35 protein-coding genes (1 of these 35 running past the window's edge) are annotated in these 42,265 nt (G+C 73.8%); 25 read left to right on the forward strand and 10 right to left on the reverse strand.

Annotation, left to right across the window (positions count from 1 at the left end):
- The 3 genes in view from ACGFZP_RS34760 to ACGFZP_RS34770 are tightly spaced (at most 34 nt apart) and all read left to right on the forward strand, a layout consistent with a single transcriptional unit that may run on beyond the window.
- Positions 1-391, forward strand: partial view of an ABC transporter ATP-binding protein gene (locus tag ACGFZP_RS34760; protein ID WP_392940567.1) — the 3' portion only. Its footprint begins 419 nt before the window's first position; only the last 391 of its 810 coding nucleotides appear in the window; the start codon falls outside the window, past its left edge; the stop codon is at positions 389-391.
- Positions 381-1,250: an ABC transporter permease gene (locus ACGFZP_RS34765; protein ID WP_392940569.1), complete on the forward strand. Its 870-nt coding sequence runs from the start codon at positions 381-383 to the stop codon at positions 1,248-1,250. Before ACGFZP_RS34760 ends, ACGFZP_RS34765 begins: the two co-directional genes overlap by 11 nt.
- Positions 1,251-1,284: 34 nt before the next feature.
- Positions 1,285-2,364, forward strand: coding sequence for an ABC transporter substrate-binding protein (locus ACGFZP_RS34770; RefSeq protein WP_392940571.1), 1,080 nt, complete (start codon positions 1,285-1,287; stop codon positions 2,362-2,364).
- 76 nt (positions 2,365-2,440) lie between these two features.
- Here ACGFZP_RS34770 and ACGFZP_RS34775 read toward each other — a convergent pair whose 3' ends face one another.
- Positions 2,441-3,343 (reverse strand): sucrase ferredoxin, encoded by a 903-nt coding sequence (locus tag ACGFZP_RS34775; protein WP_392940573.1) that lies wholly within the window; start codon positions 3,341-3,343, stop codon positions 2,441-2,443.
- A 157-nt stretch (positions 3,344-3,500) separates the two neighbouring features.
- A complete protein-coding gene (locus ACGFZP_RS34780) occupies positions 3,501-5,951 on the reverse strand; it encodes a DNA topoisomerase (ATP-hydrolyzing) subunit A (RefSeq protein ID WP_392940575.1) in 2,451 nt (816 codons plus the stop codon).
- Positions 5,952-6,179: 228 nt separating this feature from the next.
- On the opposite strand from ACGFZP_RS34780, the gene ACGFZP_RS34785 reads away from it, so the two are divergent.
- From ACGFZP_RS34785 to ACGFZP_RS34795, 3 genes are all read left to right on the forward strand, one after another.
- Positions 6,180-7,523, forward strand: a complete 1,344-nt coding sequence (locus ACGFZP_RS34785; protein WP_392940577.1) for a M16 family metallopeptidase — start codon at positions 6,180-6,182, stop codon at positions 7,521-7,523.
- Between the two features lie 20 nt (positions 7,524-7,543).
- Positions 7,544-8,911, forward strand: a complete 1,368-nt coding sequence (locus tag ACGFZP_RS34790; protein ID WP_392940632.1) for a M16 family metallopeptidase — start codon at positions 7,544-7,546, stop codon at positions 8,909-8,911.
- A 324-nt stretch (positions 8,912-9,235) separates the two neighbouring features.
- Positions 9,236-10,429 (forward strand): RtcB family protein, encoded by a 1,194-nt coding sequence (locus tag ACGFZP_RS34795; protein ID WP_392940579.1) that lies wholly within the window; start codon positions 9,236-9,238, stop codon positions 10,427-10,429.
- 62 nt (positions 10,430-10,491) lie between these two features.
- Here the strand turns inward: ACGFZP_RS34795 and ACGFZP_RS34800 are convergent, their stop codons facing one another.
- Positions 10,492-11,973 carry a hypothetical protein gene (locus tag ACGFZP_RS34800; protein ID WP_392940580.1) on the reverse strand — a complete coding sequence of 494 codons (1,482 nt, stop codon included), beginning with the start codon at positions 11,971-11,973 and terminating at the stop codon, positions 10,492-10,494.
- Positions 11,974-12,041: 68 nt separating this feature from the next.
- On the opposite strand from ACGFZP_RS34800, the gene ACGFZP_RS34805 reads away from it, so the two are divergent.
- From ACGFZP_RS34805 to ACGFZP_RS34820, 4 genes are all read left to right on the forward strand, one after another.
- The gene (locus ACGFZP_RS34805) at positions 12,042-16,646 is read left to right on the forward strand and encodes a hypothetical protein (RefSeq protein WP_392940582.1); all 4,605 of its coding nucleotides are present in this window, start codon (positions 12,042-12,044) and stop codon (positions 16,644-16,646) included.
- 153 nt (positions 16,647-16,799) lie between these two features.
- Positions 16,800-17,096: a WXG100 family type VII secretion target gene (locus tag ACGFZP_RS34810; RefSeq protein WP_392940584.1), complete on the forward strand. Its 297-nt coding sequence runs from the start codon at positions 16,800-16,802 to the stop codon at positions 17,094-17,096.
- Positions 17,093-18,277 carry a hypothetical protein gene (locus tag ACGFZP_RS34815; protein ID WP_392940586.1) on the forward strand — a complete coding sequence of 395 codons (1,185 nt, stop codon included), beginning with the start codon at positions 17,093-17,095 and terminating at the stop codon, positions 18,275-18,277. The genes ACGFZP_RS34810 and ACGFZP_RS34815 overlap by 4 nt, the downstream gene beginning before the upstream one ends.
- Before the next feature lie 18 nt (positions 18,278-18,295).
- Positions 18,296-18,877, forward strand: a complete 582-nt coding sequence (locus ACGFZP_RS34820; protein ID WP_392940588.1) for a hypothetical protein — start codon at positions 18,296-18,298, stop codon at positions 18,875-18,877.
- Positions 18,878-18,971: 94 nt separating this feature from the next.
- Here ACGFZP_RS34820 and ACGFZP_RS34825 read toward each other — a convergent pair whose 3' ends face one another.
- Positions 18,972-19,253, reverse strand: a complete 282-nt coding sequence (locus tag ACGFZP_RS34825) for an HPr family phosphocarrier protein (protein ID WP_392940634.1) — start codon at positions 19,251-19,253, stop codon at positions 18,972-18,974.
- A gap of 305 nt (positions 19,254-19,558) precedes the next feature.
- Here ACGFZP_RS34825 and ACGFZP_RS34830 point away from each other — a divergent pair, with 305 nt between their 5' ends.
- The 4 genes from ACGFZP_RS34830 (at position 19,559) to ACGFZP_RS34845 (ending at position 25,038) form a co-directional block, all read left to right on the forward strand.
- Complete coding sequence (locus ACGFZP_RS34830; protein WP_392940636.1) at positions 19,559-22,420, forward strand: GNAT family N-acetyltransferase; 2,862 nt, start codon at positions 19,559-19,561, stop codon at positions 22,418-22,420.
- 94 nt (positions 22,421-22,514) lie between these two features.
- Entirely contained in the window at positions 22,515-23,108 is a 594-nt protein-coding gene (locus tag ACGFZP_RS34835) for a DUF5998 family protein (protein ID WP_392940590.1), read from the forward strand.
- Positions 23,109-23,149: 41 nt separating this feature from the next.
- A complete protein-coding gene (locus tag ACGFZP_RS34840) occupies positions 23,150-24,337 on the forward strand; it encodes an alkaline phosphatase family protein (RefSeq protein WP_392940592.1) in 1,188 nt (395 codons plus the stop codon).
- A gap of 44 nt (positions 24,338-24,381) precedes the next feature.
- Positions 24,382-25,038, forward strand: a complete 657-nt coding sequence (locus ACGFZP_RS34845) for a thymidine kinase (RefSeq protein WP_387951570.1) — start codon at positions 24,382-24,384, stop codon at positions 25,036-25,038.
- A 9-nt stretch (positions 25,039-25,047) separates the two neighbouring features.
- Here the strand turns inward: ACGFZP_RS34845 and ACGFZP_RS34850 are convergent, their stop codons facing one another.
- Complete coding sequence (locus tag ACGFZP_RS34850; protein WP_392940594.1) at positions 25,048-25,797, reverse strand: VOC family protein; 750 nt, start codon at positions 25,795-25,797, stop codon at positions 25,048-25,050.
- 155 nt (positions 25,798-25,952) lie between these two features.
- Between ACGFZP_RS34850 and ACGFZP_RS34855 the strand changes: the two genes are divergently transcribed.
- Positions 25,953-26,813 (forward strand): sulfurtransferase, encoded by an 861-nt coding sequence (locus ACGFZP_RS34855; protein WP_392940596.1) that lies wholly within the window; start codon positions 25,953-25,955, stop codon positions 26,811-26,813.
- A gap of 88 nt (positions 26,814-26,901) precedes the next feature.
- Here ACGFZP_RS34855 and sepH read toward each other — a convergent pair whose 3' ends face one another.
- A complete protein-coding gene (sepH, locus tag ACGFZP_RS34860) occupies positions 26,902-27,990 on the reverse strand; it encodes a septation protein SepH (RefSeq protein ID WP_392940598.1) in 1,089 nt (362 codons plus the stop codon).
- A gap of 579 nt (positions 27,991-28,569) precedes the next feature.
- On the opposite strand from sepH, the gene ACGFZP_RS34865 reads away from it, so the two are divergent.
- A complete protein-coding gene (locus tag ACGFZP_RS34865) occupies positions 28,570-29,472 on the forward strand; it encodes a hypothetical protein (RefSeq protein WP_392940600.1) in 903 nt (300 codons plus the stop codon).
- Between the two features lie 15 nt (positions 29,473-29,487).
- On the opposite strand, the gene ACGFZP_RS34870 is transcribed toward ACGFZP_RS34865, so the two are convergent.
- Together ACGFZP_RS34870 and ACGFZP_RS34875 are read right to left on the reverse strand one after the other, a co-directional pair.
- Positions 29,488-30,810: a D-arabinono-1,4-lactone oxidase gene (locus ACGFZP_RS34870; RefSeq protein ID WP_392940602.1), complete on the reverse strand. Its 1,323-nt coding sequence runs from the start codon at positions 30,808-30,810 to the stop codon at positions 29,488-29,490.
- A gap of 146 nt (positions 30,811-30,956) precedes the next feature.
- Positions 30,957-32,213 carry an MFS transporter gene (locus ACGFZP_RS34875; RefSeq protein ID WP_392940604.1) on the reverse strand — a complete coding sequence of 419 codons (1,257 nt, stop codon included), beginning with the start codon at positions 32,211-32,213 and terminating at the stop codon, positions 30,957-30,959.
- A 129-nt stretch (positions 32,214-32,342) separates the two neighbouring features.
- On the opposite strand from ACGFZP_RS34875, the gene ACGFZP_RS34880 reads away from it, so the two are divergent.
- Together ACGFZP_RS34880 and ACGFZP_RS34885 are read left to right on the forward strand one after the other, a co-directional pair.
- Positions 32,343-33,500 (forward strand): ferrochelatase, encoded by a 1,158-nt coding sequence (locus tag ACGFZP_RS34880; protein WP_392940606.1) that lies wholly within the window; start codon positions 32,343-32,345, stop codon positions 33,498-33,500.
- A 26-nt stretch (positions 33,501-33,526) separates the two neighbouring features.
- Positions 33,527-34,336 carry an inositol monophosphatase family protein gene (locus tag ACGFZP_RS34885; protein WP_392940608.1) on the forward strand — a complete coding sequence of 270 codons (810 nt, stop codon included), beginning with the start codon at positions 33,527-33,529 and terminating at the stop codon, positions 34,334-34,336.
- Positions 34,337-34,498: 162 nt separating this feature from the next.
- Here the strand turns inward: ACGFZP_RS34885 and ACGFZP_RS34890 are convergent, their stop codons facing one another.
- Positions 34,499-34,684 (reverse strand): hypothetical protein, encoded by a 186-nt coding sequence (locus tag ACGFZP_RS34890; protein WP_030301315.1) that lies wholly within the window; start codon positions 34,682-34,684, stop codon positions 34,499-34,501.
- A gap of 440 nt (positions 34,685-35,124) precedes the next feature.
- On the opposite strand from ACGFZP_RS34890, the gene ACGFZP_RS34895 reads away from it, so the two are divergent.
- From ACGFZP_RS34895 to ACGFZP_RS34910, 4 genes are all read left to right on the forward strand, one after another.
- Positions 35,125-35,778: a response regulator transcription factor gene (locus tag ACGFZP_RS34895; RefSeq protein ID WP_387951587.1), complete on the forward strand. Its 654-nt coding sequence runs from the start codon at positions 35,125-35,127 to the stop codon at positions 35,776-35,778.
- A gap of 84 nt (positions 35,779-35,862) precedes the next feature.
- Positions 35,863-37,191 (forward strand): sensor histidine kinase, encoded by a 1,329-nt coding sequence (locus ACGFZP_RS34900; protein WP_392940610.1) that lies wholly within the window; start codon positions 35,863-35,865, stop codon positions 37,189-37,191.
- A gap of 243 nt (positions 37,192-37,434) precedes the next feature.
- Complete coding sequence (locus ACGFZP_RS34905; RefSeq protein WP_392940612.1) at positions 37,435-38,418, forward strand: acyl-ACP desaturase; 984 nt, start codon at positions 37,435-37,437, stop codon at positions 38,416-38,418.
- Positions 38,419-38,902: 484 nt separating this feature from the next.
- Positions 38,903-39,202, forward strand: coding sequence for a DUF4193 domain-containing protein (locus tag ACGFZP_RS34910; RefSeq protein WP_073924890.1), 300 nt, complete (start codon positions 38,903-38,905; stop codon positions 39,200-39,202).
- Positions 39,203-39,572: 370 nt separating this feature from the next.
- Here ACGFZP_RS34910 and ACGFZP_RS34915 read toward each other — a convergent pair whose 3' ends face one another.
- Positions 39,573-40,022, reverse strand: a complete 450-nt coding sequence (locus ACGFZP_RS34915) for a DUF3093 domain-containing protein (RefSeq protein ID WP_392940615.1) — start codon at positions 40,020-40,022, stop codon at positions 39,573-39,575.
- A 190-nt stretch (positions 40,023-40,212) separates the two neighbouring features.
- Here ACGFZP_RS34915 and ACGFZP_RS34920 point away from each other — a divergent pair, with 190 nt between their 5' ends.
- The 3 genes from ACGFZP_RS34920 (at position 40,213) to ACGFZP_RS34930 (ending at position 42,122) form a co-directional block, all read left to right on the forward strand.
- Positions 40,213-40,785: a PaaI family thioesterase gene (locus ACGFZP_RS34920; RefSeq protein WP_392940638.1), complete on the forward strand. Its 573-nt coding sequence runs from the start codon at positions 40,213-40,215 to the stop codon at positions 40,783-40,785.
- The gene (dut, locus tag ACGFZP_RS34925) at positions 40,782-41,249 is read left to right on the forward strand and encodes a dUTP diphosphatase (protein WP_387951595.1); all 468 of its coding nucleotides are present in this window, start codon (positions 40,782-40,784) and stop codon (positions 41,247-41,249) included. Before ACGFZP_RS34920 ends, dut begins: the two co-directional genes overlap by 4 nt.
- Before the next feature lie 69 nt (positions 41,250-41,318).
- Positions 41,319-42,122, forward strand: a complete 804-nt coding sequence (locus ACGFZP_RS34930) for a DUF3710 domain-containing protein (RefSeq protein WP_392940617.1) — start codon at positions 41,319-41,321, stop codon at positions 42,120-42,122.
- The last annotated feature ends 143 nt before the right edge of the window (positions 42,123-42,265 follow it).

Below are 42,265 nucleotides of genomic sequence, written 5' to 3' on the forward strand. Positions count from 1 at the left end.
CGGCGGTATGCGCAAGCGGGTCGCGCTCGCCCAGACCTTCGTCAACGACCCCGGCATCCTGCTGATGGACGAGCCGTTCTCGGCGCTGGACGTGCAGACCCGCGCCCTGATGTCCGACCAGCTGCTGGAGCTGTGGGCCGGCACCGGCTCCTCGGTCGTCTTCGTCACCCACGACCTGGACGAAGCGATCGCCCTCGCCGACCGGGTCGTGGTGATGACGGCCGGACCGGCCACCGTCAAGGAGGTCTTCACCGTCGACCTGCCGCGCCCGCGCACCGTGGAGGCCGTCCGGCTGGAGCCGAGGTTCATCGAGCTGTACCGCGAGATCTGGGCGTCGCTCGGCGAAGAGGTCCGCATCACCCGGGAGAGAGGAGCGGGTCGTGCCGCTTGAGACCGCAGTGGCCGGCACACAGCCGGCGGCCGTCCCCGCCAGCAGGACGGCGGCCCGCGAACGGGCGGCCCGCAACCGGAGGCTGGGGGTCTACGCGGCCCGGGTCGCGGTGCTCGCGGCCTTCCTCGGCCTCTGGGAGGTCTGCGCCCGCACCGAGGTCATCGACCCGTTCAACTTCTCCCAGCCGTCGAGGATCTGGGCGCAGATCTGGCAGTGGATCACCCATGGCACGGCCCAGGGCTCGCTCGGCGAACAGATCGGCTACACCCTCTACGAGGCCCTCACCGGCTGGGTCATCGGCGTCACCGGCGGTGTGCTGCTCGGCATCGCGCTCGGCCGGATCCGCTTCCTGGCCGAGGTGTTCGGGCCCTACATCAAGGTGCTGAACGCCATCCCGCGGATCGTGCTGGCCCCGATCTTCCTGATCTGGTTCGGCCTGGGACCGGCCTCCAAGGTGGCCTCGGCCGTGGTGCTGGTGTTCTTCCCGGTGTTCTTCAACGCCTTCCAGGGCGCCCGCGAGGTGGACCGCAACCTCGTCGCCAACGCCCGCATCCTGGGCGCCAACAGCCGCAAGGTCACCCTGCAGGTGGTCATCCCCGCCGCCACCACCTGGATCTTCACCAGCCTGCACGTCAGCTTCGGCTTCGCGCTGATCGGCGCCATCGTCGGCGAGTACATCGGTGCGACCAAGGGCCTCGGCCTGCTCGTCGCCGCCGCCCAGGGCACCTTCAACGCGGCCGGCGTGTACGCCGCGATGACCATCCTCGCCGTGGTCGCGCTGTTCACCGAAGGGCTGCTGACCTTCGCCGAGAAGAAGCTGTTCCGCTGGAAGCCCGCCGAATCCGGCGACGGCCGCTGACCCCCACCGCACTTCGAGAGAGGCACTCCCACCCATGCGCCCGAACCCGATCGGCAGATCCGCCGCAGCCGCCCTCGCCGCCGTCCTGCTGTTCCCGCTCGCCGGCTGCGCCAACGACGCCGCCTCGACCTCCCACAACGGCGCCGCCCCGGCCGGGCGGAAGGTCGACGGCCCCAAGGTCAAGATCATGGTCGGCGGCCTGGACAAGGTCATCTACCTGCCCGCCATGCTCACCCAGCGCCTCGGGTACTTCGCCGACGCCGGCGTCAACGTCGAGCTGATGAGCGAGCCGGCCGGCGTCAACGCCACCACCGCGCTGCTCGCCGGGGACGTCCAGGGCGCCGTCGGCTTCTACGACCACACCATCGACCTCCAGGCCAAGGGCAAGAACGTGGAGTCCGTGGTCCAGTTCTCCCAGGCCCCGGGCGAGGTCGAGATCGTCTCCGCCAAGCAGGCCGACGCCATCCGGTCCGGCGCGGACTTCAAGGGCCGCAAGCTCGGCGTCACCAGCGTCGGCTCCTCGACCGACTTCCTCACCAAGTACCTGGCCGTCAAGAACGGCACGGCGGTCAGCGAGTTCAGCCCGATCGCGGTCGGCGCCGGCCAGACCTTCATCGCCGCCCTCCAACAGGGCAGCATCGACGCCGGCATGACGACGGATCCGACGGTCGCCACCATCCTGGACAAGGGCCTCGGCAGGATCCTCTACGACATGCGCACCCCCGAGGGCTCCCGCGAGGCGCTCGGCGGGCTCTACCCGTCCTCCTCGCTCTACATGAACACCGAGTGGGTGGGGAAGAACAAGGACACCACCCAGCGGCTCGCCGACGCGTTCGTGCGGACGCTCACGTGGATGTCCACCCACAGCCCGCAGGAGATCGCCGCCGCGATGCCCGCCGACTACGCGCAGGGCGGTGCCGAGCAGTACGCGGCGGCGATCAAGGCCACCCTGCCGATGTTCACCACCGACGGCGTGATGCCCGCCGACGGCCCGAGGACCGTCCTCGCCGTGCTCGCCGCCTTCCACCCGGACGTCCGGGGCAAGGAGGGCTCGATCGACCTCGCCCGCACCTACACCACCGAGTTCGTCGCCAAGGCCGCGGCCAAGGGCTGAACCCGTGCGACGGTCCCGTGCCAGGGGCCGAACCCGTGCCGACGGTCCCGCGCCCACCCCCACGGGCGCGGGGCCGTCACAGTGCGCGCAGCGCCGCCACGTCCATCCGCGAGGGGGTGGCCGCCGCCTTGCCGCAGCTCTCCGGGCGCGGCGGCTCGCTCGCCGCCTCGACGACCTCCGCCTCCCAGGCCCGGCCGTCGCGGTGCCGGACGGTCACCAGCCAGCGGCCCCCGCCCGCGGGCTCCTGCACCAGCGTCAGCGCGTCCACCCCGGTCTCCCCGGTGGCCAGCCGCACCGCGTGCTCCGCGGCCTGCCCCGGGCGCTCCCAGCCCGAGCAGCCCCGCGACCACTCCGGCACGACGTGCCCGGACGCCGTCGCCGCCAGCACCTCCTTGGCGCTCTCCGGCGTCAGCCGCCCGTACGCGTAGCCGTACGGCAGCACCAGCATGGTGGGGGAGAAGCGGTGCCCGCCCAGGTGCGTCACCTCCCACACCTCGCTGTGCCCGGCCGCCGCCAGCTCGGCCGCCAGCGGCCGGCCCAGCAGTGCGCAGCAGCGGTCCCGGCGCCCGTTGGTGCACACCAGGGCCACCGGCCCGCCGACGTGCTCCGCACCGAAGCCGCCGTGCTCCCCGCCGCCCAGCGCGCCGAAGTCCAGGCCCAGCAGCTCCGCAGGGTCCGCCACCGACCCCCGCCGCACCCAGCCCCGCCCCGGCACCGTGTGCGCCACGATCACCTCGTGCCGGGCCGTCTCCAGACAGTCCGCGTGCCGCCCGGGCCGACGGATCAGCGCGACCCGCACCCCGGTACCGGCGGCCGCCGCCTCCAGCGCACGGCCGACCGCCGCGTCCAGATGGCTCTGGGTCGCCGCCTTCGCGCCCCACGGCCCGTTCTGCTCCACCAACAGCCAGGTGGCGGCCGTCGCAGCCGTGGCGGCCAGCGGCTCGGACAGTTCACGCGACGCGGTCGCACAGGTGCTCACGCAGGCAAGGCTACCCTTCGCGCCCCACCCGGCCACCTGGGTCCTGTCCGGCCCCGGCGCGGCCCGCCACCGGCGGCGGAGAAGACGCGGCCCGCCACCGGCGGCGGAAAAGCAGCGGAGGGGCACCGGATCCGGTACCCCTCCGCCTGGCCGACCGCTACGCCGGGCCGGCCACCACCGTGATCGCGGCCGTCACCGGAGTGCCCGAACCGTCACGGCGCGGGTCGCGCTCCGGGAGGTCGACCGGGACGCCCTTGTCCGCGGCCGCGCGGGCCGGCGCAGCGCCGGCCCAGGCGAACGCCAGGGCGTCCTCACCGCGCAGGAAGCGCTGGCAGCGCACCCCGCCGGTGGCACGGCCCTTGCGCGGATACTGCTCGAACGGCGTGACCTTCCAACTGCTCTGGGCCTCACCGGTCAGCGTGCCCGAGGCACCCGCCACCGAGACCACCACCGCGTCGACCGCCGGATCCACCGCGGTGAAGGACAGCACCCGCGCGCCGTCCGTCAGCTTGATGCCCGCCATACCGCCCGCCGGGCGGCCCTGCGGCCGGACCGTGCCGGCGGGGAAGCGCAGCAGCTGAGCGTCCGAGCTGATGAAGACCAGGTCCTCCTCGCCGGTGCGCAGTTCGACCGCGCCGACCAGCTCGTCACCCTCCTTGAGGGCGATCACCTCGAACTCGTCCTTGTTCGCCGGCCACTCCGGCACCACCCGCTTCACCACGCCCTGCACCGTGCCCAGCGCCAGACCCGGCGAGGACTCGTCCAGCGTGGTCAGCGCCAGCGCCCGCTCACCGGCCTCCAGGCGCAGGAACTCGCCCACCGCGGCCCCGCCCGCCAGCGTCGGCGACGGCGTCGGCGGCAGCGCCGGCAGGTCGATCACCGCCAGCCGCAGCACCCGGCCGGCCGAGGTCACCACACCCACGTCGGCGCGGGCCGTGGCCGGCACCGCCGAGACGATCACATCGTGCTTCGACCGCTTCTCCGACAGCTCGAACGGTTCGCCGTCCGCCGTCCGCGCCAACAGGCCGGTCGACGACAGCAGCACCCGGCACGGATCGTCCGCGACCTCCAGCGGCACCGACAGCGAGGCCGACGGCACCGCACCCGCCTCCAGCAGCACCGTCCGCCGCTCGGTGCCGAACTGCTTCGCCACCGCGCCCAGCTCGGTCGACACCACGTTGCGCAGCCGGGTGTCCGACTCCAGGATCTCCGTCAGCTCGGCGATCTCGGAGTTGAGCTTCGCCTGCTCCTCCTCCAGCTCCACCCGGTCGAACCGGGTCAGCCGGCGCAGCGGGGTGTCCAGGATGTACGCCGTCTGCGTCTCGGACAGCGAGAAGCGCTCGATCAGGCGCTCCTTCGCCTGCGCCGCGTTGTCGCTCGACCGGATGATCGCGATGACCTCGTCGATGTCGACCAGCGCCACCAGCAGGCCCTCGACCAGGTGCAGCCGCTCCTGGCGCTTGCGCCGCCGGAAGTCGCTGCGCCGGCGGACCACCTCGAAGCGGTGGTCGACGTAGACCTCCAGCAGTTCCTTCAGACCCAGCGTCAGCGGCTGACCGTCCACCAGCGCCACGTTGTTGATGCCGAAGGTCTCCTCCATCGGCGTCAACTTGTACAGCTGCTCCAGCAGCGCCTCCGGCACGAAGCCGTTCTTCACCTCGATCACCAGCCGCAGCCCGTGCTCGCGGTCGGTGAGGTCCTTGACGTCCGCGATGCCCTGCAGGCGCTTCGCGTTGACCAGGTCCTTGATCTTCGAGATCACCTTCTCCGGGCCGACGTTGTACGGCAGCTCGGTGACCACGATGCCCTTGCGGCGGGCCGTCACGTTCTCGACCGACGTCGTCGCCCGGATCTTGAAGGTGCCGCGACCGGACTCGTACGCGTCCCGGATCCCCGACAGGCCGACGATCCGGCCGCCCGTCGGCAGGTCCGGCCCGGGCACGAACCGCATCAGCGTGTCCAGGTCCGCGTTCGGGTGCTTGATCAGGTGCCGTGCGGCCGCCACGACCTCGGACAGGTTGTGCGGCGGCATGTTGGTCGCCATGCCGACCGCGATGCCCGTCGCGCCGTTCACCAGCAGGTTGGGGAACGCGGCCGGCAGCGCCTGCGGCTCCTGCTCGCTGCCGTCGTAGTTCGGCCCGAAGTCGACGGTGTCCTCGTGGATCGACTCCACCATCGCCATCGCCGCGGCCGTCAGCCGCGACTCGGTGTAGCGCATCGCGGCCGGCGGGTCGTCGTTGCCCAGCGAACCGAAGTTCCCGTGCCCGTCGATCAGCGGCAGCCGCATCGAGAAGGGCTGCGCCATCCGGACGACCGAGTCGTAGATCGACGCGTCACCGTGCGGGTGGAGCCGACCCATCACCTCGCCCACCAGGCGGGCGCACTTCACGTGCCCGCGCTCCGGTCGCAGGCCCATCTCGTTGGCCTGGTACAGGATTCGCCGGTGCACCGGCTTGAGGCCGTCCCGCGCGTCGGGCAGCGCACGCGAGTAGATGACCGAGTAGGCGTACTCCAGGAAGGAGCCCTGCATCTCGTCCACGACGTCGACGTCGAGGATCCGCTCCTCGAAATCTCCGGGCGGCGGGGTCTGCGAACTGCGGCGGGCCATCGCGGCGGGGCTCCCTTACGTCTCGCTTGCGTCTCACTTGCGTCTGCCGTCCATCAGGGCTCAGCGCCCCCATTGTGGACCCTCGCGCCGACACACCCCGCCAGCGCCCCTCTTCCGCCCCTGGCGAACGCCCCGTCCGCGCGGACACATCCACGCCCTCCGCGCGTTGCACCACAATGGGGACGCCACACGAATCCCCGACATCGACGACGGGAAGGACCCGAGCGCATGGCCAACCCGGCCCCCGCCTCCACCCGAGGCATCGCCATCACCGAGCACCGCCTGGCCAACGGCCTGCGCGTCGTCCTCTCCGAGGACCACCTCACCCCGGTCGCAGCCGTCTGCCTCTGGTACGACGTGGGCTCGCGCCACGAGGTCAAGGGCCGCACCGGGCTGGCCCACCTCTTCGAGCACCTGATGTTCCAGGGCTCCGCGAACGTCTCCAACAACGGGCACTTCGAGCTCGTCCAGGGCGCCGGCGGCTCGCTCAACGGCACCACCAGCTTCGAGCGCACCAACTACTTCGAGACCATGCCCGCCCACCAGCTGGAGCTCGCCCTCTGGCTGGAGGCCGACCGGATGGGCTCGCTGCTCGCCGCGCTCGACGACACCTCGATGGAGAACCAGCGCGACGTCGTCAAGAACGAGCGCCGCCAGCGCTACGACAACGTCCCGTACGGCACCGCGTTCGAGAAGCTCACCGCGCTCTCCTTCCCCGACGGCCACCCGTACCACCACACCCCGATCGGCTCCATGGCCGACCTGGACGCCGCCACGCTGGAGGACGCCCGCGCGTTCTTCCGCACGTACTACGCGCCCAACAACGCCGTCATCTCCGTCGTCGGCGACATCGACCCCGAGCAGACCATCGCCTGGGTCGAGAAGTACTTCGGGTCGATCCCCTCGCACGACGGCAAGCAGCCCCCGCGCGACGGCACCCTCCCCGACAGCATCGGCCGCGAGATCCGGGAGAACATCCGCGAGGAGGTCCCCTCCCGCGCCCTGATGGCCGCCTACCGCCTCCCGCACGACGGCACCCGCGAGGCCGACGCCGCCGACCTCGCCCTCACCATCCTCGGCAGCGGCGAGTCCAGCCGGCTCTACAACCGCCTGGTCCGGCGCGACCGCACCGCCGTCGCCGCCGGCTTCGGCCTGCTGCGGCTGGCCGGCGCCCCCAGCCTCGGCTGGCTCGACGTCAAGACCTCCGGCGACGCCACCATCGAGCAGATCGACACGGCCGTCGACGAGGAGCTCGCCCGCTTCGCCGCCGACGGCCCCACCGCCGCCGAACTCGAGCGCGCCCAGGCCCAGATCGAGCGCGAGTGGCTCGACCGGCTCACCACCGTGGCCGGCCGCGCCGACGAACTCTGCCGCTACGCCGTCCTGTTCGGCGACCCCAAGCTGCTCAACGAGGCGCTCCCCAAGGTGCTCGACATCACCGCCGAGGAGGTCCAGGCCGTCGCCAAGGCCCGGCTGCACCCCGAGAACCGGGCCGTCCTCGTCTACGAGCCCACCACCGCCGACGACGAGACCGCCGCCACCGACACCGAAGAGGAGGGCGCTGCCGCATGAGCACCGACTACGTCCCCGCCATGACGTTCCACCCCCAGCCCCAGCCCGGCACCCCCAGCCCGTGGGCCTTCCCGGCCCCCGAGCGCGCCGCCCTCGGCAACGGCATCACCGTCCTGCACTGCCACCGCCCCGGCCAGCAGCTGGTCGCCGTCGACGTCCTCGTCGACGCCCCGCTCGCCGCCGAGCCGGAGGGCCTCGACGGCATCGCGGGCATCCTCGCCCGGGCCCTCAACGAGGGCACCGACACCCTCACCGCCGAGGAGTTCGCCGCCGAGCTGGAGCGCGCCGGCGCCACCCTGGACGCGCACGCCGACCACCCCTGCATCCGGGTCTCCCTGGAGGTCCCCGCCTCCCGGCTGCAGCGCGGCCTCAGCCTGCTCGCCGACGCCCTGCGCGCCCCCGCCCTGCCCGAGGACGAGATCGAGCGCCTGGTCGCCAACCGCCTCGACGAGATCGTCCACGAGCAGGCCAACCCCGCCCGGCGCGCCGCCAAGGCCCTCTACGCCGAGCTCTTCGACGGCGCCGACCGGCTCTCCCGCCCCCGCGGCGGCACCGCCGAGTCGGTCAAGTCCATCGACCGGGCGGCCGTCCAGGCCTTCTACGACGCCCACGTCCGGCCCGCCACCACCACCGTCGTCGTGGTCGGCGACCTCACCGGGGTCGAGCTGCCGGCACTGCTGGAGTCCACCCTCGGCGCCTGGACGGCCGACACCGCCGCCCCCAGCGTCCACGCCCCCGTCACCGCCGACGACACCGGCCGCGTCGTGATCGTGGACCGCCCCGGCTCGGTGCAGACCCAGCTGCTCATCGGCCGGATCGGCCCGGACCGGCACGACCCCGACTGGGCCGCGCAGATCCTCGGCACCTACTGCCTGGGCGGCACCCTGACCTCCCGCCTGGACCGCGTCCTGCGTGAGGAGAAGGGCTACACCTACGGCGTGCGGGCCTTCGCCCAGCCGCTGCGCTCGGCCGCCGACGGCACCGGCCGCGCGCTGATCGCGATCAGCGGCTCGGTGGACACCGCCTCCACCGCGCCGGCGCTCGGCGACACCTGGACGATCCTGCGCACCCTCGCGGCCGAGGGCCTCACCGACGCCGAGCGCGACGAGGCCGTGCAGTTCCTGGTCGGCGTCGCCCCGCTGAAGTACGAGACCGCGGGCTCGGTGGCCGGCACCCTGGCCGACCAGGTCGAGCAGCACCTGCCGGACGACTACCAGGCCGAGGTCTACCGGCGGCTCGCCGAGCTCCCGACGGCCGCCGCGACCGAGGCCGTCGTCGCGGCGTTCCCGCCGGACCGCCTGGTCACCGTCCTCGTCGGCGACGCCGCCGAGATCGCCGACCCGGTGCGCAAGCTCGGCATCGGCGAGGTCACCGTCATCAGCGCCTGAACCCGCTGCGGGCCGGGGCCCGGTGGAGCACTGTGCTCCGCCGGGCCCCTCGCTTTGGACCGCCGTCCCGACCGCGGTTAATTCCCTTGCGGGCCCTCGGCGCCGCGTGGGTAGATATCCCCCGGCAGCCGGTACACACACGGAGAGGAGGCGGTCACCATGCGGGTCGAGCCGACCACAGCGCGCTCCCCGAGGCCGTCCTCCCGATGCCCCCTGGCCGCCTGAGCGCCGCCGGACCCAGGATCTTCCCCGAGCCGCACCGGGACTCCTCGCGCGGCAGCACACCTAGGCTTGAACCAGCCGACCTTTGGAGGTCGTTCAACCATGTCGTACACCGAGGTACCCGGCGTCCGGGTCCCGATCCGGATGTGGACCGATCCGGCCACCGTCGAGGGCCAGGCCATGCAGCAGCTGCGCAACATCAGCTCGCTGCCCTGGCTGCACGGCCTCGCCGTGATGCCCGACGTCCACCTGGGCAAGGGCGCGACGGTCGGATCCGTCATCGCGATGAAGGGCGCGGTCTGCCCGGCGGCCGTCGGGGTGGACATCGGCTGCGGAATGAGCGCGGTGAAGACCTCGCTCACCGCCAAGGACCTGCCGGACGACCTCTCCCGCCTGCGCTCCAAGATCGAGCAGGCCATCCCGGTCGGCCGCGGCCTGCACACCGACCCGGTCGACCCGGGCAAGCTCCACGGCTTCGCGACGGCCGGCTGGGACGACTTCTGGCAGCGCTTCGACGGGGTCGCCCACGAGGTCAAGTGGCGCCGCGAGCGGGCCATGCAGCAGATGGGGACGCTGGGCTCGGGCAACCATTTCACGGAAGTGTGCCTGGACGACGACGGGACCGTCTGGCTGATGCTGCATTCCGGGTCGCGCAACATCGGCAAGGAGCTGGCGGAGCACCACATGGGCGTCGCCCGGTCCCTTCCGCACAACCAGGGGCTGGTTGACCGCGATCTCGCGGTCTTCATCGCGGACACCCCGCAGATGGCCGCCTACCGCCAGGACCTGTTCTGGGCGCAGGAGTACGCCAAGAACAACCGGGCGGTCATGATGGCGCTGTTCCAGAACGTCGTCCGCCGTGAGTTCCCGAAGGCGAAGGTGGCCTTCGACGAGGTGATCAGCTGCCACCACAACTACGTGGCGGAGGAGCAGTACGACGGCGTCGACCTGCTCGTGACCCGCAAGGGCGCGATCAAGGCCGGCTCCGGCGACCTCGGCATCATCCCCGGGTCCATGGGCACCGGCTCCTACATCGTCCGCGGGCTGGGCAACGAGTCGGCGTTCAACTCGGCCTCGCACGGCGCGGGCCGCAAGATGAGCCGCACCGCGGCGAAGAAGCGGTTCACCACGCAGGACCTCCTTGAGCAGACCAAGGGCGTGGAGTGCCGTAAGGACAGCGGTGTCGTGGACGAGATCCCCGGCGCGTACAAGCCGATCGAGAAGGTCATGGCCCAGCAGAAGGACCTGGTCGAGGTGGTGGCCCACCTGAAGCAGGTCGTCTGCGTCAAGGGCTGACCGCCGACCCGAGGAGGGCCCCGACACCCGTCGGGGCCCTCCTCGGGCTGTTCTCCCAGGCCCTAGCCGAGGCCGGGGGTGATGGCCAGGACGAGCTGGGTGATCGGCGGCTGGCCGCTGACGATGGCCGTGACGCGGTAGAGGCCGGGCGCGGGGAGGGTGATCCGCGCTCCGACCAGGCCGTCCCGGGCGGACGGCCAGGGGGCGCGCACCGGGGTGTCGCCGTCGGTGTTGTGGATGGTGAGGCTGACGCCGGCGGTGGAGTCGGCGCCGGGGAGCCGGAGGTGCCAGGGGAGGCCGGCCTCGACCAGGTCGGGCACGTCCAGGCCGACGTGCTCGGCCCCCATGCTCGGGCCGAGCACCCGGTCGCGTTCGGTGATGACGGCGCGGACGTGGTGGCGTGCACTGCGGTCCGCCGCGAGCGCGCCGTGCTGGAGGGGGAGGTAGGTGATGGCGTCGCCGCCGCGGGAGGCGCTGTCCTGGTGGACGGTGCCGTCGCCGGCCTGGTCGGTGAGGACGGGAACGCCGTCGCCGTCACGGATCGGCGTGCGGTCGGAGTTGTGGGTGAATCCGGCGTACTGCTCGTGGACGATGCCGTCGCGCAGTTGCAGGCTCTGCGGGGTCGGCTGGGCGGTCCCCACCACGGCGCGGTGCCGGGGCAGGGGGACGGCCCTGCGGCGGCGGTGGGACTCCTCGGCGGCGGTGGCCAGGTGGAGGTCCCCGCCGAGGGCGGCGACGTCGGCGGGGCTGAGCCGGTGCGCCTCGGCGCCGGAGTCGACGCAGAGGAACCGGGGCAGCAGGTCGTGGACGCCGGGGAGGGTGGCGGCGAGCTCGCGCAGCGCACGCCGGGGCAGCGCCGCGGGGCCGCCGCGCCCGGAGTTGAGGATGGTGGCGGCCAGGACGGACCCCTCGAAGGGGGTGCCCAGGGTCACCACGGCGCGGGTGTCGGCGGCGAGCCCGGGAGCCGCGGCGAGCGCCTCCTGGGTGACGAGCCCGCCCATGGAGTGGGCGACGAAGACGAGTTGGGCGGGCCGGCCGTCCGGACGCAGCCGCCGGGCGTCCTCGTGGGCGGGGCGGGTGCGCCAGGCGTCGAGGTGGCGTCGGGCGGCCGCGGCCAGCCTGGCGCCGTTGACGGCGACCGGCAGACGCCAGTCGTAGCCGAACTCCAGTACGGCGGCGCGGTCGGCGACCACCTCGCGGATGGTGTCCACGAGGTCGGTGTAGGGCTCGACCCCCTTGAGGAAAGGGGCCCAGGTGGAGGCGGTGAGCAGGCCGGCGGGTTCGATCCGGCCGTACCGGCCCTCGCGTTCGGCCGGGGTGAGGTGCAGGACCCGCAGGCGGTCCGGGTCGCTCCAGAACCCGGCGAGCAGTTTCGGGCTCAGGCCCCAGACGGGTTCTCCGGTGTGGGCGTTGCGCAGGGCGCTGCCCATGATCCCGGGGACGATGACGACCGCGTCCTGGCTGACGGCCGGGGCGACGGGCGAGCGGCCGGTGAGGGCCCGGGTGGTGGTCGAGTGTGCGGGATCCGCCGCCGGGGTTCGCATGGATCGGCACAATAGCGTGAATGTTCTTGCCTTTGCCGGAAGTTGAACCTCCGATAGACCCTTCGGACGTGGCCTCGGCGGCCCCGGACGGCGGCGACGGGATCGAACGGCTGCTGGTGACGGTGATCGCGTCCGACTACGACGACGGTGACCAGGAGTTCACCGCCGGGATGGCGGAGCAGCGGGACACGGTCGAGCAGTGGTGGTGCGGCCCGGAGCTGGGCGAGCGCCGGTTCACGCCGGTGCACTCCGAGAAGCTCGACGGCCGCCGGGCGGTGGAGGACTTCGCGCACGAGGCGGGCCTGCGGGAGGCCGGCCGGTCGACGGCCCTGGTGCTGTACATCGCGAGCCACGGCAAGACCGCCCAGTCCGGCTACCACTACCTGTGCCTGCCGGCGTCGGACCAGCAGCGGCTGCCGGCCACGGCGTACCGCACGATGGACCTCGTCGCCTCGGCGCTGGACTCGCTGGCGGAGCACGTCCTGGTGATCGTCAACACCTGCGGCGCGCGCGGAATCGAGGCGGAGCTCGTCCGGCTGCGCAACGACATCGCCGCCGACCGGCGGCGCACCGCGAGCCTGGCGGTGGTGGCCACCACCGATGTCTACGACCGCGTCCAGGTACGGGAGTTCACCGAGGTGCTGGCGGAGGCCTACGAGCACCTGCGGGAGACCGACGGGATCACCACCCCGTACCTGTCGGTGAACGACTTCGTCGGCGCGCTGCAGGATGCGGCGAGCCGGCTGTCGCTGCGGATCCCGACCGAGCTCCTGAAGGAGCAGAACACCGGCGGGGCAACGCTCTGCCTGCCCAACCCCGGGTACCGGTCGGTGCCTGCACTGGTGGCGCCCGAGCTCAGCCAGGTGGCCTACACCCGGGCGGAGTTGGACGACTGGGTGGAGCGGGCCAGTGGCCGCACGGAGAGGCAGGACGGGGGTTGGTACTTCGCCGGCCGCAGTCGGCTGACCACGGTGGTCGCGGACTTCCTGGCGGGCCCGGCCGGGGTGCTGCTGGTGTCGGGTGCGACGGGGACCGGCAAGTCGGCGGTGATCGCGCGGGCCGTCACGCTGAGCGACGCGTCCTTCCGGGCCGAGGAGCGGTACGCCGCGGCGCTGGCGGAGGCGCCGGAACGCACCGTCCCCCCGGTCGGCTCGATCGACGTCGCGGTACTGGCCCGGAACCTGGATGTCGCGGAGATCTTCGAGCGGGTCCTGGTCGGTCTCGGATGCCCGCCGGCGGCGCAGGTGGGCGGTGCGGACCGGGTCCTCCAGCTCCGTGAGCAGCTGTTGGCGGAGCTGGCGGATGCCGGGCGGCTGGTCACGCTGGTGATCGACGGCCTGGACGAGGCGCGGGCGCCGTACCAGCTGGTCACCGGGCTGCTCGCCCCGCTGGCGCGGTTCACCGCCGCGGGCGGGGCCGCCGACGGCGGGCAGGCGGGCGTCGGGCTGCGGTTGGTCATCGGGGTGCGCAGCGTGGTCGGGCAGGCGGTGGAGGACGCGGGTCTGCTGCGGCTGCTGGAGCGGGTGCTGCCGGGGGCGGCGGTGCTGCGGACGGACGCCGCGGACGCCGCGGCGGACATCGAGTGCTACCTGCGGGCGCTGCTGCCCGAGGAGGGGGCGGTCGGCGAGCGGTACCAGGCGCAGCTGGCCGAGGTCGCGCGCCGGTGCGCGCCGTCCTTTCTGGACGCCCGCCTGGCCGGCCGCCAGCTGCGGGAGTCGCCCGACCCGGCGGGCCTGCTCCGGGACGAGCGGTGGTGGTCGTCCCTCGGCGAGGGGACGGTGGGGCTGCTCCGCCAGGATCTGGCGGAGGTGGCGACGGCCGACCTTCCTGCGCCCACGGTGCTGGCGCTGCTGGGCGCGGGGGCCTTCGCCCAGGGCGCGGGAGTGCCCCGGGCGGACGTCTGGCCGCTGCTGGCGGAGGCGCTGGCCGGGGACGGGCCGGTCGGGGGGCGGCCGGTGCCGGACCGGATGGTCGCGCTGTTGCTGGACAGCCGGCTGGCGGGCTATCTGCGCTACGACTCGGAGGACGGCAGGGCCGTCTACCGGCCGACGCACGAGCGGCTGGCCGAGGTGCTGCGCACCGAACCGCACCGGCTGCTGTGGTCGGCGGACGACCCGCGGCACGATCGCGGACTGCCGGACGGCACGCCTGCCGTTGACGCCTCGGACGGCACGCCTGCCGCCGCCCACGCCCCGGCACCGTCGCCCGGGCCCTGGTGGGAGCCGCGGACGGCCCACCGCCGGATCGCCGCGGCCCTGGCCGACCGGGGACGCGGCCGGATCCCCCACCCGTACATCGCCCGCCACCTGGCCCGCCATGCCGCGCTCGGCGGCGTGCTGGACGACCGCCACCTGCCGCCGGACGTGCTGCCCTGGCACACCGGCGGCGCCGTCCGGGGGCTGCTCGGCCTGCCGGTCGCCGACCGGGAGGGCCGGCGGTGGTTGGCCGCCTGGTCGCGGATCGAGCCCTTCCTCGGGGGAGCCGACCACCGGGCGCGGGTGGCCAGCCTGGTCCTGGCGCGGCACGCCTCCGCAGCAGGCCGCGCGTCCGCAGCAGGCAGGTCCCCCGCAGGCAGCGGGGGAGGTGGAGAGCCGCTGCTCGCGGGGTCGTGGCTGGCCCCGGTGTGGAGCCGCTGGAGCGTGCCGGGCAACGTGCTGGCCTCGGTCCCGCACACCCCGTCGGCGCTGGCCGCCTTCACCGCGGCGAACGGGGAGACCTGGCTGGCCACCGGGGACGCGGGCGGCGCCCTGCGGATCTGGGACCCGGCGACGGGGGAGCCGGTCGGTGAGGCGATGACCGGCCACGGGGGACGGGTGGCGGCCCTCGCGGCCGTGACCGTACGCGGCGGTCGGGTGCTGCTGGCGAGTGGCGGCGACGACGGCACGGTCCGGTTGTGGGATCCGGCCGCCGGTCAGCCGGTCGGCGGGCCGATGACCGGCCACGTCGGGCGGGTGCTGGCGATCACGGTGTTCACCGGCGTGGACGGCCGGACCTTGCTGGCCACCGGCGGCGAGGACTGCACCGTCCGGCTGTGGGATCCGGTGACCTGCCGTGCCGTCCGCTCCCCGCTGGTCGGGCACGAGGACTGGGTGCGCTCGGTGACGGCGTTCGCCCTGCGCCCCGACCTGGTGCTGCTGGCGAGCGGCGACGGCGCAGGCGTGCTGCGCCTGTGGAACCCGCAGTTCGGGGCGGACGCAGGCGCCCCGCTGACCGGGCTGAGCGGGGACCTCGGGGCGGTGGCCGCGTTCACCGGCCCGGACGGCCGGGTGCTGCTCGCCGGAGCGGGCGACCAGGGCGTGCTGCGCCTGTGGGATCCGGAGCGGAACGCGCTGGTCGGCGATCCGCTGGCGGGCCACGAAGGATGGGTCCGCTCGGTGGCGGTGGGGGCGCTGCCGGACGGGCGGGTGCTGCTGGCGAGCGGTGGCGACGACGGCACGGTCCGGCTGTGGGACCCGGCCGCCGGCCGACCGGTCGGCGAGCCGCTGACCGGGCATGCGGGCGGCGTCCTCGCCGTGACGGCGTTCACCGCCGCCGACGGCCGGCCGCTGCTGGCCAGCACGGGGGAGGACCGTACGGTCCGGGTGTGGGACGTGTCGGAGGTGTCCCGCCCGGACGGGTCGGCGGCCACCGCGCCGCCGGTACCGGGCGCCGCGGGGCGGCGCGGTGCCGGGCCGGGGCCCGAGCGGGCGGCCGGGGTGGCCGCGGTGGCGGTGTGCCCGGGCCCGGACGGCCGGATGCTGGTGGCGGCCGGCGGCGAGGACGGCCGGCTCCGGGTGTGGGATCCGCAGGACGACCGGTTGGTCGGCGAATCCCCCTGGGCGCACGCGGACGGGGTCCGCGCGGTGGCGGCGGCGGTGTCCGGGTCCGGCCAGGTGCTGGTGGCGGGAGGGGGCGACGACGGCACGGTCCGGCTGTGGGATCCGGTCGCCGGTCTGCCGGTCGGCGAGCCGCTGGCCGGGCACGCGGGCGGTGTCCTGGCGCTGACGGCGTTCACCGGCGCCGACGGCCGGCCGCTGTTCGCCGTCGGCGGGGTCGACGAGACCGTCCGGATCTGGGACCCGACGCGCCACGGGCCGCATCGGGTCGTCGAACTCCGCGGCCACCGCGACTGGGTGCGCTGTCTGGCGGCGTTCACCACCCCGGCGGGCCGGGTCATGGTGGCGAGTGGCGGCGACGACGGCACCGTCCAGCTCTGGGACCCGCTCCGCCACCCGCAGCCCGGAACGCAACTGACCGGCCACGACGGCCCGGTGACCTCGGTCGTGGCGTTCGCGGCCCCGGACGGCCGGAGGCTGCTGGCCGCCGGGGGAGCCGACGGCACGATCCGGCTCTGGGACGCGCTGACCGGCCGCCCGACCGGGCAGGTGCTGACCGGCCACGTGGACGAGGTGCACGGGCTGGCGGTCCTGGGCTCCGGCGGCGACGGCCCCGACGGCCCCGACGGCCTCGGAGCCCTCGGAGGGCCCGGCGGCCGGGTCCGGCTGGCCAGCGGCGGGGCGGACGGCACGGTCCGGCTGTGGGATCCGTTCGACGGTGTGGAGCTGCTGTCCGTGGTGACCGGTCGCCAGGTGCTGGCCCTGGCCGCCTGCGGCGGCGCCGCCCGTTCGGCCCCGGCGCTGGCCTTCGGCGGCCCGGCGGGGTTGGCCGTCGTCACGCTCGACCCGACCGGCTGACGGCGCGCCGGCCGGTCAGGCCAAGCCTGGTCGGTACCGGTGCCGGTCGAACGGCCGGGGGGCGCGTACGGCGGGCTCCAAGTCGCCTCCGGCACTGTCCGAATGGTGCGATACGGTTCTCAGAAACGGTCTCTGACAAGAGAGTTGTGGTCAATGTTCCCACTGCTCCACCTGGACTCCGGCGTTCTGGAAGAGCACCAGGACGAGTTGACGGCGATAGCCGGCCGACTGGCCGCCTTGCTGGCCGAACTCGACCAGGGGCTGGCCCGGTTGGCCGGTTTCTGGGAGGGGGAGGCCGCCTACCAGTTCCAGCAGCGCTTCGCCGCGTGGCAGGCCGGGTCGGCCGAGCTCGGGGCCGCGCTCGAACGGCTCCGGGCCGTGGTGGTGCAGGCACAGCAGCACTACCGCACCGCCCAGGAGGCCAACCACCGGATGTGGGGGGTGCGGTGACGGGAGCGGACGGTCGGTTGCGGGTGATCCTCGACCCGGAGGACCTCCACCATGTCGCGAAGAGCCTGGCCCGTGGCCAGGACCAGGTGGACGAGGCGGTGCGGCTGCTGGTCGCCCGGCTGGGCGGCACACCGGGGATGGCCGCCGGACCGGTCACGGCCGTGTTCGCCCAGTCGTACGACCAGGCCGCGGCGGCCGCTCAGCGGGCGGCCGTGACGGCCTGGGGCGCGGTGGGGCTGATGGCGGACTGCCTGGTCGCGACCGCGAACAACTACCTGCGCGCCGACCACGCCAGCGACGCCGTGACCGTCCACGCCTACCCGGACCTGCTGCCGTTCCTCGTCCCGCCCGAGGCCCTCCGGGAGCGTCCGCTGCCGCCCGCGGGCGGGCCGGGCCGGGCCGGCGCCGAGCTGCTGGCCCAGGCCGGGCTCGCCTGGGAGTCCGCGGCAACGTCGGTCGCCGAGGCGGGCGTCGACATGACCGTGGGCGTGCGGCTGCTCGGGGAGCGCAGCGCCTCCAGCGAGGTGCGCGCGGCCGAGCGCTACTGGTCGGCGATCTGGCGCGGGCGGGGGTACGACGGAGCGCTGCTGTCGGCGGTGACGGGAGCCATGGCGCGGCTCGGGCGGGCCTGCTTCGACCTCGCGACGGTGGTGGAGGATCCGGCCATGCTGCCGGTGGTCTCCCTCGCCCGCGGGACCGACCTGCTCGGCGTGGAGCCGGTGCTGCGCCGCGCGGGCGAGGCCGTCCCGGTGCTGCAGGTGGTCGGGGCGGCGATCGAACGGAGCGGCCCCGCCGCGCAGTCGGCCTCGGCGGGCCCGCGCGGCGGCGGGAGCGGTGCCGCGCCGCCACCGCCCGCACCCCCCGGGGCCGTGCTGGAGGTGGCCGCGCTGACCGGCGGGCGGGTGCTGCTGTCGGGCCGGGACCCCGAGGCGGTGGTGCAGCTGGACGGGCTGGGCAAGGCCGCCGTGCACGTGATCGGCCCGGACGGCTCGTTGATCATGGTGCTGGGTCGGGCAAAACCCGGCGAACTGCCCAAGGTCGCCCATAGGCTGGAGGTGCTACGCCGGGCGGCGCAGGTCCGCGGTGTTCCGGCACGCGTCTACTTCGAGCGGGGTACGGCCGAACGGGTCCTCGACCAGGCGCGGACCCTGCTCGGGAAGCAGCATGTGGTCGTCGTCTGAGCCGCAGGGGTGTTGGCGATGAACGAGGGGTTCCTGCTCTGGTACCGCGCACCGTGGTCGCGCCGGGAGGCGGCCGTGGTGCTCCGGCGGCTGGCCGCCCTCGGCCTGGCCGCCCGCAACCCGCTGACCGGCGCCATCACCGTGATCGCGGACGAGCCGGGCGCCTGGGGTGAGCAGCGAAGCGTCTCCGAGCCCGAGTTGCTGGACGGCCTGGACGGGCTGGAGGCCGGTTCGCCGGGGGTGGCCTTCCAGCTCTGGCTGGACGCGGCGAGCGACGTGTTCACCGCCGTGCGCGCCACGGGGAACGGCATCGTGGTCGAGTTCGGGCTGGAGGGGCTGGGCGAGCGGCAGGAGCAGGTGGTCAGGGCGCTGGTGCGGATCGTGGCGACGTTCCGGTCGGGCTGCCAGGGCTTCGTGCTGGACCGGGCCGGTCGCACCTGGGACGAGGACTGGGACGGCGTGGTCGAGGGGGCCTGCCCGAGGCTGGGCGACTGGCCGGACATCCTGGGGATCGGCCGGGAGCTCGCCGAGCACCTGCTCGGTCCGCCGGCACCCAGCCGCTTCCCGGACGGTGCGCTCACGGTGTTCAGCCGGGGCTGAAGAGCCCCGGGCGCGGGGGCCGGACACGCGAAAGGGGGCACCGCCGAAGCGGTGCCCCCTCTGCACGGCGGTGCTCAGGTCGTCACGACGGTGCTCAGGCGGCGGCCGGCAGCTCGTCGAGACCCTCCTGGACCAGCTTGGCGAGGCGGTCCAGGGCCGCGTCGGCGCCCTCGGCGTCGGAGGCGAGGACGACCTCCTCGCCGCCCTGGGCGCCGAGGCCGAGCAGGCCCAGCATCGAGGCGGCGTTGACCGGGGTGCCGCCCGGCTTGGAGATGGTGATCGGCACGCCGGTGGCCGTGACGGCCCGGACGAAGATGGAGGCGGGACGGGCGTGCAGGCCCTCGGCCCAACCGATGGTGACGCGGCGCTCGGCCATGAGACGTGCCTTTCCGGTGAAGCTGGTCACGGCCGTGCTCGGGGTGGCGGCCATGTTGTCTAGACCAGTGTTGCACGCAGGAGACCCCTTCGAGCCGCCGCGTTCAGGAGTTGTGATTGTTTCTTTCGGGGGCATAAGCCCCGGCCAGTGGCCTTGCCCACCCTGCCGTGGGCGCAGGTCCGGCGCCATTCGGCTCGCCGCCGGATAACCTGACGAATGTGGACGACTCCGCGGTACCGAAGCCGAACCAGGACCTGCCGAAGGACCCTGTGCAGGGCCTGCGGAAGGACTCGCGAACGGACCCGGTGAAGGAGTCGGCGAAGGACCCGCAGCAGACCGGGCCGGACTACCCGCAGCACTGGGAGGCCGACATCCTGCTGCGTGACGGCGGCACGGCCCGGATCCGGCCGATCACCCCCGGCGACGCCGGCCGGCTGGTCGAGTTCTACGAGCAGGTCTCGGACCAGTCCAAGTACTTCCGCTTCTTCGCCCCCTACCCGCGGCTCTCCGACCGGGACGTCCGCCGCTTCACCCACCACGACTTCGTGAACCGGGTCGGCCTCGCCGTGGTGATCCGGGACCGCTTCATCGCCACCGTCCGCTACGACCGGATCGACGCCGAGGGCCGCCCCTCCGAGGACGGGACGGACGCCGAGGTGGCGTTCCTGGTGCAGGACGCCCACCAGGGCCGCGGGGTCGCCTCGGCGCTGCTGGAGCACATCGCCGCGGTGGCGCAGGAGCGCGGCATCCGGCGCTTCCAGGCCGAGGTGCTGCCGGAGAACCGCAAGATGGTGAAGGTCTTCACCGACGCCGGCTACACCCAGCACCGCAGCTTCGCCGACGGCGTGGTGCACCTGGAGTTCGACCTGGAGCCGACCGCCGCCTCGCTCGCCGTGATGCGGGCGCGCGAGCACCGCGCCGAGGCCAGGTCCGTCCAGCGGCTGCTCACGCCGCGCTCGGTCGCGGTGCTCGGCGTCTCGCGCAACCCGCAGACCGTCGGCCGGGCGATCCTGCGCGACCTGCTGGGCGGCCTCCCCGAGAGCACCCTCCCCGAGAGCGGCGCCAGGCCCCCCGCGCCCGCGGCCGACCGCCAGGTGTACGCGGTGAACCGCAACGCCCCGCCCGGCACCGAGCTGGACGGTGTCCCGGTGCACCGCTCGATCCTGGAGATCCCCGGCCCGGTGGACCTCGCGGTGATCGCCGTCCCCGCCGCCGCCGTCCCCGCCGCCGTCGCCGAGTGCGGCGCGCACGGCGTCCAGGGCCTGGTCGTGGTTACCGCCGGCTACGCCGAGACGGGCCCCGAGGGCCGCGACCGCCAGCGCGCCCTGGTCCGCCAGGCCCGGGCGGCCGGGATGCGGGTGCTCGGCCCGAACGCCTTCGGCCTGATCAACACCGACCCCGACCAGCCGCTGAACGCCTCGCTCGCCCCCGTCCTGCCCGACCGCGGCGGCTTCGGCATCTTCTGCCAGTCCGGCGCGATCGGCGTCGCCCTGCTGGAGGCCGCCCACCGGCGCGGCCTCGGCGTCTCCTCCTTCGCCTCGGTCGGCAACCGGTCCGACGTCTCCGGCAACGACTTCCTCCAGTACTGGGCGGAGGACCCGGCCACCGACGTGGTGCTGCTCTACCTGGAGTCCTTCGGCAACCCGCGCAAGTTCACCCGGATCGCCCGCCGGCTGGCCACCGCCAAGCCGATCGTCGTGGTCAAGGGCGCCCGCCACACCGGCAGCCTGCCGCCCGGCCACGCCGTCCCGGCCACCGCCACCGGCCTGCGCGACGCCACGGTGGACGCCCTGTTCGAGCAGGCCGGCGTGACCAGGGTGGAGACCATCACCGAGCTGTACGACACCGGCGAGCTGCTCGCCCTGCAGCCGCTGCCGCCCGGCGACCGGGTCGCCGTCGTCGGCAACTCCGACTCGCTCGGCCTGCTCACCCACGACGCGTGCCTGAGCGCCGGCCTGCGCCCGCGCACCCCCGTCGACCTGACCACCGCCGCGACCGGCGAGAACTTCCGGATCGCGCTGGACGTGGCGCTCTGCGACCCGGCCGTGGACGCGGTGATCGCCGTCGCCATCCCGCCGATCGGCACCTCCGCGCACGCCTTCATGGGCGGCCGGCTGACCGGCCCGGACGACCCGGAGATGGGCTCGGACGATCCGGAGATCGCCGCCGCCCTCCTCGAAGCCGGAGAACGGGCGAAGGAGTTGGGCAAGCCCCTGGTGCTCGCCCACCTGGCGCTGACCGACCTGCCGGCCCGGCTGCGTCCGGGCGGCATCCCCGCATACCCGGCGCCCGAGCGGGCCGTACGCGCCCTCGCGCACGCCGTCCACTACGCCGACTGGCGCCGCCGGATGGCCGAGGCCGAGGAGACCGCCAGGGTCCCCGAGCTGGACCGGATCGACGAGGGCGGTGCGCGCGCCCTGGTCGAGGCGGCGCTCGGCACCCGCACCGCGATCGCGGCCCGCACCCAGCCCGGCGGGGCGCGGATCACCCTCCCGGATGCGGACACCGCCGCGCTGCTCGCCCACTACGGCGTCGACGTCCACCCGACGCTGCCCGCACCCGACGAGGAGGGCGCCGTCCGGGCGGCCGCCGTCCTCGGCTACCCGGTCGCCCTCAAGGCCACCGCCCGGCACCTGCGCCACCGCCCCGACCTCGGCAGCGTCCGGCTGGACCTGACCGGCGAGCCGGGCCTGCGCCGGGCCCACCGCGAGCTGGACGCGCTGCTCGGCGGCGCCGCCGAGGCGGAGCTGGTGGTGCAGCGCCTCGCCCCGCGCGGGGTGGACACCGTGATCGGCGCGACCGTCGACCCGGCGGTCGGCGCGATCCTCTCCTTCGGCCTGGCCGGAGCCCCCGCCGAGCTGCTCGGCGACGTCGCCCACCGGCTGGTCCCCGCCACCGACCAGGACGTGGCCGGACTGATCCGCGAGGTGCGGGCGGCCCCGCTGCTGTTCGGCTGGCGCGGTGCCGAGGCGGTGGACACCGACGCCCTGGAGGAGCTGCTGCTCCGGGTCTCCCGGCTGGTGGACGACCTCCCCGAGGTCGCCTCGGTGGACCTCGAACCCGTGGTCGTGGCCCCGCACGGGCTGGCGATCCTGGGGGCGCGGGTACGGATCGCGCCCCTGCCGGTCCGCAGTGATCTGGGCCCGCGCGCCATGAGCACCCTGTAACCTTCCTAGGTTGCGCCCTGCCCGGGGGCGCTCTTGTCCGGAAGCTCGGCGCCGTGCCGCCCGCTTCGTCGGCGGACCATGCCAGGATGGAGTTATGGCCAAGACCGGTACCACCACCACTCAGGACCTGCGCTCGGCGATCGAGCGCAGCGGCTACTACCCGGCCCTGGTGTCCGAGGCGGTCGAGTCCGCGGTGGGCCCCGAGGCGATCAGCTCCTACCTGGTGCACCAGGAGACCACCTTCGACGCCAACGAGGTCCGCCGGCACGTGACCGTGCTGGTGCTGACCGCGACCCGCTTCGTGGTGAGCCACACCGACGAGCAGTCCGGCGGCGAGGCCGGCCCGGCCGTCCCGTACGCGACCACCTCCACCGAGAGCGTGCGCCTGGACCGGATCGGCTCGGTCGTGCTGAGCCGGATGGTCGCCAACCCCGAGACGTACACCCCGGGCACCCTGCCCCGTGAGGTGGTGCTGACCATCGGCTGGGGCGCGGTGCAGCGCCTGGACCTGGAGCCGGCCGGCTGCTCCGACCCGAACTGCGAGGCGGACCACGGCTACACCGGCTCCGCCACCGCTGACGACCTGTCACTTCGGGTCAGCGAGGCGGGGGACGGCCCGGAGACGGTCGCCCAGGCGCTGCTGTTCGCCAGAGCGCTGTCCGACGCCACGATCACCAGCCGGGTCTGAGCAGAGCCGTTACCGAAAGCCAGGAAGCCAGACCCGCCACGATGCCCTTCGCACCCGCCGACGGCTACGACGCCTTCGAGATCCTCGACCCCGCCACCGCCCCCGCGCCCCCCTACGGCGGCGGTTCGCTCTGTGACCTGCTGCCCTCGGTCGCGGCCGGGCTCGGGGTGCCCGGGTTCTCCGCCGCACTGCCGCTGGCGCCGGCCGACCGGGCGGTGGTCTTCCTGGTCGACGGCCTCGGCTGGGAGCTGCTGCTGCGCCACCCCGAGTACGCGCCGTTCCTCTCCTCGCTGACCGCCGGCTCGCTCGGCGGCACCGGCCGCCCGCTGACCGCCGGCTTCCCCTCCACCACCGCGACCTCGCTCGCCTCGGTCGGCACCGGCACCCCGCCGGGCCTGCACGGCCTGGCCGGGTACACGGTGGCGGTGCCGGGCGCCGGCTACCTGATGAACCAGCTGCGCTGGCAGCCGCACACCGATCCGGCGCTCTGGCAGCCGTACCCGACGGTGTTCGAGCAGACCCACGCGGCCGGGGTGGCGACCGCCCAGGTCTCCTCCCCGCTGTTCGCGCAGACCCCGCTGACCAGGGTGGCGCTCTCCGGCGGCTCCTTCCTCGGCCGCACCACCGGCGAGGAGCGGATGGACCAGGCCGCCCGCTGGATGGCCGAGCACGACCGGGCGCTCGTCTACACCTACGTCAGCGAGCTCGACGGCGCTGGGCACCGCTTCGGCGTGGACTCCGACGAGTGGCGGATGACGCTGGACGCGGTGGACCGCCTCGCCCGCAGGCTCGCCGAGCAGCTGCCGCCCCGCTCGGCGATGTACGTGACCGCCGACCACGGCATGATCGACATCGCGCCCGAGGACCGGATCGACTTCGACGAGGACTGGGAGCTCGGCGCGGGGGTCGCCCTGCTCGGCGGTGAGGGCCGGGCCCGGCACGTCTACGCGGTGCCGGGGGCGGCCGCCGACGTCCACACGGTCTGGAGCGAGGTGCTCGGCGACCGGATGTGGGTGGCCACCCGGGACGAGGCGATCGCGGCCGGCTGGTTCGGCCCGGTGGTGGACGACCGCGTCTACCACCGGATCGGCGACGTGGTCGCGGCGGCCCGCGACGACATCGCGGTGATCGCCTCCCGCAACGAGCCCGGTGAGTCCGCGATGATCGGCCTGCACGGTTCGATGACCCCGGTGGAGCAGTTCGTGCCGCTGCTCGAAGTGCGCTCCTGACCCGCGCCCGAACCCCCCTGATCTGAAAGGCCGCTGCACCACCCATGGCTGAACTGGTGTTCTTCTCGGGCACGATGGACTGCGGGAAGTCGACGCTCGCGCTCCAGATGGACCACAACCACGCCGCCCGCGGCCGGCAGGGGGTCATCCTCACCCGCAACGACCGGGCGGGCGCGGCCACCATCTCCAGCCGGCTAGGCCTGCAGGCCGAGGCGGTCGAGGTGGCGGACGACTTCGACTTCCACGCCCATGTCGTGCACCGGCTCTCGGCCGGGGGCCGGGTGGACTACCTGATCTGCGACGAGGCCCAGTTCTTCGCCGCCGAGCAGGTCGACCAGCTGGCCCGGGTGGTCGACGAACTCGGCATCGACGTCTTCACCTTCGGCATCACCACCGACTTCCGCACCCGGCTCTTCCCCGGCTCCCAGCGGCTGATCGAACTCGCCGACCGGGTCGAGGTGCTCCAGGTCGAGGCCCTCTGCTGGTGCGGCGCCCGCGCCACCCACAACGCCCGCACGGTCGGCGGGGTGATGGTGGTCGAGGGCGCCCAGGTCGTGATCGGCGACATCACGGTGAGCGAGGACGAGGTCGGCTACGAGGTGCTCTGCCGCCGCCACCACCGCCGCCGGCTGACCGCCGCCACCGCCCGCGCCTCGGTGCTCTCCCCGGACGTCCTGCCCTTCGAGGAGCAGCAGGCCTAGCCGGGGCGGCTACCGCGGTTCGACCACCGAGAACCGGCCGCCCCGCGGGTCGGCCAGCCGGGCGACCCGTCCGCGCCCGGTCTCGTGCGGCTCCACCAGCACGGATCCGCCCAGCTCGACGGCTCGACGGGCCGTCAGGTCGGTGTCCCGCACGGCGAAGTGGACCCGCCAGCGCGGCGGGTGCCCGCGCAGTTCGCGGCCGTGCCGGATCCCGGCCACCGGCCGGCCGTCCACCAGCAGCGCGGTGTCCTCCCCGGACGGCGCCACCGGTCGGCCGAGCACGGTGGAGTAGAAGGCGGCCGCACCCTCCTCGTCCGCGCTGACCAGTTCGACCCAGGCCGGACCGCCGGGCTCGGGGCCCGCCTCCCGGCCCAGGTGCTCCTCGCCCTGCCAGAGCCCGAACACCGCGCCTGACAGGTCGGCGGCGATCGCCAGCCGCCCGGCCCGCTCCGACTGCAGCGGCCCGACCGCGACGGTGCCGCCGCACTCCCGCACCCGCTGGGCCACCTCGTCGGCGCTGTCCGCCGCGAAGTACGTGGTCCACTGCACCGGGAAGCCCACCACCGAGGCGACCCCGAGGCCGGCGACCGGCGCGCCGTCCAGCTCCGCCCGGACGTAGTCGCCGAGCCCGGTCGGCCCCGGGGTGTACGTCCAGCCGAGCAATCCGCCGTAGAACGCGCGGGCACCGGCCAGGTCGTCGGTCATCAGACTGACCCAGCACGGTGTGCCCTGGGCCAGACGGAGCTTCACCGCGGGCATGCGGGCCTCCTCACGGGCGGTCGGCGCACGGAACTGCGCACGTGAGGGTGATGCTTCCACCCTGGGGCGCGTCGAACCCTCGGGCCGCGCGGGAAAGTCCGGCAAAGACCGCACAAAGAGCTCCGAGGCCGCTGCGCTGCGCGAGAATGACCGCTATGACCACCAACAACGACGGCTCCCCGCTGATTTCGGCGACCGAGCTCGACCAGGCGCTCGGCTCCGCCCGTCCGCCGGTCCTGCTCGACGTGCGCTGGCAGCTCGGCGGCCCGCCCGGCATCGAGGACTACACGGCCGGACACCTGCCCGGTGCCCACTTCGTCGCCCTGGACGGCGAGCTCGCGGCCCCGGCCGGCCCGCCCGGGCGCGGCGGGCGCCACCCGCTGCCCGACACCGAGGAGTTCGGCGCCGCGCTGCGCCGCTTCGGCGTCTCGGCCGACCGGCCGGTAGTGGTGTACGACGGCGCGACCTCGCTGGCGGCCGGCCGGGCCTGGTGGCTGCTGCGCTGGGCCGGGCATCCTGATGTGCGGGTGCTGGACGGCGGGTTCGCGGCCTGGCAGGAGGCCGGGCTGCCGGTGAGCACCGAGGTGCCGCCGGTCGAGGCGGGCGACTTCAAGCCGGTGCCGGGGCAGTTGCCGACGGTGGACGGGGACGGCGCCGCCGCGCTGGCCCGGACCGGGCTGCTGCTGGACGCCCGTGCGGGGGAGCGGTACCGGGGTGAGACCGAGCCGATCGACCCGCGCGCCGGCCACATTCCGGGGGCGCTCTCCGCGCCGACCACCGAGAACGTCGGCCCGGACGGGCGGTTCCGGTCGGCCGCCGAGCTGGCGGAGCGGTTCCGGGCGCTGGGCGCGGGGGAGCGCGAGCTCGCGGTCTACTGCGGTTCGGGCGTGACGGCCGCGCACCAGATCCTCGCCCTGGCGGTGGCGGGCCTGCCGGCCACCCTGTACCCGGGTTCGTGGAGCGAGTGGTCGAGCGACGAGAGCCGCCCGGTGGCGGTCACCGACCAGCCGGGCTGACCCCGGCGGCGCCGGGGCGGCGCATGGCAGAAGAGCGGGAGGTCGGGCCTGGGCCGACCTCCCGCTCCTGTGCTGCCTGCTACTCCTGCTATTCCTGCTTCTTGCGCCGGCTGCCGAAGACGATCTCGTCCCAGCTCGGCACGGTGGCCCGGCGGCCGGGCCGGACGCCGTCCGCCTCGGCCTGACGGTCCGTCGTCCCGACCAGGCGCTCCCGGTGCGGGGCGACCGCGCGCGGCATCAGGATGTCCGCGTAGGCCGAACCCGCGCCGACCGCCGGTGCGGCGGCCGCCGCCGCTGCTGCAGCCGGCTCCTCCACCTCCTCGGCGACCTCGGCGGGCACCGGTTCGATCGGGGCCGGCCCGACCGCGAGGTCACCGCGGAAGGCGGGGACGACGTCGAGCAGGCTGGTCAGCGAGTCCCGGTTCTCGGCGGTGGCCTCGCGGGACTCGCGTACCTCACGGGCCGACATGATGCGGTCGGCGGAGGGCCGGTCGATCATCGGGCGCAGCGGCCGGTCCTGGGGGAGCCGGGCGATCCGCGGGATGAACGGGAAGATCGACTCCTCCTCCCGCTCGACGTTCTCGCCGATCAGCGCGCGGGCCTCGTCGTCGTTCGGCTGGACCAGGCGCCGGGGCGGGTCGTACGTCCAGGACGCACTGCGGCCCTCGTCGTCGGCCCGGTAGGAGAGGATGACCTCCCACGTGCCGTCGTCGCGCCGCCAGGAGTCCCAGCGCTCGGTGTCCTTCTCGGCGCCGCGCAGCGCGAGCCGCTCGGCGACGGCCTCGCCCAGCTGCGGTCCGGTGGACTCGCCATGACGGCGGATCGCGGTCTTGCGGGCCCGCTCGGCCATGAAGGCGCGCTCGGCGAGCACCGGTCCTTCGAAGCGGCGGACCCGGTCGACGGAGATGCCGGCGGCCTGCGCGACCTCCTCGGCGGAGGCACCGGCTCGTATCCGGGCCTGGATGTCACGGGGGCGGAGGTGGCTCTCCACCTCGATCTCGATCTGGCCGAGGCGCGGACGGTCACCACGGATGGCGGCGCGCAGCCGCTCGTCGATGGGGAGGGTGTACTCCGTGCTGTCGGCGGCCTTGAGCACCAGCCGTGTGCCGTCGTTGCTGACGGCCACAACCCGCAGTTCGGGCACGGTTACCTCCCGGGTGGTGCCTGCCGACGTCACCTGCGTCGCTGCTCCCGTACTGAGTGTGGCCTGCCCACTCGCGACTGGCCACAACCTTGCTGAGTTCCCCGGCGCGTCGGGCTTACACCCGCGAACGCCGCTGTGGCACGGTTGCCTTTTTGCCACGTCATCCGTCGACGTCGCGCCTGGGTGTCCCGGCCGTTCTCGCACGCGCAGTGACGCGACGATCCGGGACGGGCGTCGCCGTGCGTGCCTGTGCAGTGGCTCTTTGTCAATCTGCCGGTTGATAGGCAGTCGACAAGTCGACCCAAGGCTCAGGCTTTACGAACAGTACTCCATTCGTGGCATCCGGAGGGGCGGCTCGCCGCTCAAGTCTCCCGCGATTCACGGGAATCTCAAGAGCGTGCACACCCCACAGCCGACGACTGGCCGCTGCACGGTGATCATCTTCACATATATCGAGCGGGCAGAACCGCATTTTCGACCCTTGTGTCCTTCTTTGGGCAAGATGGAGTGACTTGTTCGAAGAGCAGTCGTACTTACCGAGGGATGTCGATGCCGAAGGAGAAGCCCGCCGAGGAGGGGGGCGCGGAAGGTCGCAGGCGAATTGATCTGAGTGTGGCTCAGGTCGCGGCGAGTGCGCTGGCCGCCGTGGTGGGGGCGGTACTCGCCTCCGAACTAGGCGTCTACGGAACGATTCTGGGCGCGGCGGTGGTGAGCGTCGGCGCGACCACCGGTGGCGCGGTGTTCCAGCACCTCTTCCGGCGCACCGGCGAGCAGCTGCGCGAGGCGGCGGACCGCGCACCGGTCCAGACCGTGAACGGCCTGCGCCAGGTGCCCGCCGAGCACGCCGACCACACCGGCCGGACCGACCAGGCCGATCGCCACGCCGATCGGACCGGCCCGGTCGGCGGCGGGCCCGCGCCGGCGCCCGGCTCGGAGTGGAGCGAGCCGCAGGTGGTCCGGGCGCGCCGGCGGTGGACCTGGAAGACGTACGCGGCGATGTCCTCGCTGGTGTTCGTGCTGGCGATGGCGCCGATCCTCGCCTTCGAACTCGCCACCGGCCAGCCGGTGTCGGCCACGGTCCAGGGCGGGTCGGGCAGCGGCACCTCGCTGGGCGGCACCGTCGCCCCGAAGCCGGCGGACAAGCCGGCCGCCGACCCCTCGGCCGGCCCCTCCGGCATTCCGTCCGGTGCGTCCTCCGGTACGCCGTCCCCGGGCGCGGGCGGCTCCGGGGCCTCGCCGTCGTCCGGAGCGGGCGGCGCCTCGGCCCCGGCCTCGGAGCGGCCGGAGCCGGGCGGCAGTCCGAGCGCGAGTCCGAGCCCGAGTGCGAGTCCGAGCCGCAGCGCGGAGAGCAGCGGAAAGCCCTCCCCCTCGGCGGGTTCGAGCTCGACGCCGTCCACCGGATCGTCCCCCTCGGGCGGCGCCGCCTCGCGGCCGACCGGCCAGCCGACCCCGCAGCCGCCTGCCCCGAGCGCCGCCGGCGCCGCGAACACGGGGGCCCCGACCGCGCAGCCGTAGGGCTCGGGCCGGGGCTCAGGCGCCCAGCACCCGGCGGAGGTAGTCGTTGCCGAACACCCGGCCGGGGTCGAGCTCGTCGCGCAGGGCTGTGAACTCGGCGAAGCGCGGGTAGACCTCGGCGAGGTACCCGGCGTCGCGGGTGTGCAGCTTGCCCCAGTGGGGGCGGCCGCGGTGCGCGGTCATCAGCTTCTCCACCTCGGTGAAGTAGCCCTGCTCGGCGGTGCCCCGGTAGAGGTGGACGGCGATGTACGCGGTGTCGCGGCCCTGGGCGGTGGAGAGCCAGAGGTCGTCGGCGGGGGCGAACCGCACCTCGACGGGGAAGCTGATCCGCCAGTCGGAGCGCTCGATCATCGCCCTGAGCTCGCGCAGCACCTCGGCGACGGCCTCGCGCGGTACGGCGTACTCCATCTCGACGAAGCGGACCTTGCGCGGGCTGGTGAACACCTTGTACGCGGTGTCGGTGAAGGTGCGCTCGGACCAGGCGCGGCTGGCGAAGGAGGCGATCGAGGGCACCGTGGCGGGGAACCGGCGGCCGATCCGGCAGGCCCCCTCCCAGACGGTGTTCGAGAGGAAGTCGTCCTCCAGCCACTCCTTGAACCGGGGCAGCGGGGCGGCCGGCCCCTGGCTTCGGTTGTTGCGCTTGGTGGAGCAGCGGTCGGTGTGCGGGAACCAGTAGAACTCGAAGTGCTCGTTGACGGCGGTGAGGTCGTCGAGCCGGCCGAGCACCTCGTCGAAGCGCATCGGCTGCTCGTGGGCGGTGAGCAGGAAGACCGGTTCGACGGCGAGGGTGAGTGCGGTGATCACGCCGAGCGAGCCGAGGCCGAGCCGGGCGCCCTGGAACAGCCGGGGGTTCTCGGTGGCCGAGCAGCGCTGCACGCTGCCGTCGGCGAGGACGATCTCCAGTGCGCGGATCTGGGCGGCGAGCGAGCCGGAGTCGCGGCCGGTGCCGTGGGTGCCGGTGCTGGTGGCGCCCGCGACGGTCTGCACCTCGATGTCGCCCATGTTGGCGAGCGAGAGGCCGGCCGCGGCGAGCACCCGGTTGAGCCGGGCCAGCGGGAGACCGGCCTCCACGGTGATGGTGCCCGCCGCGCGGTCGATCTCGCGGACGGCGGTCATCGCGTACGGGCGGACCAGGACGCCGTCCCCCGGTGCGGCGATCGAGGTGAAGGAGTGGCCGGAGCCGACCGCCTTGACGGTCCGGCCCTGGTCGGCGGCGCGCAGGATCTCCTTGGCCAGCTCCTCCGCGGTGCCAGGGGTGACCACCTTGGCCGGGTGGGCGCTCTGGTTGCCGGCCCAGTTGGTCCAGCGGGTGCGGGGTGCGGTACTGGCCTGGGGCATGCGGTGCCTCCTGCTCCGTGGCCGAACGTGTCGGCGCGCTCCGGGGCGGCCGCGGCCGCCGAGGTGTCCCCCCGGCGACCCGGCAGGACCCCCGCTGGAACTCCTACCCGCGGGTAGACCCGCGAGTAGGCAGGAGAGTAGTCAGTTCACCGTTCGAGGTCTACGGTCTGCGCGGAGTCCTGCCCGGCCTCGGCGGAGGACAGGCCGGCCCGCAGGCGGCCCAGCCCGACCAGGGCGGTGAGTACACCGAACGCCCCGGCGGTCACCGGGACCCAGTATCCGGCGGGGGCGCCGGCCGCGTCCACGACCCAGCCGCCGGCCGAGGAGCCGACCGCGACGCCGAGGGCGAGCCCGGTCGTCGTCCAGGTCATGCCCTCGGTCAGCTGGGAGGCCGGGACGAGCCGCTCGACCAGGGCCATCGCGGTGATCAGGGTGGGGGAGATGGCGATGCCGGCGACCAGCAGGGCGGCGCCGACCGCGATCAGCCCGCCGACCCCGCCCACGGACTCGGCGGCCAGCAGCAGCGGCGCCATGCTGAGCGCCATGAACAGGACCCCGCCGAAGAAGCGGCCGGCCATCGAGCCCTTGAGCTTGAGCGTTCCGAACACCACGCCGGCCAGGCAGGAGCCGAGCGCCCAGAGGGCGAGGACCACGCTGGCGACGGGCTTGTGGCCCTGGGCGTCCGCGTAGGCGACGGTGACGACCTCGACCGAGCCGAAGATCGCACCGGTGGCGACGAAGGTCAGGATCAGCACCTGCAGGCCGCGGTTGAGGATCACCGAGCTGCCGGCGTGCCGCGCGGCCGGGTGGACCGGCGGCTCGGTGGAGCGCTGCCCGGCGAACAGCAGCACGCCCACCGTGAGGAAGAGCCCGGCGAGCAGCACGCCGGCCTCCGGGAAGACGGCGGTGGCCAGCCCGATGGAGAGGATCGGGCCGACGATGAAGCAGATCTCGTCGACCACGGCCTCGAAGGAGTACGCGGTGTGCAGCTTGGGCGCGTCGTCCCGGTAGAGGTGCGCCCAGCGGGCCCGGACCATCGCGCCGGTGCTGGGCATCACGCCCATGCCGGCCGCGAAGAGGAACAGCGTCCAGTCCGGTGCCTTCAGCCTGGCGCAGAGCAGCAGCCCGACCGCGGCGACGACGGTGACCGCGGTGGCGGGCAGGACGATCCGGCGCTGTCCGTGGCGGTCCACCAGTCGGGAGACCTGCGGACCCAGCACCGCGGCGGACACCGCCAGCGTCGCCGAGACCAGGCCCGCCACCCCGTACGAGCCTCTCAGCTGGGAGAGCATGGTCACGATGCCGATGCCGGTCATGGAGATCGGCAACCGGGACACGAATCCGGTCGAGGAGAAGGCCAGACTGCCGGGGGCGGCGAATATCTGGCGGTAGCTGGACAGCACGGGAGCTCCGTCGGGAGTAAGGAACGAGGCTGGCCAACACAGCTTACGTACCTTGGCAAACGGTATTTTCCGGACACCAGGCGCGGCCCCGCCCACGCCGTCCGGGCCCTCAATGGCAGGATCGGTCCCATGTCCGACGTGCGCAATCCCTCACCCTCCGGCGCCGGTTCCGCTGCGACCAGGCCCTACGACGCCCTGCTCCTGCTCTCCTTCGGCGGGCCCGAGGCCCCGGAGGACGTCGTCCCGTTCCTGGAGAACGTGACCAGGGGCCGGGGCATCCCGAAGGAGCGGCTGAAGGAGGTCGGCAAGCACTACTTCCTGTTCGGCGGGGTCAGCCCGATCAACGAGCAGAACCGGGAGCTGCTGGCCGGGCTGCGCAAGGACCTCGCCGAGCACGGCCTCGACCTGCCGGTCTACTGGGGCAACCGCAACTGGGCGCCCTACCTGGTCGACACCCTGCGCGAGATCGCCACCGACGGGCACCGCCGGATCGCCGTCCTCGCCACCAGCGCCTACGCCGGGTACTCCGGCTGCCGCCAGTACCGGGAGAACCTCGCCGACGCGCTCGCCGTGCTCGCCGAGGAGGGGCTGCCCGAGCTGCGGGTGGACAAGCTGCGGCACTTCCACAACCACCCCGGCTTCGTCGAGCCGATGATCGACGCCACCATGGCGGCCCTGGCCGCCCTGCCCGCCGAGGTCCGGGACGGCGCCCGGCTGGCCTTCACCACCCACTCCATCCCGGAGGCCATGGCCGAGAGCTCCGGGGCGCCCGACGACCCGGCCCGCGGGCGGCCCGGCGGGGCGTACGTCGCCCAGCACCTCGACGTCGCCCAGCTGATCGCCGCCGCCGTCGCCGAGCGCACCGGGGTCGCCGACCGCCGGTGCGAGCTGGTCTTCCAGAGCCGCAGCGGGGCCCCGCACATCCCGTGGCTGGAACCCGACATCTGCGACCACCTGGAGGCCCAGCACGCCGACGGCGCCCCGGCCGTGGTGATGGTCCCGATCGGCTTCGTCTCCGACCACATGGAGGTGAAGTACGACCTGGACACCGAGGCCGTCGCCAAGGCCGCCGAACTCGGCCTGCCGGTCGGCCGGGCCGCCACCGTCGGCGCCGACCCCCGCTTCACCGCCGCCGTCCGCGAACTCGTCCTGGAGCGGGCCGCCGCCGAGCGCGGCGAGGAGCCCGCCCGCTGCGCCCTCGGCCGGCTCGGCGCCGGCCACGACGTCTGCGCGGTGGCCTGCTGCCCCAACCCGCGCGCCCCGCGCCCGGCCGCAGCCGAGCGCTGACCCCTTACCGAATTCCGGAGGACCCCGTGCCCAGCGTGCCCAGCCCCGAACTGCTCGACGAACTGCTCGACGTCGCCCTGGACGCCGCCCGGCAGGCGGGCGCCCTGCTGCGCGACGGCCGCCCCGCCGACCTGGGCGTGGCCGACACCAAGAGCAGCCCGGTCGACGTGGTCACCGAGATGGACCTCGCCTCCGAGAAGCTCGTGCTGGAGCTGATCTCCCGCCGCCGGCCGCAGGACGGCTACCTCGGCGAGGAGGGGGCCGAGCGCCCCGGCACCAGCGGGGTCCGCTGGGTCGTCGACCCGCTCGACGGAACCGTCAACTACCTCTACGGACTGCCCTCCTGGGCCGTCAGCGTGGCCGCCGAACTGGACGGGCGCGTAGTCGTCGGGGTGGTGTACGCCCCGGTGCGCGGCGAGCTGTTCCACGCGGTCACCGGTCGCGGCGCCCACCTGGACGGCCGGCCGGTCTCCGCCCGCCCGGCCCCGCCGTGGGGCCAGGCGCTGATCGGCACCGGCTTCGGCTACGTGCAGTCGGTGCGGGTCCGGCAGGCCGAGGTGCTGCTCGCGCTGATGTCCGAGGTGCGTGACGTCCGGCGCGGCGGGGCCGCCGCCGTGGACCTCTGCGACGTCGCCGCCGGGCGCCTGGACGGCTACTACGAGCGCGGCCTCGCCCCCTGGGACCGGGCGGCCGGCTGCCTGATCGCCGCCGAGGCGGGCGCCCTGGTCGGCGGTCGCCCCGGGCACGGCCCGGACGGCGAACTGACCGTCGCCGCCGCCCCCGGCGTCTACCAGCCGCTCCAGGACCGCCTGGCGGAACTGCGCGCCTGGGCCTGACGCGGTCTGACCGGGCTCCGCCGTCCCGACCCCCGCCGCACCGTCCGGGCGGGGTCGGGACAGCGAAGAGCCCTGGCATGCGGGAGATGCCAGGGCTTGGGGTTTCGCACGGCCCCCACAGGGCCGCTGGTGCCGGAGGACCGGCGTCGGGTCGGTGGGCGGTCAGGCAGCAGTGCGGTGGCGCTCCAGCACCGTGTCCACGCCGTGTTCGGCGGCGAGCCGGCGGAGATCGTCCAGCTCGGACTGTTCCACCTCGGCCAGGAACTCGTCCCCGGCCTCGATCGCGCGGTGCAGGTCCTGCTCGGCGTTGGCTATGCGCTGCAGGATTCCGGCGGTGAAGGCGTCCATGCGGGCCCCCTTACTGTGTCGGACGTGCACGTTCGTGCGTCCCCCGCCCCGGGTGCGGTGGTCAGCGGAAGCGTCCGAGCCGGTAGGTGGAGATCTCCGGTCGGGCGCGGAGACGGCCCTTGGCCGCTCCCGGTGACGCCCCAGCCCCAGGGCCGGCGCGGATGAACGCACGGCGGGTGGGTGCGATCGGCCGATGGCCAGATCGCGGGTGTGCAGCTGTCCTCCCCGCCCCCGTGTCGGGGAAACCTCCCCGGGCGAGAAAGTTGCCTGTGTCACAGTCCAAGCGGACTGATTCCGGCACGAACCGCGGGCGGGACCTCACGCGCACCCGTGCCTCCGGGGCAGCTTATCGCTGCTTTACCGCAGGACCAGGCAGGATGGAGGCACCGATGGAGCCGCGCGTCCGCTTCCGGGGCCGGCCTGGAGAAGGGACAACGACCGTGCGGGTTCTCGTCGTCGAGGACGAGCAGCTGCTCGCCGAGGCTGTCGCCACCGGCCTGCGCCGCGAGGCGATGGCCGTCGACGTGGTGTACGACGGGGAGGCCGCGCTCCAGCGCATCGCGGTCAACGACTACGACGTGGTCGTCCTGGACCGCGACCTTCCACTGGTCCACGGCGACGACGTCTGCCGCAGCGTGGTCGACCAGGGCCTGGCGACCCGGGTGATCATGCTGACCGCCTCCGGCGACATCAGCGACCGGGTCGAGGGCCTGGAGATCGGCGCGGACGACTACCTTCCGAAGCCGTTCGCCTTCAGCGAACTCGTCGCCCGGGTAAGGGCGCTGGGCCGCCGGGCGACCGTCCCGCTGCCGCCCGTCCTGGAACGCGCGGGCATCTCGGTCGACCCCGGCCGCCGCGAGGTGATCCGCGACGGCCGGACCGTCCAGCTGGCCCCCAAGGAGTTCGCCGTCCTGGAGGTGCTGATGCGGGCCGGCGGCGCCGTCGTCTCCGCCGAGCAGCTGCTGGAGAAGGCCTGGGACGAGCACACCGACCCGTTCACCAACGTCGTGCGCGTCACCGTGATGACGCTGCGCCGCAAGCTCGGCGACCCGCCGGTGATCGTCACCGTCCCGGGTTCCGGCTACCGGATCTGACCGGAGCCCCCACAGCCGAATGCCGGATCCGCCGGATCCGACCATGCCGCGCCCGCCCCCGGCGGACGCCCCGAGAGGACAACCATGACCACCCCGCCCCCGGCCGGCGGGGCCTCCGGCGCGCCCGCCGGCGGCCCGCGCGCCGTGCCGCCCCGGCCCGTCCCGCCCGCGTCCGTCCCGCCCCGGCCCGCGCACCCGCCGCGTGCCCCCAGGCTGGACCAGTCCCCGGGCGAGGGCTACGTCCCCGGCGACGGCATGCTCGCCTGGCTGCCGTTCCGCCCGACCATCCGGATCCGGCTCACCCTGCTCTACGGCGGGATGTTCCTGATGGCGGGCGTGGTCCTGCTGCTGCTGATGTACTTCTTCGTCCGGCAGGCCCTGCACGACGTCCAGCCGCCGCCGTTCAGATTCGACGGCGACATCTACGTCAACCGCGTGCCGATGACCTCGGACCAGTTCAACCAGCTCATCGCCAAGAGCCACGGCCTCGAGTCCAACGCGGCCCTCAACACCCTGCTGCGCAAGTCCCTCACCGTACTGGTCTGCCTCGCCGTGATCGCCTTCGCGGCCGGCTACGCGATGGCCGGCCGGGTGCTGCGCCCGCTCGGCCGGATCACCCGCACCGCCCGCGAGGTGGCCAGCTCCGACCTGCACCGGCGGATCGAGCTGGACGGCCCGGACGACGAGCTCAAGGAGCTCGCCGACACCTTCGACGACATGCTGGACCGGCTGGACCGCTCCTTCGACTCCCAGCGCCGCTTCGTCGCCAACGCCTCGCACGAGCTGCGCACGCCGCTGGCGATCAACCGCACCCTGCTGGAGGTCCAGCTCGCCGACCCCGGGGCCTCGCCCGACCTCCAGCAGCTCGGCAAGACCCTGCTGGCGACCAACGAGCGCAGCGAACAGCTGGTGGAGGGCCTGCTGCTGCTCGCCCGCAGCGACAACGAGCTGACCGACCGCCGCGCGGTCGAGCTCTCCGAGGTGGCCGCCCGCGCGCTGGAGCAGACCCGGGCCGAGGCCGGCAAGCGGGAGGTCGAGCTGCGCACCGAGCTGAACCCGGTCGCGGTCTCCGGGAACGGGATCCTGCTGGAGCGGATCGCGCTCAACCTGCTGCAGAACGCCGTGCGCTACAACGCGGCGGACGGCTGGGTCGAGATCACCACCGCCCGGGTGCCCGGCGGCGGCGAGCTGGTGGTCTCCAACACCGGCCCGGTGGTGCCCGGCTACGAGCTGGAGCACATCTTCGAGCCGTTCCGCCGGGTGAAGGGCGCCGACCGCACCCGCAGCGACAAGGGCGTCGGTCTCGGCCTCTCCATCGTCCGCTCGGTCGTCCGGGCGCACGGAGGGGTCATCGAGGCCACCCCGCGCCCCGGAGGCGGCCTCACCATGCGCGTCCGAATTCCGGGCGCCTGACCGGCCCTCCGGGCCCGTACACACCCCACCACGCCCTTCCGGGCGCTCCGCGCTCCGTGCGCCGACCATCCCCAGCCGCCCCCGCCAAGCCTGTCAAGAGGACATAAGGCCTGGCGGGGGCGGCTTGTCTTTTCCGGTCCAGTAAACTTACGGTGTCGTAACCTACGCAACCGTAAGTGCGTCCCTGACGTGCCCGCCCAGCGCGCCCGTCCCCGCGCGTGCCGTCCACCAGGAGCAAGACTCGTGACCATCGCCCCCGTGCAGCGCACCGCCTCGCTCGGCTCGAGCACCTGGACCGACACGCGGCTGATCATGGCCCTCGAAGAGGTGGTCGAGCAGGAGCTCAACCGCCACCTGAAGGTCGCCAAGGACTGGATGCCCCACGAGTTCGTGCCGTGGAGCCAGGGCCGCGACTTCGACGGCGTCCTCGGCGGCGAGGCCTGGTCGCTGGAGCAGTCCCAGGTGACCCCGCTCGGCCGGGTGGCACTCGTCGTCAACCTGCTGACCGAGGACAACCTCCCCAGCTACCACCACGAGATCGCCACCATGTTCGGCCGCGAGGGCGCCTGGGGCACCTGGGTGCACCGCTGGACCGCCGAGGAGGGCCGGCACGGAATAGCCATTCGCGACTTCCTGCTCGCCACCCGGGCCGTCGACCCGAACGAGCTCGAGCGGGCGCGGATGAGCCACATGTCGGAGGGCTTCGAGTCCGACAACGCGCACAGCATGCTGCACTCGGTCGCGTACGTGGCCTTCCAGGAGCTCGCGACCCGCATCTCGCACCGGAACACCGGCCACTTCGCCGGCGACCCGCTCTGCGACCAGCTGCTGGCGAAGATCGCCAACGACGAGAACCTGCACATGGTCTTCTACCGGAACCTGCTCAAGGCCGCCCTGGAGATCGCCCCGGACCAGGCCATGCGGGCCGTCTCGGACGTGGTGACCCAGTTCCGGATGCCCGGCCACGGGATCCCCGGCTTCGAGCGGGCCGCCGCCCAGATCGCCATCGGCGGCGTCTACAACCTGCGCATCCACCACGACGACGTGCTGCAGCCGGTGCTGCGCCACCTCAAGGTGATGGAGATCGGCGGCCTCGGCCCGGAGGGCCTGCAGGCCCAGCAGGAGCTCGGCGTCTTCCTCGACGGGCTGGATGCCATGGCGACCAAGTTCGACGAGCGCCAGGCCGCCCTGCTGGCCCGCCGGGCCGCTCGCGAGGCCGCCAAGTAGGCGACCGGTGGGCCCGCGCGCGGGGCCGTTCCGGTTGGGTGGATTTTCCGCGATTTGCCCCGGAAATTTCAGAACGTGACCAAGGTCACACCGCGTGGCTCCGCGGGTTGGTATGATCTCGGAGCGTGATCATGATTCCGGAGCCCCCGGTTGCCGTCCGTGATCGGATCGGCGGCCGGGGGCGTCTGGGTGGATTGGCGAGTCCCCCTGGTGGGCAGGGGAATGGGCAGACGGCCGCAGGGCGTTCGATCACTGTGAGTGTCCGCCGACGGGGCTCGGCCGGAGGTCGGCGATGGCCCAGCGTGAGGCCCTCCGAGCCCGATTCGATCACCCCAACGGACCCCTGGCTGAGTGTCGATTGAGTAACAGGGCTTGAAGTAAGGCAAAATCTCCGCCTCGGGTCGGGCACAAGACCGACCCCCCATGCGTTACGTGCGCTGGAGATACCGCACACACCGCACAACCCGGAGGGGGAGAGCGAAAAATGGCAACGGACTACGACACCCCGCGCAAGACCGATGACGACCTCAACGAGGACAGCATCGAGGAACTGAAGGCTCGGCGGAACGAGAAGAGCACCAGCTCGGTGGACGTCGACGAGTTCGAGGCTGCAGAGGGCCTCGAACTCCCCGGCGCCGACCTCTCGAACGAGGAGCTCTCCGTCCGGGTGCTGCCGCGCCAGGCCGACGAGTTCACCTGCATGAGCTGCTTCCTCGTGCACCACCGCAGCCAGCTGTACAGCGAGAAGAACGGCAACCCGATCTGCCGGGACTGCGGCGCCTGAGCACCTGGGCGGCCATGGTCCGGGTCTCGCGGTCTCCGCGGGCCCGGCACACCGCCCCTTCCGGCCCCGGGCAGCGGGGCCGGACGGCAGTTTCGGCGGACGCCGAGGCGGACGCACCGGCAGTACGTGGTCACGCGGGACCAGCGCAGCACGCAGTGCCGCGCCGGGCAGTAGGCAGTACGCAACACGCAGTACGGAGTGTCTGGGACGGTCCCGCGAAGGCGGAGCCGTCCCTCTCCGTTTTCCGGCCCCGTACGCCTGTACTGGGCCGTGCAGGGGCCTGGACCGGGCTTCCGGGGCCCGGCCCAGGCCCCTGGGGCCACCGGGGCCACCGGGGTGGACGAGGGGGAGCAGGGGGAAGCGGGCCGGGTCAGGTCCGGGCGCTGCGGCGGGCCTCGTCCAGCGCCTCGGCCAGCCTCATCGGCGACCGGGTCGAGAGGTAGAGGTACGGCGTCGGGTCGGCCGGGTCGCTGACCTCGACCCGCAGCGCGGTCGGGACGTAGCTGCGCAGCAGCATGAAGGCGCGCGGATCGGACTTCGGCCCGCGCCAGGCCACGGCCTCGGCCGGGCTCAGCGGGTGCGCGGGGCCGAGGGCGTCGACCGGGATCCGGGCCGTGCCGGCCACCAGGGAACCCTGCACCACCCGGATCCGCGCGGAGCCGTAACTGCTGATCGCGGCGGCGCCGGCGGCGATGCCGACCACCAGCCCGACCAGCGCGCCCACCGCGCTGATACGCAGCAGGATCAACGCGAGCGTGAGCCCGATCGCGACCGGGAGCAACCACCAGGAGCGCGGCACGGTGAGGCGTTCGTCGTACATGCCCCCATTGTGGTGGCCGCAACGCCCGACGCGGGACCGCACCCCCGCGGGCCGGGCGGCTACCGATCGGTAGGGTGCTCCCGTGACCGGTTCCATAGCCTCTCCGTCCGTGCCGTCGGCCGCGCAGCCGCCGGTTCCGCAGGCCTCCGCCCCGCAGACGCCCGCCGCCGTGCAGGAGGCCGCCGTCCGGCTGTCGCCGACCTCCCCGCCGCCGGACGCCGTGCTGCCGCCCCGCGCCCCGGAGGCCCCGGCCCCGGGCACCCGGCTCGGCTCGCACTACGAGCACTGCTTCGGCTGCGGCCCGCAGCACCCCGGCGGCCTGCGGATCGACGCGGTGGCCGGTGAAGGACTCGACGTCACCGCCGAGTTCACCGTCGCCCCGGACCACCAGGGCGGCCCCGGCCTGGCCCACGGCGGCCTGCTGACCACCGCGATGGACGAGACCCTCGGCACGCTCAACTGGCTGCTGCACGCCCCCGCCGTCACCGGCCGGCTGGAGACGGACTTCCTCTGCCCGGTGCCGGTCGGCTCGGTCCTGCACCTGAGCGCCCGGGTCACCGGCGTGCACGGCCGCAAGATCTACAGCGCCGGCGAGGCGCGGATCGGCGGACCGGACGGACCGGTGGCGGTGCGCGCTCAGGCACTGTTCATCCAGGTGAAGCTGGAACACTTCACCAAGCACGGTCGTCCGGAGGACATCGACAGGGTCCTGGACGACCCCGACCTGATGAAGCGCGCCCGAGCCTTTGAGGTGAACCCTTGAGCACCACCCCCCGTCCGCCGGTGGACGTCCTGATCAGGCGAATCGACGCCGAGCTGCCGCTGCCCGAGTACGCGCAGCCCGGTGACGCGGGAGCCGACCTGCGGACCACCGTCGATGCCGAACTGGCCCCCGGCGAGCGGGCCGTGCTGCCCACCGGCGTGGCCATCGCGCTGCCGGACGGCTACGCGGCCTTCGTCCACCCCCGGTCCGGGCTCGCAGCTCGTTGCGGAGTTGCTCTGGTGAACGCCCCAGGGACGGTCGATGCCGGGTACCGTGGAGAGATCAAGGTGATCGTCGTCAACTTGGACCCGCGCGAAGCCGTCAGCTTCCGCAGAGGGGACCGGATCGCCCAGCTGGTCATCCAGCAGGTCGAGAAGGCCCGCTTCCACGAGGTGGCCGAACTTCCCGGGTCGGCACGCGCCGAGGGCGGGTTCGGGTCGACCGGTGGCCACGCCGCGGTCTAGGCTGCCCGCGGCCTCGTAGGAAGCCGAGCAGGTATTCGCATCGGTCTTGGACCGGGAAGGACAGTGACCGTGTTCCGTCGTCGCCAGAAGAGCGAGGACGCTGTCGAGCAGCTCGCCGACGACGCCATCAGCGCCGACGAGACGGCCGATGACGTCGAAGGTTCCGCCGAGAGCGAGAACGTGACCGAGCTGGACCCGACGGACCGGGTCGGTCTGCCGCCGGCCCCGCGTCCGGACGGCCCGTGGGACTTCTCCGAGCTGGAGAACCCGGAGGAGGGCCGCGTCGACCTCGGGGGCCTGCTGGTTCCCGGCGTCGAGGGTATGGAGCTGCGCGTCGAGGTGGCCGGCGACTCGATCGTGGCCGCGACTCTCGTCCTCGGTAACAGCGCCATCCAGCTCCAGGCCTTCGCCGCACCGAAGTCCGAGGGCATCTGGGGCGAGGTCCGCGAGGAGATCGCCACCGGCATCACCTCACAGGGCGGCGTCGTCGAGGAGGAGGAGGGCCCGCTCGGCTGGCACCTCCGCGCCCAGGTCCCCGTCCAGCTCCCGGACGGCACGCAGGGTGTCCAGCTGGTCCGCTTCGTCGGTTGCGACGGGCCGCGCTGGTTCCTGCGCGGTGTGATCTCGGGCCAGGCCGCCGTGCAGCCCGAGATGGCCGGAATTCTGGAGCAGGTCTTCCAGCAGACGGTCGTCGTGCGCGGTGAGATCCCGATGGCGCCTCGCGACCCGATCGTGCTGAAGCTCCCCGAGGACGCGCAGATGGTCGCCGATGGTGGCGGGGCAGCCGCCGCTGCCGGCGAGGGCGACGGTCGCTTCGGCACCACCGCGCTCGACCCCTTCGCCCGCGGCCCGGAGATCACCGAGGTCCGCTGAGCACCCTGATCGCCCCTGATCGCCCCTGCCCGGAACGCCGGGCGGGGGCGATTTGCTTGTGACGGTCCCGTCCCCGTACAGTTCCGGAGTCGCACCGAGAGGGGCGGCGGAAAGCAAGTCCGATGAATGAAACTCCGGAAAAC

Origin of the sequence: Kitasatospora sp. NPDC048239, assembly GCF_043202015.1 — a bacterium.
GTDB lineage: Bacteria > Actinomycetota > Actinomycetes > Streptomycetales > Streptomycetaceae > Kitasatospora.

Coding starts and splice junctions, on each gene's coding strand:
- ACGFZP_RS34785 (WP_392940577.1), top strand. CDS start 6,180: ATGGCCAACCCGGCCCCCGCCTCCACCCGAGGCATCGCCATCACCGAG.
- ACGFZP_RS34820 (WP_392940588.1), top strand. CDS start 18,296: ATGAACGAGGGGTTCCTGCTCTGGTACCGCGCACCGTGGTCGCGCCGG.
- ACGFZP_RS34880 (WP_392940606.1), top strand. CDS start 32,343: ATGTCCGACGTGCGCAATCCCTCACCCTCCGGCGCCGGTTCCGCTGCG.
- ACGFZP_RS34845 (WP_387951570.1), top strand. CDS start 24,382: ATGGCTGAACTGGTGTTCTTCTCGGGCACGATGGACTGCGGGAAGTCG.
- ACGFZP_RS34890 (WP_030301315.1), bottom strand. CDS start 34,684: ATGGACGCCTTCACCGCCGGAATCCTGCAGCGCATAGCCAACGCCGAG.
- ACGFZP_RS34825 (WP_392940634.1), bottom strand. CDS start 19,253: ATGGCCGAGCGCCGCGTCACCATCGGTTGGGCCGAGGGCCTGCACGCC.
- ACGFZP_RS34795 (WP_392940579.1), top strand. CDS start 9,236: ATGTCGTACACCGAGGTACCCGGCGTCCGGGTCCCGATCCGGATGTGG.
- ACGFZP_RS34770 (WP_392940571.1), top strand. CDS start 1,285: ATGCGCCCGAACCCGATCGGCAGATCCGCCGCAGCCGCCCTCGCCGCC.
- ACGFZP_RS34855 (WP_392940596.1), top strand. CDS start 25,953: ATGACCACCAACAACGACGGCTCCCCGCTGATTTCGGCGACCGAGCTC.
- ACGFZP_RS34915 (WP_392940615.1), bottom strand. CDS start 40,022: ATGTACGACGAACGCCTCACCGTGCCGCGCTCCTGGTGGTTGCTCCCG.
- ACGFZP_RS34910 (WP_073924890.1), top strand. CDS start 38,903: ATGGCAACGGACTACGACACCCCGCGCAAGACCGATGACGACCTCAAC.
- ACGFZP_RS34800 (WP_392940580.1), bottom strand. CDS start 11,973: ATGCGAACCCCGGCGGCGGATCCCGCACACTCGACCACCACCCGGGCC.
- ACGFZP_RS34870 (WP_392940602.1), bottom strand. CDS start 30,810: ATGCCCCAGGCCAGTACCGCACCCCGCACCCGCTGGACCAACTGGGCC.
- ACGFZP_RS34780 (WP_392940575.1), bottom strand. CDS start 5,951: ATGGCCCGCCGCAGTTCGCAGACCCCGCCGCCCGGAGATTTCGAGGAG.
- ACGFZP_RS34790 (WP_392940632.1), top strand. CDS start 7,544: ATGACGTTCCACCCCCAGCCCCAGCCCGGCACCCCCAGCCCGTGGGCC.
- ACGFZP_RS34850 (WP_392940594.1), bottom strand. CDS start 25,797: ATGCCCGCGGTGAAGCTCCGTCTGGCCCAGGGCACACCGTGCTGGGTC.
- ACGFZP_RS34835 (WP_392940590.1), top strand. CDS start 22,515: ATGGCCAAGACCGGTACCACCACCACTCAGGACCTGCGCTCGGCGATC.
- ACGFZP_RS34900 (WP_392940610.1), top strand. CDS start 35,863: ATGACCACCCCGCCCCCGGCCGGCGGGGCCTCCGGCGCGCCCGCCGGC.
- ACGFZP_RS34810 (WP_392940584.1), top strand. CDS start 16,800: ATGTTCCCACTGCTCCACCTGGACTCCGGCGTTCTGGAAGAGCACCAG.
- ACGFZP_RS34840 (WP_392940592.1), top strand. CDS start 23,150: ATGCCCTTCGCACCCGCCGACGGCTACGACGCCTTCGAGATCCTCGAC.